This is a genomic window from Kribbella steppae, assembly GCF_004342025.1.
Taxonomy (GTDB): domain Bacteria; phylum Actinomycetota; class Actinomycetes; order Propionibacteriales; family Kribbellaceae; genus Kribbella; species Kribbella steppae.
Window position 1 is genome coordinate 289682 of sequence record NZ_SLWN01000008.1, and the last position, 56427, is coordinate 346108.

The window sequence follows — 56427 nt, forward strand, 5'->3', positions numbered from 1 at the left end:
CTACAACAAGACCGTGATGAGCCAGGCCGGCCTCGACCCGGCCAAGCCGCCGACCAACGCCGACGAGTACGCCGCGGCCCTCGACGCGCTGAAGGGCAAGGGGATCCAGGGTCACTGGGCCACCCCGTTCCCGTTCACCGGCGTGCTCACCGTGCAGGCGCTGCTCTGGCAGTTCGGCGGCGACCTGTTCAACGACGACTCCTCGAAGGCGACCTGGCACGAGGAGGGCGGCGTGAAGGCGCTGACCTGGTTCTCCGACCTGGTGAAGAACGGGCACAGCCCGAAGAACGTCGCCCAGGACGCGGACAACATCGCGGTGATGAACGGCAAGAACGCCTTCGTCTGGAACGGCATCTGGAACATCAACACGTTCAAGGAGAAGAAGGGCCTGGAGTGGGGCGTCGCTCCGCTGCCGAACATCGGCGGGACCAAGGCCGCCTGGGCCGGCTCCCACCAGTTCGTCCTGCCGAAGCTGAAGACGGCGGACCAGAACAAGTCGACCGCCGCCCGGGTGTTCGTCAACTACATCAGCCAGAAGTCGCTGGAGTGGGCCAAAGGCGGTCAGGTCCCGGCCCGCAAGCAGGTTCGCGAGTCGGCCGAATTCAAGGCACTGCCGGAGCAGGCGGCGCTGGCCACCCAGATCGACGACCTGCACTTCCCGCCGTCGGTGCCCGGCATCGGTGACGCGCTGAACGAGCTGAACAAGGCCGTCAACGAGGCGGTGCTGCTGAAGACCGAGCCGGCCAAGGCGCTCGGCGACGCGGCGGCGCGAGCTGACAAGATCCTGGAGGCGAACCGCAAGAAGTACGGCGCGTAGCGATGGCCGTGCAGGCAAACGCGGGTGCGATCCGCAGGCGTCGCACCCGCGCCTCGACCGCGGTCCGGGGGCACGGCCGCGCGACGCCGTACCTGTTCCTCGCGCCCTATCTCCTGCTGTTCCTGCTGTTCGTGGTCGGGCCGGCCCTGTTCGGGTTCTGGATGAGTCTGCACGACTGGGACTTCCAGCTTCCGCGCAAGCCGTTCGTCGGCCTGCAGAACTACAAGGACCTGTTCGACCCGCTGTCGGCCACGGCCGAGCCGTTCTGGCACAGCATGCGGGCGACCGGGATCTTCACGGTCGCCTCGGTGCCGTTCCTGGTGGCGGTCCCGCTCGGCCTGGCCGTGCTGCTGAACCGGAAGTTCCCCGGCCGGACCTTCTTCCGGGCCGTGTACTTCGCGCCCTTCGTCCTCGGCGTCGCGGTCATCGGCCTGATGTTCCGCTACATCCTGGACACCAACTTCGGCATCCTGAACGCGTTCCTCGAACTGTTCGGCCTGCCCGAGATCGGCTGGACGAACGACCAGCCATGGGCGTGGATATCGCTCGTCGCCGTTACCGTGTGGTGGACAGCCGGCTTCAACTCGATCATCTATCTGGCCGGGTTGCAGGACATCCCGGCCGAGCAGTACGAGGCGGCCGAGCTGGACGGCGCCAGTACCTGGCAGCAGTTCCGCAACGTGACACTGCCCGGACTGCGGCCGGTCACCGTCTTCATCGTCACGATCACCCTGCTGGCCAGCGCGAACATGTTCGGCCAGTCCTTGCTGATCACTCAGGGCGGTCCCGGTGACTCGACCACCACCGCGCTGATGGTGATCACCGACACCGGCTTCGGCCAGTTCCGGATGGGTCAGGCGACCGCGATGAGCTACCTGCTGACCGCCGCGCTCGCGATCGTCTCGCTGGTCGTCCTCGCCTTGATCAGGGAGCGCAAATCATGAGACGCCGACCGTCGGCCGCGTTCTGGATCCTGGTCATCCTGCTGACCCTGCTGGTGATCCTTCCGCTGCTGTGGATGGTGATCACCTCCTTCAAGACCATCGGGGAGTCGCAAACCGATCCGCCGACGCTGGTCCCGCAGGATCCGACCGCCCGGGCGTACGGCGAGGTCCTCACCACCGGCGGGCAGAACCCCGTGCTGCGGTGGGCGATGAACAGCTTCGCCGCGGCCGCTCTGCACGCGCTGCTGGTGGTCGCGGTCGCCTCGATGGCCGGCTACGCGCTGGCCCGGATGAACTTCCGGTTCAAGAACGCGATCTTCAGCGTGATCCTGCTGACGCTGTTCGTGCCGGGGTTCGTTTTCCTGATGCCCAACTACCTGCTGATGGATCAGTTCGCGTGGCTGGACACGCTGTGGGCGCTGATCGTGCCCGGTGCCGCCGGGGCCTTCGGCGTCTTCTTCATGCGGCAGTTCTTCCTGGCGATCCCGAAGGAGCTCGAGGAGACCGCGCTGATCGACGGCGCGAACGCCTGGACCATCTTCACCCGGATCATCCTGCCGAACGCCAAACCGGCCCTGGCCACCCTCACCGTGCTGTCGTTCCTGACGAACTGGAACGACTTCATCTGGCCGCTGTTCGTGCTGTTCAGCCCCGAGCGGCTCACCCTGCCCGCCGGTCTGTCCCTGCTGCAGGGGGCCTATACGACCGACTATCCGGTGATCATGGCCGGCGCGACGGTCGCCGCCGTACCGGTGCTGATCCTCTACGTCTTCGTCCAGCGGTACGTGATCGAAGGTGTCGCGCGCAGCGGCATCAAAGGTTGACATCTGTTCTGAGAGGGGACCCGCCTGTGCCTTCCAAGAGACGACTACTGGCCGCAGCGCTTGCTGTGGCCGCAGTGGCTGCCGGTACGTCGGCAGCCACCGCCGCACCACCTGGCACGACCACCAACGCCATCTCGTCGAGCTTCGCCGACACGTTCGCCGATCCGTCGATCATCCAGGGCCGGGACGGCTACTGGTATGCGTACGCCACCTCCGACCCGCTGGTCGCGAACGGCCCGTTCGGCCTGATGCACATGGCCCGGACCAAGGACTTCAGCTCCTGGGAGTACCTCGGCACCGTCTTCAACGACCAGACCAAGCCCGCCTGGGCGGCGCCCGGCTCCTTCTTCTGGGCGCCCGACATCCGCTACTTCGACGGCAAGTACGTCATGTACTTCACCGTCACCGACACCGCGGCCAACCCCGGTGGCGATCCTGCGATCGGCGTGGCCACCGCCCCGACCCCGGCGGGACCGTGGACCGCCACCGACGGCCCGGTCGTCACCCCCAAGCCGGACGGGAACGGCGGCTACTTCGGCACCATCGACCCGGCCCTGCTCACCGCCGCCGACGGCAAGCGGTACCTGTACTACGGCGGCTTCTACGGCGGCATCTCCGTCACCGAAGTGACCGAGGACGGCCTGCACGCGGTCGGAGAGCCCACCCAGGTGACGATCGGCGACCGCTACGAAGGTGCGTACGCCGTCTACCGCGACGGCTGGTACTACCTGATGGGCTCGTCGATGAACTGCTGCGCCGGCCCGACCACCGGCTACTCGGTCTTCGCCGGCCGCTCGAAGTCGCCGCGCGGGCCGTTCCTCGACGCCGACGGCGCTTCGCTGAACGAGTCGCGCGTCGGCGGTACGACGGTCATCACGCAGAACGGCAACAAGTGGATCGGGCCCGGCCACCACGCGTTCATGACCGACGCGGCTGGGCAGGACCACATCGTCTACCACGCGATCGCCCGCGGTACGCCGTGGCTGACCGACCCGTTCGGGATCAACCGGCGCCCGATGCTGATCGACCGGATCGACTGGATCGACGGCTGGCCGCGGACCCGGGCCGGCCTCGGCCCATCCGAGGGTCCGGTACCGGCACCGACGACCGGATCGGGGATGGGCATCTCCTCGACCGATCCGGCCGGCGGACTGCTTGGTGCGTCGCGGCAGCCTGGTGATGCGCTTGGTGGTCCGAGTGCTTCGATCTCCGGTGCGGCGCGGACGCGACAGTCGGCTCCTGGTGGGTCGCTGCGGGTCGAGGCCGACGTACGGCTGGGGAAGAACTTCACCACGGTGCTTGGCGGTGGCGCGGTCGTCGCGTCGGTGTCGGGCTCGAAGGTGACTGTCGTGGCTGGTCGTCGTACCGCATCTGCTACCTTGCCGGCCGACTTCGATCGGTCTGCGTGGAACAAGCTCATCGTCCAGGTGTCCGGCTCGACGGTGACAGCGCGGCTCAACGACGCCGGTCTGGGTGACGTGTACGCCGAGGCGCAGCTCGTCGTACCCGGATTGGTGGTCAAGTCGGCGCCGGTGGCGTGGCTCGGGTCGGCCGAGGTGGACAACCTGACGGTGCGGCCGGTCGCTGCTCCGGTACGACGGTTGGCCGACGTACCGCAGACGGGGAACTTGCTGGCGGGCGACGACTTTGATGGTGACCTGGGCCCGGCGTGGTCGTGGGTGCGGCCGGACGACAAGGCGGTTGTTGCTGACGGCAAGTTGTCGTGGCCGCTGGAGAACGCTGATCTGGTCGGTGGCGGGAACACTGCCGGATTGCTCTTCCACACCACGCCTTCGACGGACAGTTGGATCGCGGAGACCAAGCTGAACCTCGACCTCGGTGAGGGCGACATCCGCAACTACCAGCAGGCCGGGATGATCGCGTACCTGAACGACAGCGACTTCGCGCGGCTCGGGAACGTCGCGATCTGGCGGACCCGGCAGACCGAGTTCGGGCGTGAACTGGTGGTACGGCCGTCGGACGGTGCGACCAACTACGGTGCGGCCGCGATCGGGCGATCGGCGCCGACGTTGTGGATGCGGCTCGCGTACAGCAAGAACGCCGCGGGTGAGCACGTCTACCGCGCCGCGACCTCGGTCGATGGGAAGAACTGGACCTGGGGCGCGTCGTGGGTGCTGCCCGCTCCGGCGAAGCTCGGGTTGTATGCGCATGGTGAGTTCACCGGTACTGCGGTTCCGCCGGTAGCCACGTTCGAGTACCTGCGGTTCTACGAGAGCAAGTGAGATGAGACGTCGGCTGGGGTTGTTGCTGCTGCTGTTCGCATTGGGTGGCTGCAGCGACCCCAGCCGTGCGTCGGAGTCGGAGTCGGAGGAGACGACGATGGGCTTTACCAATCCGGTCTACGACACCAACTTCGCCGATCCACAGGTGATTGCCGTGGACAACGGTTACGTCGCGTTCGCGACGAACGGTCCGCTCGGCAACGTGCAGACGCTGAAGTCGGGCGACCTGGTGTCGTGGGAACAGGTCGGTGACGCGTTGCCGTCGCTGCCCACGTGGACGACACCGGGCAAGGTGTGGGCGCCGGAGGTCGCCGTACATGCTGCTGATCGGTACGTCATGTACTACACGACGTCCGATGACGCGTCCGGGCGTCAGTGCATCGGTGTCGCGGTGGCGTCTGCGGCCACGGGTCCATATGTCGACAAATCGTCCAAGCCCTTGGTCTGTCAGGAAGCCGAGGGTGGTTCGATCGACGCGTCGCCGTTCCAGGACTCGTCCGGGAAGCGCTGGCTCTACTGGAAGAACGACGGTAACGCGATCGGCGTCGACACCTGGATCTACGTCTCCGAACTCTCCCCCGACGGCCTCACGCTGGTCGGTCCCACCCACCGAATGATCAAGCAGGATCTCGAGTGGGAAGGCAACCTGGTCGAGGCGCCGTACATGGTGGAACGCAACGGCAAGTTCCATCTCTTCTACTCCGCCAACGCCTACGACAAGGAAACGTACGCCGTCGGCCACGCCCTCTGCACCACCCCCACCGGCCCCTGCGCCAAGTCCGGTGACCCCATCCTCACCAGCACAGATGATGCCGCCGGCCCAGGCCACAACATGGTCCTGCTCAAGGACAACCGCTACTGGTTCATCTACCACGCCTGGGACCCCGCCGCCGTAGGACTAGACCCACCCGGCCGCACCATGTGGCTCTCCGAACTCACCTGGTCCGCCGACACCCCCGCCGTACAACCACCCCAAAAAGACAACCCCAACCACCCCTAGACCCCCAGGTCGACGCGCGCGCAATCGCCCGGCGATCCACCCGCCGAAGCTTTGAAGATAACGGTTCTCGCATACTCGTTGCCTGCCCATACACCAGTGGATATGATTTTGAAGTCATATGTCCTGGGTGTCATAGTTGATCGGTGCAGATCGACTGGCCGGCTGACTTCAGTGCTTGGCTCGATGACCTCGAGGCGCGAGTCGAGAAGGGAGAGGCGCATGCGAAGCAGTCCTCATCCTGGTTACGGCGGCGCTCAAACACCTGCAGGAGCTCAAAGAACCACCCACGCGTGACACCGAGACCGCGACGCTCCGGTGGATCCGCCAGTCGAAGCGCCATCAGCTCTGGCGGGTCTCACATCCGTATCGACCTGGCGTGGCCGTGCGGCTCATCTGCTGGTTTCCGCCGGAGTCCGACACCGTGGTCGTCGCACTGTTCGCGGGCGACAAGGCGCGGATCGGCGACGTGTTCTACAACTCCGTCGGCGCTCGCGCTGACGGTCTCATCGACCAGTGGAAACGAGAAGCGTTGAGAGGACGGTCATGAGCAGGAAGAAGTCCGAGCGAACGACCTTCGTTCGCGGCAACGCGCGACTCGACCAGTTGCTGGCCCGCCCCGACATCGCGGCCGGGGTCGCCGAGGTCGAAGCCGAGGCTCGGGAGATGGACCGGGTCTATGCCGAGAACCTCGCCATGATCCGTCGTGCCGGGGACCTGACTCAGGTAGAAGTCGCAGAAAGACTTGGTGTCGGCCAAGCGGTTGTCTCCCGGCTCGAGCGTCGGAGCGACATGCTGCTGTCGACCCTCGCGGACTATCTGCATGCGACGGGAGCGGAACATCCCCGCATCGTGGCAATCCTCAACGGCATGGAGGTCGAACTCGACCTCGACCAGTTCCGCGAGCCTCGCTCGGCCTAGAACCACCCGGTCCTGATCTTTCCTTCGCCGTGCTTGGGGTGTGGCATGGGCTCGACGGCGAGTGACGTAACTTTTCGGGTCCGGTGCGCATCGAGCTCTTTGGAAGTCTCAGACCTCACACCGGGAACGACCATGAGACGAAGCATCAGCATTGCTGCGGCGGCCGTGCTGGCTGCTGCGGGGTTCGGCGGGCCCGCGCACGCGGCTGTGGAGGGATCGGCCGCGACCTGTCGGGTGTACGCCGGATCCGTCACGGCCGACGGTGCGCACACCGGTGGGCCGACCCCGAACACGCCCGGCGGGACCACCCCCGGCGTCTTCGCACCGGGCACGGTGCGGATCAGCACCACCTTCACCACCAACCCGAACGTCGTGGGCGCCGACATCGCGGGCTGGGTGCTGCAGGGCGACTCGCTGTACCAGCGGAAGTACTCGATCACCACCGAGGGCTCGATCGACCCGGGCTGGCCGAACGACCTGCAGCGGATCGGCGGGGGCTGGACGAACTTCACCGCCCTGGAGGTCTCGCAGTACGAGGCAGCCGGATCGCCCGCGCGCACGACGGCGTACGGCCTGCGGAACGACGGCATGCTGTTCAGGTGGAACGTCCGCCAGGGAACGTGGAGTCGCACCGGCTCCACCCCCGGGTTCGCCTCGGTCAAGTCGATGGCGCTGATCAGTAAGACCCGCACATACGACACGTTCCTGGCCAGCACGCGCGGTGGTGCGCTCTACACCATCCACGTCCCGACCACCTCGCCGATGAAGCCGGTGGTCAAGGTGGTGCGCAGCAGGACCTGGCAGGGCTTCGAGAAGCTGATCGCCAGCAAGTGCGGCCAGTACGGCACGTGGCTCCTCGGCATCGACAAGGACACGAAGGCGGGCTACCTGTACGCCGTCGGGCACGCGAACGGACTGTCCACGGTGATCCAAGGCCTCGGCAAGGTCCAGGGCACGTACCCCGACCCGGTCTACTTCCGTTGGGCCGGCGTCGCCTCCGTCGACCCCCTCAACGGCGAGTGACGGTCGAGGACCTCGGTCAGTAGGCCGAGTGCTGTGTGCAGGTCCTCGGTCGATGGGGTCGCGTAGCCGATGACGAGGCCGGGTGGGCCGGGGGTTGAGCGGCGGTACTCCGACAGCGGGGCGATCACCACTCCGGCCGCCAGCGCGTCCGCGGTCACCTGCCGGTCGTCGACGTACTCCGGCAGCAGCAGGGTGATGTGCAGGCCGGCGTCTTGGCCGATGACTTGGCCGTACGGCGCCAGCACCGAGCAAGTGTGGATGCGGCGGTCGGCGTACAGGCGCCGACCGCGGCGGACGGCCTGGTCGAGGTAGCCGTCGCGGAGCATCGCGAGCAGGGCCGCCTGCATCGGCCAGCCCGGCCAATCGCCCGACTCGGCGCGGAAGGTGGCGAGCCGGTCGATCATCGTGTCGGAGGCGACCAGCCAGCCGAGCCGGAGGGACGGGCTGAGTGTCTTCGACAACGTGCCGAGATGGACGACCCGATCCAGGTCCAGTTGTGCGAGGGCGGGCAGCGGCGCGACGTCGTACCGGAACTCGCTGTCGTAGTCGTCCTCGATCAGCATCGCCCCGGTCCGGCGCGCCCACCGGATCAGTTCGTTGCGCCGGGCAACGGGTAGCCGGCCGCCGAGCGGGTACTGGTGCGACGGCGTGACGTACGCCGCCGGGACATCATCGGTGAGGGCCCCGACCCGCAGGCCGTCCTCGTCCACAGGTACGTCGACGATCTCGAGCCAATGGTCCCGAGCGGCGACGACCGCGTTCAGGTAGCCGGGATCCTCGATCGCGATCCGCTCGCCCGGCTGCATGGCGACCGCGAGCAGAAGGCGGAGACCGTGGACGGTGCCGTTGGTGATGAGCAGGTTCTCCGGTCCGCACGCGATCCCGCGGACCCGGCCGACGTGCTCGGCGAGTGCCTCCCGGAGCACGGGCAGTCCGGCCGCGTCGTCGTACCCACGCGGCGGTGACTGGGCCGACACCTCACGCCAGGCCCGCCGCCAACCGGGGTCGGGCGTCGGGCCGATGTACGGGATGCCGGGCCGCAGCGTGAGGAGGTCGGCCGTCGGATCCGGCCTGGGTGCAGGACTACGCCGTACGGCGGGCTGCAGCGGTACGACGTCCGTCACGAAGGTCCCGGCGCCGGGGCGACCCTCGATCCAGCCTTCGGCATGGAGTTGGTCGTACGCCGCCTGCGCAACAGACCGCGAGACGGAGAGATCCTTCGCCAGGTCCCGCGTGGACGGCAGCCGGTGGCCGGCCTGGAGACGCCCGTCCCGGATCGCGGCCCGGAACTGCTCGGCCAACTGCAGGTGCAGCGGCAGCCCGGCGGCGCGATCGAGGATCAGCGGCAGCGAACTCTCCACGAATGGACTACCTGATTCGATCGGGAATGGACCGTGCCAGCATGCCACTGAATCCCCCAACCTTGGTCATATGACAGTGCTTTTGGCCGGGCCTTCGGCGCCGGCGGGGTCATGGGGCATCGGCTCCCGGCCTTCCCTCGTCACTCCAGTCGCTTCGCTCCCTCCGCTCCTCAGTCCAGGCCGGGAGGCCCCATGACTACACCGCTCCAGCCGACCGACCGGACGTCCCTGCGCCGTTCGAAGGAGCGTGCCGCCACCGATCGCCAGGCGCTGTACGACGTACTCCTCGACGGCATGTTCTGCCACCTGGGTGTCGTCGTCGACGGCGCACCGCTCGTGCTGCCCACGGCGTACGGCGTGGACCTCAATCGAGGGACTGACGGCACCCTGTACCTGCACGGCTCGGTCGCCGCCCGCAGTGTGGTCGCGGCACCGGAGCAGACCATCTGTGTGACCATCACCCACACGGACGGACTGGTCCTGGCTCGCTCGGCCTTCCACCACTCGGTGAACTACCGCTCCGCGGTGATCTTCGGCGTACCCCGCCTGGTGACTGACCCGGACGAGGAGCTCCACGGGCTCAACCGCATCGTCGACCACCTGGTCCCCGGCCGCTCCACCGCGGTCCGCCCACCCAACCGCAAGGAGCTCGCCAAGACGTCGGTGCTCGCGCTTTCGCTGACCGAAGCCTCCGTCAAGACCCGCGCCGGCGAGGCCAACGACGAGCCCGAGGACGTCGATCTGCCCTACTGGACAGGCGTCCTGCCGCTCCGCGTCGTCGCCGACGAGCCCGTCACCAACTCCGACTGCGACCTCCTCGTGCCCGCCCACGTGCGGACACGAGCGAACCTCCTTGGCGCCCCGAGCCAAGGAGGTTCGATCTTCGGAACATAAGTTGCACAGAGCGGCACCGATCTTCCGGAAAGCGCGCTGGGTCAGGCGGCCGTGCCCTTGTTGTAGGTCTTCTGGGCCCAGAAGTAGCCGACCAGGGCGATGGCCACGCACCAGGCGATGGCGAGCCAGCCGGTGCCGCTGTCCATCGGCGCCCCCAGCAGCAGGTGGCGCAGGGTGTCGATGATCGCGGTGAACGGCTGGTACTCGGCGAACCAGCGGATGCCGCTCGGCATCGACTCCAGCGGGATGAAGGTGTTGCTCAGGAAGGGCAGCAGCAAGCTGATCGGCAGGACGATGTTGCTCGCCCCTTCCGCGGTCTTGCTGGTCAGGCCCAGCGCGATCGCGAACCAGGTCAGTGCGACGGTCAGCGCGATCAGCAACCCGCTCGCCAGCAGCCAGTCGCCGAGCGACGCGTTCGGCCGGAACCCGATCAGGATGGCGAAGCCGACCACCAGGACCAGGCTGACGACCGTCAGGATCGTGTTGCCCAGCACGTGCCCGGTCAGCACGGCCGGCCGGAAGATCGCCATCGTCCGGAACCTGGCGACGATGCCCTCGGTCATGTCCATGGCGGCGCCGACCGCGGGGGACATCGTCCCGGACGCGATGGACATCAGCAGGATGCCCGGGGTGAGGAAGTCGATGTACTCGAAGCCGTTGCCCCCGCCGAGACCGGCCGAGAAGGTCTTGCCGAAGACCACGCCGAACAGCAGCATCATGATGACCGGCATCCCGATGGCGCCGAGCGACAGTCCGGGGTAGCGCAGGGCGTGCCGCAGGTTGCGGCGCAACATCGTGGCGGTGTCGGCCATCGGGTAGCTCACGGTGCTCATTTGTTCGTCACTTTCTCTTCTGCGTTCTCGTGGGTGGTGGGCTGGCCGGTGACGGCGAAGAACACGTCGTCCAGGTCGGGGGTGTGGACGGTCAACTCGTCCACTTCGAGGGAGGCGTCGTCGATCCGGGACAGCAGCGCTCGCAGCGTGTGCACGCTGCCGTCGCTCGGCACCTGGAGGACCAGGGCGTCCTCGTCCCGGGACGCGGACGGCAGGACCTGGCCGGCCAATGCGAACTCCTCCGGCGCGGTGAACCGAAGCCGGATGTGCCCGCCTGGCACCCTCCGTTTCAGCTGCTCCGGGGTGCCTTGGGCAACCAATCGGCCCTGATCCAGTACGGCGATCTGATCGGCGAGCTGGTCCGCCTCCTCCAGGTACTGCGTGGTGAGGAGGACGGTGACACCGCCGGCCACCAGTTCGCGGATGAGCTGCCACATGCTGTGCCGGCTCCGCGGGTCCAGACCAGTGGTCGGCTCGTCCAGGAAGATGATCCGCGGGCTGCCGACCAACGTCATGGCCAGGTCGAGCCGGCGCTTCATCCCGCCGGAGTACGTCATGGCCATCTTCTTGCCGGCCTCGACCAGGTCGAACTGCTCCAGCAGCTCGGCTGCCCGGCGGCGTCCTTCGCTCCGGCCGAGGTGGTAGAGGTCGGCCATCATGATTAGGTTCTCCTGGCCGGTGAGCAGGCCGTCGACCGCGGAGAACTGGCCGGTGACGCCGATCGCGGCGCGCACCGCCTCCGGGTCCTGGTTCAGGTCGTGGCCGGCCACCCGGATCTCGCCGGCGTCGGCGGTGATCAGGGTGGACAGGATCTGCACCGCGGTGGTCTTGCCGGCGCCGTTCGGGCCGAGCAGCGCAAAGATGGTGCCTTCGGCAACGTTCAGGTCGATGCCGTCGAGTACGAGCTTGTCGCCGTACGACTTGTGCAGACCGCGCACGTCAATTGCTGATGACATGGGTTCCTCGCTTGTTTTCGGGCAGGGTGAACCTGGCCCAGGTGGCCTAATGGGTTGGGGAGGAGAGATTCAGGGCGTGCTGATCCAGCCGAGCCGCCGGCGCGGTCGGTGGATCAGGGCTGTGCTGTTAGCGGTGGTGGTGGATCAGATGTCGAGGTCCTCCACCGCGGGCTGTTTGTCGGCTTCCTCGACCAGTCCGTAGAGGTCCTCCGGGATCAGGTCACGCATTTCCTCGACCGAGTCCACGACCTGCAGGGTCGCCTCGCCCTGCGCCATGCTCCAGGACTGGTCGGTGCTCCAGTTGCCGATCCAGCTGCGCCAGCCGCTGAGGTACTCCTCCTCGCTGGCACCCTGGACGTACTGGTTACGGCGGTCCGCGTGCAGGACGAACTTTCCGCTGCGGCTGCGGTAGATCTTGAACGCTTCGTACCCGTGCTTACTGGAGCGGCCGCCTTCGGCGAGCAGTACGCCGGAGAACCGCTGCTTGCGGCCGGTCCCCCGGCCAACCCGCACGGTGATCTCGTCGTACCCCTCGAGTCGGCCTTCCTCCAGCTCGACGTACTTGCGCAGCGCGATGGAGATCGCCGAGGACAGGTTCCCGGCGAGCTCCTGCGCCTTCTTGTACAGCGGCAGGTCGTCGTCCGACACGTAGATCGTCTTGTTGGGCATCGTCTTGTCTCCTCCTACGTAGAACTATACGTAGGAGGAGCGAAGATGTCTACATATATCTCTACGTAGACGTGGCCTCAGCTGGGTGAGTAGAGCCAGGGCTGCTTGAGGTCGAAGAACGTGGGCGGGCCGGAGGACAGCGACTGCATCTCGTCCATCTGCGCCTGCAGCTCCGGTGGCGGCGTCTTCTGCTCGCCCTCGCGGGCCTCGGCCTCGCTGGTGAAGTACATGGCCATCGTGTAGTCGCCCTCGCCGTACATCGCGGCCACACTGCCGATGACGTCGGGCCGGAAGTCCGCCCACAGCTCCGAGTCCTGGCCCATCAGCTCGCGAGCACGCTCCGGGTTGTTGCCCGCACCCTGCATGACCTGCACGAAGCCGGCCGCGTCGGGCTCGCCCTGGACGTCGACCACTACGTCGTCGCTGTCGTGGAAGCTGGCGTCACCGCTGAGCACCGACGAGAACTCGTGCCACCACTTGTCCTGAGCGGGTGATTCGCTGTTCCGGCGGGCGGCTTCGGCGGACTCGAACCGCGCCAGCGCGATGAACCGCCCGTCCTCGGTGACACCGGCGGTGGTCCCCAGCCAGCCGGTCGCCTCGGGTGCCAGTTCCTCCACCCACCGGTCGAGCGCGGCGTGCGCCTGAGCTGCGTCTGTTACCTGTCCCTGAATGACCTGAACGAACATGGTGACCCTCCCCGTCTCTCAAGCCGTTGGTCGGCACCTCGACGTTACGCCCGGCTCCCCGCCCCGTCGATGCCCGCAAGATTCACGGCGGTACGGCGGGCGCGCGCGAGCATCAGCACGCTGGCGAGGACCCCGGTCGCGCCGAGTGTGATCAGCCGGGCGTCGGTTTTCCACAGGCCGAAGGCCAGCCAGCAGGACAGTTCGCCGAACACCAGCGCCCAGGTCAGCTGCGAGATCCCGGTCGGGTGAGCGGTCCGGTACGCCGTCCAGAGCGAGGGCGCGACCTGGACGATCGAGGCGGCGGCGAGCAGCGTACCCAGGCCGACCCGACCGCCGACCACACCGGCGATGACGAGCAGGCCGGCCCATCCGCCGATCCAGCCGACTGCACGTCGGTTCAGGGCGCCACGTCGTACCAGCATCACCGCGACCGTGCCGGCCAGCAGGCTCGCGGCGGTCGACGGCAGACTCGCGGTCCAGTAGCCCGACAGCATGAAGTACACGAACCAGGCCGCGTTGTTGAGGCTGGTCAGCGTCGCCCAGGACCAGGACACCCCGGCTGTGTCGCCGGTCGCGCGCAGCTTGACGATCTGCGGCAGGTACTGCGGGATGCCGAAGACGGCGGCGGCGATGGGCAGAAGGTCGAGCATGTCGCAAAATTACGTCTGATCCGGCGACGATATCGTGCTAATTCATGCTCGATCGACGCCCACAGCGATAGGATTCCTTCTATGGATGCGATCGATCGCAAGATCCTTGCGGTGCTGCAGGCCGAGGGGCGGCTGACGGTGACGGAACTGGCCCAGCGGGTCGGGCTGAGTGCGGCGCCGTGTCATCGAAGGATGCGGGAGCTGGAGCGGTCCGGGGTGATCGGTGGATATCGGGCCGTGCTCGATCCGGCCGTGGTGGGTCGCGGGTTCGAGGTGCTGGTCGCGGTGACGATGGATCGGGAGGAATCGGTCGCCGCGTTCGAGGCCGGCCTGGCCGAGATCGAGGACGTGGTGCACGCGGAGCGGCTGTTCGGTGAGCCGGACTACCTGATCCGGGTGGCGACCGCGGACATTGCCGCGTTCCAGAAGTTGCGGGACGAGAAGCTCGCCCGGCTGCCGGGGGTGCAGCGGATGACGTCCACCATCGTGATGATGCGGGTGGTGGACAACCGGCCGTTGCCGACGTGAACGCTGTGGAAACCGATCGGCTCAAACCTCGCTTATCCACAGATTTCTGGGAATTCTCGCCGGAGATCGTGGAGAAGCCGGGGACAACCTGGGGACAAATCGCCGGAAAGCTGTGCACAGCTGGGGATACGGGTGTGGATAACTTCACGCCTGTGATTCCCGGCGCCTGCGGTCGCCAAGCTGCCCGCCGTGCAGGCGAACCAGGTGTTCGGTTGGAACCCGGAGACGTCGACCAGCTGGGCCCAGTTCGCGCCCGCGCTGCGGCAGTTGACCACGGACCTGAGCCGGGTGCGCCCGATCACCGGCTGAGGCCTTGGCACAGTCGCCCCGCTGAGGCCAGCGGGGCTCAGCGGCGGACTAGATCCACTGGGTGGAGACGACGAAGCCGACGGCGATCAGGCCCATGCCGATCAGCAGGTTCCAGTTGCCCAGGTCGTTCATCACCGGGATGTCCTGGCCGGCCACGTAGAAGACGACCAGCCAGGCGAGTCCGAGCAGCCAGCAGGCCAGCATCAGCGGCGCCACCCAGACGCGGCTGGTGGTGCGCGGCTTCTTCGGCGTCTTCTCCGCCTTGACCTTGTCGGTCTTCTTCTTGTTGCGACTGCTCGACTCGGGCACGACTGAACTCCTTGTAAGGACGCATAAGCTGAGCGCTGAGGCGCCGGACGGTGTCTGTTCTGGGTCCGGTCCCGGGTTAGCGTAGTGCAGAGAGCAACATGGAGATCACGGGTGCGTAGGTTGAGGCGTATTTCGCTGTGGCGAGCGGGGGCACCGCTGGCGCTGTTGTGCGCCGGTCTGCTGTTCGCGACCAGCGCCACCAACGCCCGGGGCACCGACCTGCGCCCTAGCCGCAACACTACGCTCGCCGGGCTGGTGGAGGAACAGAGCCGCCGTAGCGCGAGCCTGGTCCGTCAGCACGCGGCGCTGACCCAGGACATCGAGAAGCTGCAGGCGCAACAAGGCTCGATCGACCCGAAGCTGTCCGACCAGCTCAAGGAACTGTCCGATCAGGTCGGCACGACGCCCGTCACCGGTCCAGGACTGACCGTCACCCTGAAGGACGCGCCGCGTGAGGTGGTCAAGGACAACCCGGATGTCGACGCCGACTGGTTGGTGATCCACCAGCAGGACATCCAGGCCGTGGTGAACGCGCTCTGGGCCGGCGGCGCTGACGCGCTCTCGATCCAGAACCACCGAGTCATCTCCACCACCGGGATCAAGTGCGTCGGCAACTCCGTCGTCCTGCACGGTGTGCCGTACCTGCCGCCGTACAAGATCACCGCGATCGGGGACCGGCGGAAGCTGCAGAAGGCGCTGGACGACTCGCAGTACATCGAGAACCTGCAGGACTACGTGGTGAAGTTCCAGCTCGGGTACGAGGTGAAGAACGAGTCGTCGATCGCGATGCCGGCCTACGAGGGCACCCTCGATCTGCAGAGCGCGACCGTGCCGGGCTTCGAACGCACTCCTTCGGTCAGCCCGACGGCCAGCGGCCGGTAGGCCTAGCTGTCACAATGGACCGCATGCCGCGGATCCTTGTCGTCGACAACTACGACTCCTTCGTCTACAACCTGGTCCAGTACCTGCAGCAGTTGCAGGCCGAGACCACCGTGCTGCGCAACGACGAGGTCACCCCTGACCAGGTCACCGAGTACGACGGTGTCCTGCTCTCCCCCGGCCCCGGTACGCCGGAAGAGGCCGGCGCGTGTGTGGACATCATCAAGGAGACGGGCGGCCAGGTCCCGATCTTCGGCGTCTGCCTTGGCCTGCAGGCCATCGGCGTCGCGTACGGCGGGGTGGTCGGACGGGCCGACGAGCTGCTGCACGGCAAGACGAGCCAAGTCTTCCACGAGGGCGCCGGTGTGCTTGCCGGGTTGCCGTCGCCGTTCACCGCGACCCGGTACCACTCGCTGGCGATCGCCGAGGGCACCGTGCCCGACGAGCTGCAGGTGACGGCCCGGACCGAGGCCGGCGTGATCATGGCGGCCAGGCACCGCGACCTCCCGGTCGAGGGCGTCCAGTTCCACCCGGAGTCGGTGCTCACCGAGGGCGGCCACCGGATGCTCGCCAACTGGCTGGCGATGTGCGGCGACCCGGATGCCGTCGCCCGCTCGGTCGGTCTGGCTCCCGTCGTCAGCTGAACCAACGAAGAAGCCCCCCGCACTGGGCGGGTTCGTCGTTGGTCAGCCGCCGATGATCGGTGGCGTGGTCGGATCCTCCGGAGTCTCCGACGGCGTTGGACTCGGTGTGGTGCTCGGGGTGCTCTCCGGCAGGTCGTTGATGGTGAGCGTGATCAACGAGCCCTTGGGGGCCTTGGTGTTCGCCTTCACGCTCTGCTGGATCACGGTCTGGTCGACCGCGTTCGGGTCGGTGCCGGTCGCGTAGCCGACCTGGAAGCCGAGATCCTTCAGCTGCTTGGTCGCGTCGTCCTGCGGCACGGTGACGACGTTCGGAACCTCGATCATCTCCTTGCCGGAGGACACGGTCAGGGTGAACTCGGTGCCGGACGGGTACTGACCGGTCGGGTCCGGGCTGACAGCCAGCACGGTGCCGGCCTTCTCACCGCTGTCCTGTTCGACTGTCTTGTCCTTGACCTTGAAGTTCGCCGCGGTGCCCTCGAGAGCCTTCCGTGCCGAGGATTCGGACTTGCCGATCACGTCCGGCACCGGGAAGGCGCTGCGGCCCGCCGAGAACACCACGGTGACGGTCGAGTCCTTCTCGGCCTCGGTGTTCGGCTGCGGGGTCTGCGAGAGCGCCAGTCCGCGGCCGACCGTGTCACTCGGCTGGGACGGGCCCTGAGCGAACTTCAAGCCCTGCTCGGTCAGCAGGGCGGTCGCCTCGGCCACCGACTTGCCGCTCACGTCCGGCACCTGGACCTTCGCCGGCGGGGCCGCCGTGCCGCCGCCGTTGTCCTTGTTCATGCTCGTGAACAGGGCATAGGCGCCGACCGCCACGGCCACGATGGCCAGACCGAGCAGGAAGTAGGCGAGACCGCGGTTGCGGCGGGCCCTGGCTGCTTGGGCCTCGTCCAGATCGTCGCCGTCCGGCGGCAGCAGGTCGTCGGCAGCGGTCTGCCGGTAGGCCTGGGTCGCCGCGGCCGGGGCCACCGCCGGAATCGCGCGGGTCTCGCCGAACGCGGCCATCGGCGCGGTCACCTGCTGCCCGGCCAGCACCCGGTGGATGTCCTGCCGCATCTCGGCAGCGCTCTGGTACCGCTCCTCGCGGTTCTTCGCCAGCGCCTTGAGGACGACCGCGTCGACCTCCGGCGGGATGTCGGGGTCGAACGACGACGGCGGCAGCGCCTGCTCCCGGACGTGCTGATAGGCCACCGACACCGGCGACTCACCGACGAACGGCGGCCGGCCGGTCAGCAGTTCGTACAGCAGGCAGCCGGTCGAGTACAGGTCCGAGCGGGCGTCGACGGTCTCGCCGCGAGCCTGCTCCGGTGACAGGTACTGCGCCGTACCGATGACGGCCGCGGTCTGGGTCATCGTGGACGAGGTGTCGGCGACCGCGCGGGCGATGCCGAAGTCCATCACCTTGACCTGACCCTGCGGGGTCAGCATCACGTTCCCGGGCTTGATGTCGCGGTGCACGATGCCGGCCCGGTGGCTGTAGTCGAGTGCTTCGAGTACGCCGGAGGTGATCTCCAGCGCCCGCTCCGGCATGATCTTGCGGCCCTCGCGGATCAGGTCCCGCAGCGTCTTGCCGGTCACGAGTTCCATCACGATGTACGGAATGGTGATGCCGGAGCCGTTCGGGTCCGGCTCCTCGCCGGTGTCGTACACCGACACGATGGTCGGGTGGTTCAGAGAGGCAGCCGACTGGGCCTCCCGACGGAATCTGGCTTGGAAGGTCGCGTCGCTGGCCAGATCGACCCGCAGTCGCTTGATCGCGACGCTTCGGCCGAGCCGGTTGTCGACGCCCCTGCGCACATCGGCCATGCCGCCGCGGCCGAGCGGTTCGCCTTCTTCGTACCGGCCGCCGACGAGACGTGCCTGCGATGTCATGACTCTGCCTTCCAACCTGTCCGGAACACACTCAACTTGCCCACGGTAGCGGCCGCCACACGTGGATCCCCGTTGGAAAGACGCGCTGTCACGGCATCATTCCGTATCGTGGTCATTGGCCCAGCACCGCCTCCATCACCCGTTTGGCGATCGGTGCCGCCAGGGTGCCGCCGGCGATGTCGTTGCGCGGGATGTTCGCGTCCTCGATCATCACCGCCACCGCGACCTTCGGGTCGTCGGCCGGGGCGAATGCGGTGAACCAGGCGAACGGCGGCCGGTCCTTCGACGTCTGCGCCGTACCGGTCTTGCCGGCCACCTGGACATTGCTGATCCGGCCGGGCTTGCCGGTGCCGTTTTCCACCACGTCGACCATCATCGTGGTGAGCTCAGCCGCGACATCCGGCGTGACCGCCTGGTGCAGCGACTCCGGCTTGGTCTCCGACACCGTCTTCAGGTCCGCGGTCTTCACGTTCTGCACCAGGTAGGGCTTCATCACGTCGCCCTTGTTCGCGATCCCGGCCGCCACCATCGCCATCTGCAGCGGGGTGGCCCGCACGTCGAACTGGCCGATCGCGGACTGCGCGGTCTGCGGCTGGTTCGGGTCACCCGGGAACTGGCTGGCAACCGCGCCCAGCTCGGGCAGGTGCCGCTCGCCGAAGCCGAACTTGGCGGACTGCTCGGCCAGCGCGTCCGCGCCCAGCTCCATGCCGATGGCGCCGAACGCGGTGTTGCAGGAGTTGCGCAGCGCGACCGTCAGCGTCGCGTTGTCGCTGCCGCCGCAGTTCTGGAGGTTCTCGTTGCGCAACGGTTCGGTGGTCTGCGGCAGCGGCAGCTCGGCCGGCGAGCGCACCTTGGTCTCTGGCGTGAACTTGCCACTGGACAGGGCTGCGGCGGCAGTGACCAGCTTGAACGTCGAGCCCGGCGGGTAGAGCTCCTTGACCGCCCGGTTCGACATCGGCTTGCTCTCGGCCTCGTTCAGCCTCTTCCACGCTGCGCTGACGTCCTCGAGGTTGTGCGAGGCGAGCTGGTTCGGGTCGTACGACGGCCGGCTCACGAGCGCGAGCACCCGGCCGGTCTTCGGCTCGATCGCCACCACCGCGCCGGTCTTGCCGGCCAGTCCGGCGTACGCCGCCTGCTGCGCCGCGGCGTTCAGCGTCAGCGTCACGCTGGCGCCCTGCTGGCGGCGGTTGGTGATCACGTCGATCACCCGGCGGAAGGCCATCGACGGGTCGGACCCGTTCAGCTCGGCGTTCTGGGTCAGCTCGATGCCGGCCCGGCCGTACAGGTAGGAGTAGTACCCGGTCACTGGTGCGTAGACCGGACCGGACGCGTACGTGCGCTGGAACTGGAACCGGTCGTTCGACGGCTTGCTCTGCGCGATCGGCGTACTGCCGATCAGGATCGGGCCGCGGTCGACCGAGAACTGCGAGTCGCGCACTCGCCGGTTGTCGTTGCGCGCGTTCAGGTCGCCGGCCCGGAAGGCCTGCAGGTACGTCGCGTTCGCCATCAGCGCGAGCATCAGGATGATCGCCGCCATCGCCAGTCGCCGGATCGCTGAGTTCACTGCTTCTGCACCGCCATCGCGATCGTTTCGTCGGACACTGGAGCGGCCGGGGTCTGCGGCCGGCGCGCCTGGTCACTGATCCGCAGCAGCAGCGCGATGATCGCCCAGTTCGCGACCAGCGACGTACCGCCCAGCGCCATGAACGGGGTGGCCAGACCGGTCAGTGGGATCAGACCGGTGACACCGCCGACGATGACGAACACCTGCAGCGCGAACGACATGGCCAGACCGGTCGCGACCAGCTTGCCGAAGATGTCCCGGCAACCGAGCGCGGTTCGCAGGCCGCGCTCCACGATCAGCGTGTAGATCAGGATGATCGCCATCAGCCCGGTCAGGCCGAGCTCCTCGCCGAACGAGGAGATGATGAAGTCGCTCTGGCCGTAGAAGCCGAGCAGTTCGGGGCGGCCCTGGCCCAGGCCGCGGCCGAGCACACCGCCCCAGGCCTGGCCCATCAGGGCGGTGGCGACCTGGCCGCCGACCTCGTTGAACGGGTGCAGCCAGTCGTCCACCCGCTTCTGCACATGGCCGAAGGTCTGGGACGCGAAGAACGCGCCGCCGGCGAACAGCAGGCCACCGATGATCAGCCAGCCGGCCCGCTCGGTGGACACGTACAGCAGGATCAGGAACAGGCCGAAGAACAGCAGCGACGAGCCAAGGTCCTTCTCGAAGACCAGCACGCCCAGGCTGACCGCCCAGGCGATCAGGATCGGGCCGAGGTCGCGGGCCCGGGGCAGGTCGAGACCGAGGAAGCGGTGCCCGGCCAGGGTCAGCACGTCCCGTTTGACCACCAGGTAGCCGGCGAAGAAGATCACCAGACAGAGCTTCGCGAACTCACCGGGCTGGAACGACATCCCGAGGAACCGGACCCAGATCTGCGCGCCGTTGATGTCCACACCGAGACCCGGGATGAGCGGCAGCACCAGCAGGATCAGACCGGCCAGTCCCGCGGTGTAGGTCAGCGCCTGCAGCCGCCGGTGGTCGCGGATCAGCACGATGACGGCCAGGAACAAGACGACGCCGACCGCGGTCCAGGTGATCTGCTGCGGCGCGGCGGCTGCCCGCGGCTCCCGTCCGGCCGCCTCCGCGGCCGCGGCCAGGCCGAGGTCGACCCGGTGGATCATCGCCACACCGAGCCCGTTGAGTACGACGGCGCACGGCAGCAGCACCGGATCGGCGTACGGCGCGCGGTAGCGCAGCGCGAAGTGGGCGATCAGCGCGAGCAGCCCGATGCCGGCGGCGTAGTACCCGGTACTGGCCGGGACCTTGTCCTGGACGGTGATGCCGATGTTCACGTACGCGCCGACCGAGACGATGATCGCGATGATGAGCAGCAGCAACTCCACCCCACGCCGGCTGCGCGGGATGATCTGGATGACGGATGTCGACGCGATACTCATCGGACGCCGTCACAGTCGTCGGGGTTGACCGTCCCGGTGGTCGGCGTGGTGGACGGTGTCGTGGCCGGCGGCTTGACCGTGACCGTCGGTGCAGGAACCGTCGTACTGGGCTTCGGCGTACTCGGCTTCGGCGTGGGACTCGGGGTCGGCTTCGCCTTGGCGGCGCACTCGTCGGCGGTGCGCTGCAACTCGCTCACGATTGTCCGCGCGCCGGGGAGGTCGTCGGCCTGGATGTTGTTCTCCACCTGCTCGCGGCTGTACGTCGGCAGCTTGTCCACCTGCAGGTTCTGCTTCTCGTACACGCTCGACAGCGTCAGGCCGGGGATGTCCCCTTCCACCCCCTTGAAGATCGCCACGTAGTCGCCGTCGGTGCCGACGTAGTACTGGTTCTGTGTCCACCTGTACGCGAACCAGCCCACGCCACCGATCAGGCCGAGGATGACGACCAGTACGGCGATCCGCCGCAACCACGGGAAACGCTTGGGCGGCCGCGGGGCGTACCGCAGCTCCTCCGGATCGAGGACCGCGCCGCCGGCACCGCCACCGCTGCCATGACCGGGTACGACGACTGTCGGCTCGCCGCGACCTGTCCCGCCCTGCGCCAGCTCAGCGGCCGCGCCGACGAGCTGCGCGTTGGACCCGCTCGACGGCTGCGTCTCGACCACGTCCGCGACGACGCACGTGACGTTATCGTTCGACCCGGCTTCCAGGGCGTGCGTGATGAGCTCCACCACCACGGAGTCCGGCGTACCGTCGGCCATCGAGGCCGCGATCACCTCGTCACTCACGTAGTCGGGCAGGCCGTCACTGCACAGCATCAGCCGGTCGCCGGCGCGGACGTCGAGGATCTCCAGGTCCGGATCGGAGTCCGGCCGGCCGTCGAGCACGCGCAGGATCAGATTGCGGTGCGGGTGGGTGAAGGCCTCCTCCTTGGAGATCCGGCCCTCGTCCACCAGCGACTGCACAAAAGTGTGGTCGTGGCTCAACTGGTACAGCAGCCCGTCGCGCATCCGGTACGCACGGGAGTCGCCCAGGTGGGCCAGTCCGAGTTGTTGCCCGTCGAACATCAGCGCGGTGACGGTCGAACCCATCCCCTCGCGCTCCGGGTCCTCCTCGACCAGTTCGGACAGCCGCTCGTTCGCCCGGTGCACCGCACCGGCCAGCGCCTCGATCATGTCCTCGCCGCTGATCCCCGACTTGTCCAGCTTCCGGATCACCTGGACCGCGGCCGCACTGGCCACCTCACCGGCCGCCGCGCCGCCCATTCCGTCGGCGAGCAGCAGGAGGTGCGGACCGGCGTACGCCGAGTCCTCGTTGTTGCGGCGCACCCGTCCGACGTCGGACAGTGCGGCATAGTCGAGCGACAGGGTCATTGAGGCAGGCCTACTTCGCGATGTTCAGCGTCGTCCGGCCGATCCGGATCGATCCGCCGATCTCGGCCGGCACCGGGCGGGTCACCCGCTGGCCGTCCAGGTACGTGCCGTTGGTGGAGCCGAGGTCCTCGACCCACCACTGGCCCTCGGAGAGGAACAGCCGGGAGTGCCGGGTGGAAGAGTAGTCGTCGTCCAGCCGGATCTGGCAGTCCGAGCCGCGGCCGATGATCACCGGTTGGTCCACCAGGGTGGCACCGACCCCGGCCTGGGGCCCGTCCGCGATCGTCACCGACCCGGGCAGGCCCTTGCGCTTCTTCACCGGCTTGACCGGTTTCGGCGTCCGGCTGTTCTGGGGTACGACGGCGGCCGCCGCACGACTGTCGACCTTCGCACCGAACAGGTCGGACCTGATCACGGAGAGCACCGCGAGGACGAACATCCACAACAGGGCTAGGAACCCCAGTTTGATCAGGGTCAGGGTCAGTTCCGACATGGACGGTCAGTCACCACCCGCTGCTCGGCGGCTGGGCGATCGGCTCGTCCGCCAGACGCAGCGTCATCGTCGTGTTCCCGATCCGCACGGTCGAGCCGTCGACCAGCTCGGCCTCGGTGCTCCGCCGTCCGTTCACCAGCGTCCCGTTGGTGGAACCCAGGTCGACCAGGACCACCCGGACACCGCCAGGACCCTCTGGCATCAGCCGGATCTCCGCATGCCGCCGGGACACACCCGGGTCGTTGATCTGGATGTCCGCGTCGGTACCGCGGCCGAGCACGACACCCGGGGGGTTGACCGGCCGGCGGCGGCCGTTCACCTCGAGCATCACCTGCGGGTGGCCGCGGCGCGGAGGCTGTTGCTGGGGCGGCGGTGGGGCGCTCTGCATCACTGTCTGGCCGTCGTTCGGCGGCACGTAGGGCTCCTGCTGGTAGGGCTGGGGCTGCGGACGGGGCCGTTGGGTCCCGACCGTGGCACTGACCACACGGAACTTACCCGTCGGCAGGTCGTCCTGCCGGGTCAGCGCGATCTCGATCGGACCGGAGAACGTGTACCGCTGGATGTCGGCATGGTCACGCAACTCGTTCGCCAGTTCGTGGTTCAGGGTCTGGCCGTAGGCGTCCAGGCGCTCGAAGTCGCCTGGCCCGAGTTCGATGGTGAAGTGATTCGGCACCAGCCGGCGGTCCCTGGACAGGATCCGCGCGGTGTTGTCGATCTCACGCTTGAGCGCCGCCGCCAGCTCGATCGGCTCGACGTCGCCCTTGAACGCACGCGCGAAGACACCGCTCACAATGCCCTCCAGACGTCGCTCGAAGCGCTGCAGCGGTCGCACGCCTCCTCCTCCACGGTCCGGTCGCCGGTTGGTGCCAACGATCCTGCTTGCCGTCCGGCGCCCTCAGCAGGCACGCCGTACGTCGTCCGCCGGTCGTGGGCGGACACACCGGGTACGACGATCGATCGTATCGGGAGGTTCGACCCAACCCGCAATGTGAACGTTCCGTAGGACCCGTGCTACTGTTCCTTCTCGGTTGCAGAAGACACTGTCAGATGCGATCAAGCGCGCGGGTGGCGGAATAGGCAGACGCGCACGGTTCAGGTCCGTGTGCCCGAAAGGGCGTGGGGGTTCAACTCCCCCCTCGCGCACAACAAGTCCCGGTCGACGACCGGGACTTTTTGCATTCCGAGCGTTGCCTCCGGTGTGGCGACTGTCACCCGGTCAGCGGGTGGTACGCCGGGTTCCGGGTGGGACCGAGCTTGTGTTCGTGGCGTTGGGGCGTTCTGTCGGCACGGGCTGAGACTGTAGGGCGATGACGGGGATTCGGATTGCTATTGCTCAGCCCACCATCACGGCGGACGCTCGGGCGAACGGGAAGACGGTTCGTTCGCTGATGCGGAAGGCAGCCGGCGGGCGGGCTCGGCTGGTGCAGTTCCCCGAGGGCCTGCTGAGCGGGTACGCGAAGGAGCAGATCGCCGACTGGTCGGACGTTGACTGGGACGCGGTCTGCGACGAGCTCGAGCAGATCATGGCGCTGGCCGCGGAGCTGAAGCTCTGGGTCGTGCTCGGCTCGGCGCATCCGCTGACGCCGCCGCACCGGCCGCACAACAGTCTGTACGTCATCTCCGACGCCGGCGAGCTCGTCGACCGGTACGACAAGCGGTTCTTGTCGAACACCGAGCTCAACCACTTCTACTCGCCCGGTTTCGACCCGGTCGTATTCGACGTCGACGGCTACCGGTTCGGCTGCGTGATCTGTGTCGAGATCAACTTCCCGCACCTGTTCAGTCAGTACGAGCGGCTCGGCGTCGAGTGCCTGCTGCTGTCGGCGTACCCGGTCGACGCGGTCTTCGAGGTGAAGGCCCGCGCGCACGCCGCGATCAACTGCTACTGGGTCGCCATGTCGCTGCCCGCCCAGACCGTGGACCTGATGCCGTCCGGTCTGATCACCCCGGACGGCACCTACGCCGCCCAACTCGCCGGCAAGTCCGAGCTCACCATCACCACCATCGACCGCGACGACCCGGCCCTGAAGGTCCCCCTCGCCCACGCCCGGCCCTGGCGCGCCACCGCTCTCAAAGGCGATATCTACCGCACCCGAGCCGTCGCCGACCCCCGCTCCAGCGACCGCACCACGCTCTGATCGCTCTCCGTAGGGCCTGCCGTCGATCCGGATCGAGAACTTCCGCGACGGCATGGAGGACCACAACCTGCTCGCGGCACTCCGGCAGGCCGTCGACCACGCGCCACCGGGTAGCGACCCGCGCATCATCGCCCACGCCGAGGACCTGCTGACCTCCCGGCAGGTTGTCACGAACCAGAGGAACTACGTCCGCGAACCGGCTGCCTACCAGGCGTGGCGCGGTCAGGTCGGCCGGGCGCTCGAACGGCTGACGTAGCCCGGTCGGGGGACAGCCGAGGTCGGCCGCTGGATTGACGACGAGGTCAGCACCGGATGACAGAGTTGGCATCCAAGGGTGTGACCTGGAAGGAAGCCGGCGGTATGGAGAGTGCGGCGTTCGAACTGGACGGTTTGACCAAGGTCTTCGGGTCGGAGACGGCGGTTGACGATCTGAGTCTTGCGGTGCCGAAGGGGTCGTTCTTCGGGATGCTGGGACCCAACGGGGCCGGGAAGACGACCTCGTTGTCGATGGCGGTCGGGCTGCTGCGGCCGGACGCGGGTACGGCGAGGATCTTCGGGGTGGACGTGTGGGCCGATCCCACCCGGGCGAAGGCGTTGGTCGGCGTACTGCCGGACGGGCTCGGGATGCCTGAGCGGTTGACCGGGCGCGAGGTGCTCACCTATCTCGGGCTGCTGCGCGGTCTGCCGGCGGACGAGGTCGAGCGGCGTACGACGGAACTGCTCGAAGTGCTCGAGCTCGATCACGAGGACGGGAAGCAGGTGATCGGGTACTCGACCGGGATGCGGAAGAAGCTCGGCTTGGCTGTCGCGTTGCTGCACGCGCCGCGGCTGCTGGTGCTGGACGAACCGTTCGAGGCGGTCGATCCCGTGTCGGCGGCAACGATCCGGACCATCCTGAACAGGTTCATCGCCGGCGGCGGCTCGGTGGTGATGTCGAGTCACGTGATGGCGCTGGTCGAGCAGTTGTGTGACCGGGTGGCGGTCATCGCGCACGGGAAGGTTGTTGCCTCGGGCACCGTTTCCGAGGTGCAGGCGGGCGGCACCCTGGAGGACGCGTTCGTGTCGCTGGTCGGTGCCTCGACCCGTGGCGCGGAAGGGTTGTCATGGCTGTCGGCCTGACCTACGCCACCTCGCAGACGCTGGTCCGGATGCGGCTGGCCGCGTTCCGGCACGCGCTGAAGGACCAGAACCGGCTGAGCTGGATCGGCACCGGCGCGTTCGCCGGCGTGGTGCTCGCCGGCGGGACGATCTGGGTGGCCGCCAAGGGCGATCTGGATGTGCTCGTCGTCGCTCTGGCGGTCTGGATGCTCGGCTGGATCGTCGGCCCGATGTTCGCCGGTGGCGGTGACGAGACGCTCAAGCCGGAGTACTTCAGCATGCTCCCGCTCACTCCCCGCACACTCTCTGCCGGACTTCTCACCGCCGCACTGGCCGGTGTCGCGCCAATCATCAGTCTGCTGGCGCTGCTGAGCCTCGTAGTCCTCGGCACTCAGCTGTCCGTCGCCGCGACCCTGATCGCCTTACCTGCTGTGGTTCTGCAGCTCCTGTGCTTCGTGCTGGCGTCCAGGCTCGCTGTTGCGGTGTACGGCGTACTCCTGCAGGTGCGGTCCGGCGCTGTACTCGCTGCAATCGTCAACGCGTTCATCCTGGCGTTCACTGCGCAGGGGTGGGCTCTGATCGTTGCCTTCGTGTCCACGGACGTGCAGGGCACCATGGCGAGCGGTGCACGTGTTGCGCCGTCCGGCTGGGGTCTGGTCGCAGTAGAGGCTGCTGGGCGTGGCGACTGGTTGCGGGTGCTCCTGGCCCTTGCAGGTCTTGCAGTACTTGCTGTGGTGATGTTCGTCGGCTGGTCCGCTCTCCTGGTACGACGTACGACGGCCAGCCGCACCGGCCGCAAACCACGGCGGCTGCTGACTGCCACTGGTCCACGTGACGCGGCTGCAGCCAAGGAGATCCGGTCCTGGACGCGTGACCTGCTCTACGGGCACCGTGCCGTGTTCGCGATCAGCTACGGCCTCTTCTTCTGCCTGATGCCGCTCGCTATCGGCTGGAAGGGCATGCTGCCGTGGGCCGGTCCGGCCGCTCTGGTGATGGCCGGGTCGATGGCGTCCAACCTGTACGGCTCGGACGGTACGGCGCTCTGGACGACCCTCATGACTCCTGGCTCGGCCGGGCCGGATGTCAGAGCTCGGCAGCGCGCGTTCCTGCTGGTGTTCGGGCCGCCGACCCTGCTGATCACTCTCCTCCTCACCTGGTGGTCGGGCTCCTCGAGTGCGTGGCCGCTCGTGCTGAGCGTGCTGCCGGCGCTTCTGGGCGGTGCGGCCGGTCTGGTCGTCGCCTGCTCGGTGTTCGCGGCTGTGCCGACGACGGACGCGCACAAGCGGTCCGGCAACCCGCTCAACTCAGGTGAGAACGAGAGCGAGACCATGGGCATCGTCTGGGTGATGCTCATCCTGGTGTCGCTCACGGCCGGCCCAGCACTCGGGGCAGCCCTGGCCTGGTCCTGGTGGGGCGTCGCGGTCGGCGTGGCATCCGGCGTACTGGCGTGGTGGTACCTCGGCCGACTAGCAGCCGTCCGCCTGGACCAGCGCGGCCCGGAGCTACTCACCCTCCTCAGGCACGGCCGCTCCACCACCGAGCAGGCCAAGAAGGCTGCCGTTCTCGACCAGCTCCCCCGCTGGCGCCGTACCCTCGCCAACTACTGCCTAGGCTTCGGCGCCATCCCCCTCTTCCCCCAAGCCGTAGTCCCCGCCGTCTTCATCCTCACCAACAACACCGACACCAAGTCCTGGTTCCTGGCCCTCCACCTGGAACCCCAATGGCACTGGCCCGTCATCATCGCCATGGCCGTACTAGGCCTGTCCATGTACACCTACGGAGGCCTCACCTACCTCAACGCCAAGAAGAAGGTCGCGGCCAGCTCGACTTGACGCATGCCGATATGGGCATATGATTGCGGTCATGGCACGAGCAGCGACGACGTCGGACGTCTTCAACGCGATCGCCGAGCCGCAGCGCCGGGAGATCCTGGTGCTGCTGCGGGCGGGTGAGCGGCCGGTGACCGAGTTGGCCCAGGAGCTGGGGATGACCCAACCGGGGGCGTCCAAACACCTGCGGGTGCTCCGGGAGGTCGGGCTGGTGCGGGACCGCAAGGCAGGCAAGCAGCGCCTGTACGGCCTTGACGCCCGCGGGCTGCGGCCGGTCCACGAGTGGACCGGCGGGTTCGAGCGGTTCTGGAACGAGAGTTTCGACCGGCTGGACACCTACGTGCAGGACCTCAAGCAGACACGGCAGGAGGACTGACCGATGACAGGAGCAAGGCAAGAAGCGCGGGCGGAGCCGGCGACGGCTGACCGCGAGATCGTGATCTCCCGGGTCATCAGTGCCCCACGGGAGCTGGTGTTCGAGGCGTTCACCGAAGTCCGGCACCTGTCGCGATGGTGGGGACCGGAGGGGTTCACCACCACCACGTGGTCCTTCGAGTTCCGCGTCGGCGGGGAGTGGGATTTCGTGCTGCACGGGCCGGACGGGACGGACTATCAGGAGTGGATCTCCTGGACCGAGATCGCCCCGCCGGAGCGGATCGCGCTGCTGCACGGTGAATCCCGCGACGACCCGAACGCCTTCGAGTCGGTCCTGACGTTCGCGCCCGACGGTACGGCGACCCGGATCGAGATGCGCACGGTGTTCCCCACCAAGGAACTGCGCGACGAGGCGGTCGAGAAGTACCACGCGATCGAGGGCGGCCGGCAGACCCTGAGCAACCTGGCTGCCTACGTCACCGAGATCTCTCGGTTGGGAGCGGAGGACTGATGGCCGGAAAGGTGTTCTTCGGCGTGTCGATGTCGCTGGACGGCTACATCGCGCCCGAATCCCTCGGGGACTTGATGGGGCAGCAGTGGATGGAACTGCAGGCATGGGTCTTCCCGCTGCGGTTCTTCCGGGAGAACCTGAAGCTCGGCGAGGGCGGCGAGGAAGGGCGTGACAACGACATCGCGCGGGAGACGTTCGAGCGCACCGGCGCTAGCGTGATGGGCAAGCGCATGTTCGACGCCGGCGAGCAGATGTGGCCGGAGGAGGCGCCGTTCCACACGCCGGTCTTCGTCGTGACGCACGAGAAGCGGGACCCCTGGGAGCGGCCGGGTGGGACCACGTTCCACTTCGTCAACGACGGCATCGAGACCGCGCTCGACCAGGCCCGCGAGGCCGCCGGCGACCGGGACGTCCGCATCGCGGGCGGCGGCGCAACGATCCTGGAATACGTGAACGCCGGCCTGATCGACGAGTTCACGATCGCGCTGTCGCCAGTGCTGTTCGGCTCCGGAATCCGCCTGTTCGAGGGCGTGGACGCGGGCCGCGTGGCCCTGGAGCCAGTCCGCGCGGAGTCCTCCCCGAGGGTGACGCACCTGACCTACGCCGTCCGGGAGCGGTAGGCGCACGGCGGACGCGAAGGAACCCCAGGCACTTGACGCATCAACGCCAAGGTCACGGCCAGATGGACGTGATCCATTCGGGGTGGTCGATGAAGGGGTTTCGGTTGTGTTGGTAGGTGGTGTAGATGACTTCGTTGCGGCGTTTTTCGAAGGTGTCGGGTGGGTCGGCGGCGGCCCAGGCCTTCAGGACGGAGAGTTTGCCGATGTAGGGGGCGCTGCCGTTGTTGACCGAGTTGTTGGGCTCGAGGTTGGCGAAGCCGTCGTCACCTTCGTAGCGGACGGCCATGTAGAGGATCATCCGGGCGACGTCACCGCGGACGGCGGCACGCGGGGCGAAGGAGTCGGAGTCGACGGTGCAGCCGGAGCATTCGGAGACGGCTGAGCCGCCGTTGTCGAAGTCGAGGTTGCCGCGGGCCGCGTTCACCGAGACGTCCTCCGGGCGGAGGTGGTGGATGTCGGTGCCGGGGCCGGTCGCCGTACCGAAGTCGCCGTGGGACTTGGCCCAGACGTGCTCGCGGTTCCAGTCGTTCGGGTCGCCGCCGTTGGTGCTCTTGCTCTGGGACCGGCCGGAGTACAGCAGGATGACGTTGTTCGTGTTCGCCGGGTCCTGGTCAGTGTCCTTGAGCGCGTTCCACACCTGGTCGTAGCTGAGCTTGGTCTGGTCCGAGATGATCGTGTGCAGCGCCGCCTTCAGGGCAGAACCGGTCTTGCCCTCGGTCCCGGCGTAGTAATCACCCGGATCAGGCCCCGGATCCGACGAACCGCCGCCGCTGAACGCCGTCGTGTTCGTCAGCCCGGCGTGCGAGAAGTACGCGCCCAGCGTGCCGGTCACGGTGATCTTCTGCCCGACCAGTCCAGGGTTGCTCCGCAGCCCGTACGACGACCTGAACGCCGACGTGATCTGGACGTACAGCATGGACGACGTACTGGTCTGCGACGCCGAGTCCGCCAGTGCGAGCGCGTAGTCGTTCGGGAAGTTGCTCCGTACAACGGTGCTGGTGGCGGTCGGCTGACCGACCACGTAACCCGAGACCGTCGCGGTGGACCCGTCCTGCCGGCCGATCGCCGTACTCACGGAGATGGGGGTGGCCGCCGACGTCGGCGTCACGCCGAAGCCGAGCAGCGTGAGGACGACGCTGACGATCAGTACGGGCCGGAATGCGCGGGAACGAAGCACGGCATCTCCCAGGGGCGGTTGGGGACCACTGCGTCGGGGTCAGTCTGCCCCGCCGAACGGGCCACCGAACATCCGCGCGGGAAACGAGGCGGGAAACGAGGAGTGAAGAGTTGAGTCGGTGGGGCGGGGAGCGTGTGAGTGACGCTCGCCGCCCCACCTAGGTGTATGGGCCCCCATCAGGCCGCGACGAGCTGCCGCGGGCTGCTCTGCCCATCCACCAGTGAGGCGCTACTGGCGGGCAGCACCTCACCGACAAGGGGAGGGATCAGCCCCTCCGAAGCGGTGGCGTGGTGCGGACGCCGTTAACGGACCGTACTCAGTCCGGCACGCGTTGTCCACAGGTCCGAGCAGCCGTCTCACCCTACTGACGGGTCACTGAACAAGCAGCGGCCACCCTCTTGACAGCACCGGCCCTGCAGCGATCAACGAACCAGTTGCGCCAGTACGGCGGCCGCCACCGCCGCATCGGCCGCACCGATCCCGGTCAGATCGGCCACCGAGCGACGACCCCGCTCCATCCCGTCCCGCAGTACGGCGCCGATCGCAAGGTCCACGTCATCGGCCACGACCCCGGCCCGTACGGCGTTGCCGAAGTCACCGTGGTCGAGGCACTGCTCGTGATCGTCGGTCGCGACCACAGCCCCGGCGAACACCTCGACCGGAAGCTCGCCCTTCCCGGGCATATCGGTACCGATCCCGGTCACGTGCACAGCCGACCGGAACGCCGCGGACGGCAAGGCTTCCCGAGCGGCCGTCGTCGCGATCACACATTTCGCGCCGGCCAGCGCATCGGGCCGCGCATCGAGGCCGTCCGCCGCCAACGCCGCACAGAGTCCGTCCACAGCCGATGGTCGTCGGCCCCACACCTTGACCCGACGCAGCGGTCGCAACTCCCGCAACCACTGCACCTGCATCAGCGCCTGCTCACCAGTCCCGAGTACGGCGACCTCGTCCACGTCGACCGGTGTCATCGCGTCGGTGATCAGCGCCCCCGCGGCCGCCGTACGCCAGGCCGTCAGCTTGCCCTCGTCGGCGAGCACTGCGGCCGGAGTGCCGTTGGTTGCGTCGACGACGAGCATCAGCCCGTTGTTGACCGACGCGAACGTGCTGGCGACCTTGACCACGAAGTACGGCGATCCCTCGACGTACCCGGCCTTCACGTGGCAGTCACCGGCGTGGGCCGGGAAGTCGAGCACCATCGGCGCCGGGACCGACGTACGACCCTCGGCGTGGGCGATCAGCGCGTGGCGGACCGCAGTGAAGACGAGCGACGGTGTGGCGACTCGGCTGATCTCCGCGAGCCCGATGACAGGCAGCGTCATCGGCGCTTCTCCAGCCAGTCGGACCACGCGGCCAGCGCCTCCGACGGGTCGCGACGACCGACGCCGACGCGGAAGCGGTCGGTCGGGGTCTCGGTCAGCGCGGAGCTGTAGATGCTCGACGGCAGCAGCAGTACGCCGGCCTGTTCGACGAGCTCGCTGCACATCGTCTCGACCCCGTCGGCGCCGAGGTAGCGCGGGAAGCAGACGCAGCCTCCATCGGGCGGCGTGAACTCGAACAGGTCCGGATAGCGCGCGAAGAAGTCGGTGAAGACCGGCAGGTTCTCCGCGACGATCCGGCGGTTCCGGTCGAGCAGGTGCTCCCGGGCGCGCAGGGCGATCAGCGCCAGCACCTCGCTCGTCGCGGAGTTGCAGATGGTCGTGTAGTGCTTGGCGCGTTCCAGCTTGTCGAGGACGTCACGATCCCGGCAGACGATCCAGCCGATCCGCAGTCCCGGCAGGCCGTACGCCTTCGACATCACGTTGAGGGACAGCACCGTACCGGAGAGATCTGTTGCTTGTGGCAACGGTGAGCGGGTCAGCTCCAGGCCGCGGTAGACCTCGTCACTGAACAGGGTGATGCCACGGTCGTCGCAGAGCTGCACCAACGCCTGCCAGGCTTCAGGAGTGGGCACCGCGCCGGTCGGGTTGTTCGGGAAGTTGACCGACACCATCCGGGTGTTGGGCCGCAGTGCGCGTTCCACGGCGTCGACGTCGAGCGCCCAACCGGAGTCGGCCTGCAGTGCGACCCCGGTGACCTCGCACACGGCCAGTGGGACCGTCTCGGCCGCCTGGTAGTTCGGGGTCAGTACGACGAGGTGGTCGGTGGGCTCGAGGAGGGTCCGCATGGCGAGGTAGATCGCCTCTTCGGCACCGGCGAAGCACAGGACGTCGTCCGCGGAGGCGTTCGTGTAGGTCGCCGCGATCTCCTCCCGCAGCGCCGGCAGTCCACGGGTCTCGGTGTAGCCGAGTGCCAGCGACTCCCAGCGCTCCCGACCGTCGTCGTCGGCCAACGCGAGCAGTTCGCTCAAGCTGTGTGTCTGCGCGTCCGATGCAGTCAGGTGGTAGCGGGCGCTGAACTCCCACTGCGCGAAGTACGTCTCCAACCGGAAGTCAGGCAGGGTCGGCATGAGACTCCTTTCGGGCTTCTCCGAGATGCTGGTAGAGGGCGGACCGGGAGATCCGCAGCGCCCGCGCGACCGCCGGCACGGACCGCCGCTGGCTCAGCACACCCGCAGCGTCCAGCCTGCCGAGCAGTTCCACCCGGTCCTCCCGGCTCAGCCGCTCGACCGTGACACCGCGCTCGCGGACGTACTCGGCGACGTTCTCATTGAGGGTCTCGAGCCAGTCGCGCTCGAACAGCACGCGCGGCTGCCCGGCCGCCGGCGCGGCGAAGGCAGCCAGCAGGCGACTCGCTTCCTCGAAGGCGGTCCGGTCCACGTTCACGCAGAAGACGTACGCCGGCTGGCCGTCGTCGTCCCGGACCACCGCGCTGATACTCGACAGCCGCCGACCGTCCGACAGGACCTTCGGGTGCGGCCCGTACACATCCGGACCACTGGTGGACAGTTCGTCCAGCTCACCGAGGAGCGAGGGTTCGCCCGGCTCGCGGCCGGACAGCGGGTTCCAGATCGCGACGACCTCGTCGGTCGTCGGATCGTGCAGGACGACCTCGGCGTGCGGCGACAGCAACCGGGCCAGCGCGTCACCGATCGGTGCCAGCTGTTCGGGCTTCATACCTGGACAATATGTCCACAGTGGACGTGATGTCTATACGGTGACGGTGGAGCCGAACGCCGTCGCAGCTGATCCACGCGACTGACAACGAGTGGTGGCGCGATTGCGCCATGTCGCAGCTACGGCAGCTGTGGACAGCGCGGATCGGGGTGCCGGGATTGCAGACTCGGTCGGAAGAGGTGCGCCTGCCCCCAGCCTCTAAGGAGATCAATGTCCCCCCACCGGATCACCGCCGCCACCCTTGCGGCGATGCTGACCCTCGGCGCGGTCTCGGCGACCCCGGCCGCCGCCGCACCGCCACCGACACCCGCCGGGACCGCCGGCGTCACCAGTACCGCGGTCACCCTGATCACCGGCGACGTCGTCGAGGTGACCGACGCGGGTGCCGGGAAGAAGGCGGCTACCGTCCGCCCGGCCGCTGGACGCGAGCGCGTCACCTTCCACACCATCGAGGTCGACGGCGGACTGCGAGTCCTGCCGAGCGACGCCGTACCGTACATCTCCACCGGCGTGCTGGACGCCGACCTGTTCGACGTCGAGGAGCTCGTTGCCGACGGGTATGGCGACTCCGCCGCCAAGCAGCTCCCGCTGATCGTCAAGTACGACCATGGCCTGCGAGGCTCGCAGGAGTTGGCCGGTACGACGACCACGCGTGAGCTGAACTCGATCGGCGGCAAGGCCGTGGACGCGGCCAAGGACCAGCTGCCCGAGCTGTGGAAGTCGCTGAAGCCGGCCGTCGGCGCTCGGGCGCTGAACAGCGGCGTCAGCAAGATCTGGCTCGACGGCAAGGTGCGCGCGGTGCTGGACAAGAGCGTCCCGCAGATCGGCGCGCCGTCCGCGTGGCAGGCCGGCTATGAGGGTTCCGGCGTCAAGGTCGCCGTACTGGACACCGGTGTCGACGCCGAGCACCCGGACCTCGTCGGCAAGGTCAAGGAAGCCCGGGACTTCTCCGGCAGTGCGACCGGGCCGGAGGACCACTTCGGTCACGGCACGCACGTCGCCGCCACGATCGCCGGCACCGGAGCGGGCGCCGGTGGCACCCGGAAGGGTGTCGCGCCGAAGGCCGACCTGCTCGTCGGCAAGGTGCTCGCCGACGACGGGTGGGGCTACGACTCCTGGATCATCGCCGGGATGGAGTGGGCCGCCGCCGACGGGGCCAAGGTGATCAACATGAGCCTCGGCGGTGGAGCGACCGACGGGACCGACCCGCTCAGCCAGGCCGTCAACGACATCACCGCCCAGACCGGCACGCTGTTCGTCGTCTCGGCCGGCAACGAGGGCCGGGACGAGTCGGTCGGTACGCCAGGCGCAGCGGCGTCCGCGCTGACCGTGGCAGCCGTGGACCGGAACGACGCGCTGGCGGACTTCTCCAGCCGCGGACCGCGGCTTGGCGACGCCGGCCTCAAGCCGGAGATCTCCGCGCCCGGCGTGGACATCGTCGCCGCGCGGGCGGCCGGTACCGCTATGGGCGGGCCGGTGGACGACCTCTACACGGCAGCCTCGGGTACGTCGATGGCCGCGCCGCACGTGGCCGGAGCGGCTGCCCTGCTCGCGCAGCAGCACCCGGACTGGAAGGCCGACCAGCTGAAGAACGCTCTGGTCAGTACCGCCAAGACCCAGCCGAACCAGTCCGTCTACGCACACGGCGCCGGCCGGGTGGACCTCAGCCGCGCGGTCTCGCAGAAGGTGTTCGCGACCGGTGTCGCGGACTTCGGCCTGCAGACCTCGACCGACGCGAGCAGCCGGACCATCACCTACCGGAACGAGTCGGACGCCCCGGTCACGCTGACCCTGTCCGTTGCTGTCACCAACCTTGACAACGCCAAGCCGGAGACCGACGCGTTCGGTGTCCCGGCCAGTGTCACGGTCCCGGCCAACGACACCGTCGACGTACCGGTGAACCTGGCCGCGGCGAACCTCGATCGTGGTCTGCACAGCGGATGGATCGTTGCCACCGGCACCGATGGCGTTGTCACCCACACCGCGGTCGGCGCGCTCCGGCAGGGCCTGAAGCACAAGATCACGCTGCGCGGCGTCGGTCTGGACGGCCGGCCGACGGCGGTCCCGGTCGTCTCGCTGTTCGGCGACAACTCGCGCTCCGACGTCCTCGCCTGGATCCCGGACGGCGAGAGCATCACGGCCGAGGTCGAGGAGGGCACCTACCTGCTGCACGGGCTGGTCGACAACAGCAACCCGCAGGACGAGCAGGCCACGCTGTTCACCGACCCGAACATCGTCGTCAGCAAGGACACCGAGGTCGTCATCGATGCCCGCAAGGCGGCTCCGATCACCATCGAGACACCGAAGCCGTCGGAGCAGCAGGCGGTGCTTAGCTACTACGTGCACCGGGTGTACGGAAACGGCCGGTCCATCAGCCACGGTGTGATGCACTTCAGCACGGTCAAGCAGGTCAACGTCACAGCGACCAAGCCGGTGCAGGACGGCTCCTTCGAGTTCTCCTCCCGCTGGCAACTGGTCGCGCCGATGGTCCAGGCCGCGGTCCAAGGTGTCACAGGGCCGCTGGACATCAACCTGCTGCACCGGTCGCCGTCGTACGAGGGCAAGAAGCGGTTCCCGCTCGTGTACGCCGACTCCTCGCTGAAGGGTGTGACGGGCGCGCTGGCCGTGCTCGACTCGAGTGAGGACGGCTGGGGGAACGGCAGTGAGCAGGACCAGATCGCCGCAGCCGCTCAGGCGGGCGCCAAGGCCGTGATCCTGGTCCGGCCGGCGGACTGGTCGGCGTGGACCGTGTGGCGGCCGACCGGCGACCGGGAGCCGATCCCGGCGATGGTCACCACCGATGCGGACGGTAAGAAGCTGATCGACCGGGCCAAGCGCGGCAACGCCACGATCGACCTGACACTCACGACGTCGAGCCCGTACCTGTACGACGTCAACCAGGTCTCGACCGGGTACATCCCGGCGAAGATCAACTACACGGTGACGCCGGCGAACAGCGCGCGGATCACCACCCGGTACGCCGACAACGGTGGGTTCAACTGGGCCAAGGAGCAGCGGTTCGGCTGGCGGCCGTGGCAGGAGTACTCCTGGAACGACTCGCAGCGGTTCGTCGAGACGCCGAAGGTGCGCGAGGAGTGGGTGACCTCGGGTGACTCGCTCTGGCAGCACCGGGTGCACCACCTCTACACCTGGGACGTCATGATGCCGCTCCAGGGCGGGATGACCTCGGTGCCGCGCAGCTACAAGAGCGGTCCGTCGTCGGAGACCTGGTTCGGTCCGGTCGTCCGCCCGGCGGCCGCACCCGGTGTGCTGTCGAGCCGTACCGGTGACCGGTTGTCGCTGCGGATCCCGTCGTTCGTGGACGCTGCCGGGCACTACACGGTCGGCGAGACCACCAAGGCCTCTGCGGTGCTGTCGCGCAACGGACAGGTCGTCGCCGAACTGCCGGATGCGTGGGAGGACGTGATGACGTCCAGCGACGACGCGGCGTACAAGCTGGACCTCTCCACCGAGCGCATCGACTCCCAAGGCGAGTGGAACTGGGCTACGCGGACGCAGACCTCGTGGGAGTTCCGGTCGAAGAACGCACCGGTGGACAAGCCGGCTCCGCTATCGCTGCTGCAGGTCGGCTACACGGTTCCGACCGACCTCACCGGTCGTGTCGCCGCCAGCACTCATGTGGTCGGCTTCAACGTCCAGCAGCAGGTCGGTGCGGCTCGCTCGACCACGCTGCAGGCCTGGGCGTCGTACGACGAGGGCAAGAGCTGGAAGAAGCTCGCCGTAGTAGGTGCCCTCGGCCACTACCTGGCGGTGGTCCCGTCCGCGCACGACACCGTGTCGCTGAAGGTGCGTGCGACTGACAACACCGGTGCCGCGGTGACGCAGACCGTGATCCGCGCGTACGGCGTGAAGTAGCAGACCGAGCTGGGGCGGCGGGGGCCGCCCCAGCTCAGATCCAACCGCGTTTGGCGGCCTGGAACGCCAGCCCGGTCCGGGTGTCGACACCGGCCAGGGCCATCATCCGGTCGAGGCGGCGCTGGACGGTACGGCGGCTGATGCCCAGCTGGGAGGCGATCGACTTGTCGGGTACACCGGCCACCAGCAGGGACAGCAGGAAACGTTCGGAGTCGTCGAGGCCCTCGGGGTCGTCCTTGTCATCCGAGTAGAGCTTCACCGGGGTCGCCTGCTCCCAGTGGCTCTCGAAAAGGGCCAGGAGTGCGTCCAGCAACTGGCCACGGCCGATGATCGCCGCTGTGGGCTCACCGATGCCCAGCTCGTCATCACGGACCAGTGGGCAGACTGCGGTCGATCTGTCCACAATCGCCAACCGGACCGGGAGTGTTGGAAGCGAACGGGCCTCCTCTCCCCAGCTGACACCCTCAGCGATGGTGTCGAGCTCGCCGGGTTGCTCCAGCAGGGCCCGCTCGTAGATCGCGCGATACCGGACGCCACGGCTCAGAGCGCCGTACTCCTCGGTGTTGTCCGCGCCCTGCATCGCGAGTGGGTTGGCGCGGCAGAACCACAGGATCTCCTCCCGTGCCGACTCCTGCAGGTCTCGCAGACGCTCACGAAGCGCATCGGCCCCGACGATCACCTCGACCAGGTGGTGGGCGTCTCGACGGCTCGCACTGGCACGGAACTCCTCGCTCAACGCGGCCACGGTCTTGCGGGCCGCCTCTAACGACTCCTGTCGGCGCAGCAGCGTCGTACCGAGTGCAACGTCCGGTGGGAGCGGACGGAACACCGGACCGTCGGCGTGATGCACCGCGACGAGGCCCTTCGCCTGCAGTCGCTGCAGCACCTCGTCCGCCTCCTGCTGCGGCAACTCGGCAACCTCGGCCAGCTCCGACGACCGGGCAACAGACAGCCCGACCAGCATCCTGTACGCCTGCTCCTCGCGCGCATCGAGTAACACGCCGTCCTGCATCGTGGCCCCCTGCCTGCTCGTCAGCCCACACCTAATCAGCCATTCCAACGTGGAAGCGAGCCGGTTGGCCAATGGCACAGCTGTGTCAGCCCAGCGGCTGACACCGGGGTGCCATCACGAAGTTGGTGAGGAAGCGTCACTTCCGGTCAGAAGTTCGCGGAACTCGCCGCCGCCGAGCCAACCGCCCATGAAAGAGAACATCGATGAGTCTGACCGACTACGCCGGTATCGCCGGCTTGATCGCCGCGGCACTGCTCGCCCTCTGGATGCTCCGCGGGGTGCGAACCCAACCCCCGACCGGCCGCCACCGCGGCAACCCCGCCCTCCGCCTGCCCAAGCCCACCCGCCCGGAACGCGCCGCACGACAGTAGGCGGCGACTGTTCTAGGTGTTGAGGTGGAACGTCATGCCTTTGTATTCGCGGGTGGTCGTCGGCCGGGTGGACTCGGTGACTGCTGCGTGAGCCGGGCCCGTCGGCGGCGCAATGCCGAGGTGGGCGGCGGACTGGCCGACCCGGGTCTGGACCCATTCCTGCAGTCCCGGATCGGCGACGGTGATCCGGTCCCCACCCTCCCGAAGCATGCCTCGGGCAACGAGGTTCTGCCGGTCGGCGTCCAGCTCCTGCCAGCGACCCAGAGCGGCGATGCCGGTATCGCCCGGCAGAGCCAGTCCGTGCGGTCCGTGGGCGGCGACCTTCGCCAGCAGGTCCTTCTCCGTGTCGGAGCAGTTGTTCCAGGCGGCCTGGTACAGCACCCTCGACTTGTCGTTCACCTGTGCCGTCGCGACCTTCGCCACGTCGACGGTCACCCCGCCACTCTGCAACGCCATCGGAAGCACGGTCTCGGCCAGATCGCGCAGCCGGGTCGGATCGCCGTTCGCCGACCGGACGAGCCGGTCCACCGCCCTGGGCTGGTACGCGATCCCCGCCTGGCGCAGCGGCTCGGTGAGCGCGGGCTTGAGTTCGTCGTCCGTCATCGCGCCGACCTCGCGAACATCGAACCGGCCGGTCACCGCGGTGGCGATCTTGGACAGCCCGCCGGAGGCCGCCATCAGCCGGGTCGCCGCCAGCTCGCCGCCGGCCGCGATCAGGAACACCGGCCTGCGCTGCTGCTCCAGATGCGCGGACAGCTCGGTCAGCGCCGCCAGGTCGCGCTCCGAGGCGACGTCGAGGTTGTCGACCATCAGCAGCACGGGCTCGGGCGGCTTGCGGTTGGCCGCGAGTTCGCCGAGCTGGTCGGCGAGTTCGTTCAGCGTGGTACCGGCGCTGTCCTGGGCGTTGGCGTCCCATTGAGTCTTCGCCACACCTTGCACGAACGGAACCGGCATGACCCTGATCTCCGCGCCGTTCTGCCGATTGCGGGTGCGCTGGCCCAGGTCCTTCACCAGCTTGTTCAGCCGCCGTGCGCCGAGCATCCCGTACCGCTTGCGGATCGTGCCGAGGTCCTCGGTGACCTTGCGGACGAACCGGTTCTCCAGCGGTTCCCGCGGCGAGGCGTCGACCCGGATGCCGACCCAGCCCTGCCGCTTGGCCAGCGCCTCGGCCCGGTCGAGCTCGAGGGTCTTGCCCATCCCGGGCGGTCCGGTGAACAGCACCGAGTTGCCCTCGGGGGTGCGCAGGTCGAGTGAGATCGGCCGGCCGAACCGATCGGTGCGCGTGACGGTGTGGGCCGGGTTCCGCGGCGTACCGAAGACCTGGCTCATCCCCCCAGCGTGCGGACCGTAGCGGTCGCCGAGCCGGGCTGTACGTGTCCCACAGGTGAACACTGGCCGCTCGCCGGTTGAACCGGTCTATCGTCCCCGCCCGATCGTGCAGTGATCACGGGGAGTGCTTGGCAGCGTGACGGGCCGCTGTCACGCTGCCAAGCATGTGGACAAGGCGAGTCATGACGGCGCTCCTCGCAGTGCCAGTGCTGTTGATGGGTGCGTTGCCGATCGCCCAGGCCGCGCCGAACCCCAAGCTGACGGTCACCGCTGTCAGCTTCGCCAAACCGAGTGTCGCGGTCTCGGGGCTGAACCTCGCGCCGGTGACGGTGACAGTCAAGGGCGGCTACGACTCGACCGATCCGATGGACGCGAACATCACCTTGTACGTCGTCCTGCAGCGCACGGGTGGTTCCGGGCCGCTGACGTACCTGGTGTCGACCGACCTGCCGCGGACGGCCGGCACAGTGCAGAACGGCACCTGGACTGGGCCGGTCAAGGTGCCCTCGACGGCCAACGGCACCTTCAAGGTCACGGGTGTCTTCGCTGGGTCGTACTTCCCCAGCAGCGGTGACATGACCGACCCGACCCCGTTCAACGGTCCGTCGCTGGCGGTGACCGGGCTCCACCTGCCGAAGATCACCGCCGCGGTGTCGCCGAAGGTGGTGCCGTTCGGCTCGCCGTACTCGATCCGCTGGGCGGTGACGGACGCCGCGACCGGCAAGCCGTACGGGACCCGGATCACCGTGTTCCTCGGCATCGACAACGGGTGTGTCGAGCCCGGGCCCGGATCGATGGTCCGGACCGACACGAACGGGATCGCGACCAAGTCGTACACGGCGGCCGAGGGCGACGGCGGCAACTGCCTGCGGATCTTCGGTGCCCCGACCGACATCGCCGGGAAGGGACTGGCCGTGGCACGGCCGGGCATCGTGTCGGCCGTGCCGTCGAAGACGAGTGCTCCGGTCGGGACCCTCGTGCCGGTCAACGGTTCGGTGGCGGGTGCGCCGTCCAACTGCAAGGTGTGGCTGCAGCGGCTGTACGGCGCGACGCAGTGGCGCTCGGTGGGTTCCGCGGGGATCCGGACGAGCGGGCGGTTCACGGTGAACGCCCAGCCGGCGTACAAGGGCCTGATCCCGTACCGGGTGTACCTCCCGACCTGCTATCGCATCCAGGCCGGCGTCAGCAAGGTGTTCTACATCCGCGGTCTCTGAGACATCGCTGGGGCGGCCTGGATCAGGTGAGCTAGCCTGAGTTAGGTAGACCTAACTCAGGCCTGACCGGGCCGCCCGATGTCTCCGAGAGGACCGTGGTCTCGTGACGAGCCCCGCACCCCGCCGTAGCCGCGCCTGTAAGCGCGCGGTCGTCCGTCGTACCGAGCGAATCACCCCGCACATGATCCGGGTCGTGTTCAGCTCCGACGATTTCGTGGACAACGGCACCAGCGACCACTACGTGAAGCTGCTGTTCGGCCAGCCCGGTGTCGAGTACCCGGAGCCGCTGGACATGGGCGTGGTCCGGGAGACGTACCCGTCCGAGCAGTGGCCGACGATGCGGACCTATACGGTGCGGAACTGGGATGAGGACAGCCGCGAGCTGACCATCGACTTCGTCCACCATGGCGACGAGGGAGTGGCCGGGCCGTGGGCCGCGGCGGCGCAGCCGGGTGACGTGCTGTGGTTCAACGGGCCGGGTGGTGCCTACGCGCCGGACGAGGCGGCCGACTGGCATCTGCTGGTGGGCGACGAGAGTGCGCTGCCGGCTATCAGTGCCGCGGTCGAGCAGTTGCCGCCGGGAGCGCGAGCGACCGTGCTGGTCGAGGTGCAGGACGAGACCGAGGAGCAGAAGTTCGGCGGCTCGGGCGACCTCGACGTGACCTGGTTCCACCGTGCGGGCAGCACCGGCGGACGCGGCGACGGGCTGGTCGCGGCGGTCGAGGCGCTCCAGTTGCCGGCCGGTGACGTGCAGGCCTTCGTGCACGGCGAGGCCGGCTTCGTGTTCCGCATCCGCAAGAACCTGTTCCAGGAGCGCGGCCTCCCCCGCGACCGCGTCTCGCTGTCCGGCTACTGGCGCCTCGGCAAGAACGAGGACGGCTGGCAGGCCGAGAAGGCCGAGACCGCCGCCAAGGAACGCGCAGCTTCCTGAGTACGACGTTTCCAACCAACCCAGCGCGACGTACGTCGTACGCAGCATGGCTGATCCTGCATCATTCGATCGATTTGCGGCGGACTATGACCGGTTCGTGAGCTTGCAACCAGGGCAGCACGTCGAGTGGGTGCTCGGACTCGGGTTGCGTGGTGAGCGGGCGTTGGAGGTGGGGTGCGGGTCGGGGCACGCGGCCGAGCGGTTGGCGGAGCAGTACGAGCAGGTGCTCGGCGTGGATCTCAGTGAGCCGATGATCTCGCTGGCCCGGCAGAAGCGGGTGCGGCCGAACGTCGAGTACCGGGCGGCTGATGTCTTCGCGATCGACGAGGACGGCTTCGACCTGGTCTACAGCCACACGATGATGCATCACCTGCCGGACTACCGCGCCGGCCTCGAGCACCTGAGGTCGTTGGCGCGACCGGGTGGAACGGTGGCGATTGTGGACAACGTCTGTGATCTCTACCCGACGCCGCCGCGGGCCTTGTATGTCGTCGGAGCTTGCCGAGGGTTTCCGCGACAGATCTCCCGGCTCGGCTGGCGGGATGCGTGGTTCGAGTTCCGGTTCTGGCTCAGCAAACCGTGGCTCGACCATCTGGCGAGCGACCGCTATCTGTCCCGCGCGCAGTTCCGCAAGTTGTACGACGACGTGTTCCCCGGCGCGCAGTACACGGACCTCGGGTTCGCGTTGGCTATGCGATGGACCTGCGACGGTTGAGCATCTCGATCAGCGTCGAGGCCTGGTTGGTCGGAAGGACCCAGTCGTCACCCGACGCCTGGACGATCACGGCCGGACCTTCGGTCACCACCGGCGGATGCGGCATCGCGATCGGAAACCTGAGCCGCTCGACGCCACTCAACGCGACCTCGAAGACACCGGTGATGGCGCTCAGCGGGTAGGTCCTGGCCAGGTCGGCCACGGCCTGTGAGCGCAGTACCCGCCGGCTCTGGATCGTGACGCTGTCCGCACCGAGCAGGACCGCGGTCAGTTGCAGCCCGCGCAGCCGGAAGATCAACTCGTACGGCGTATCCGCGAGCTCAGGCAGGACGGGCACCAGCAAGACGCGCTCGGCGTACCGGGCGAGCGAACCACCGGCCACGATCCCCAGCAACAGTCCGGGCAACGCCAGCCACACTGGCCACCAGACCCCGACCGCCAACGGACACAGCGTCACGTACAACCCGCTGAGCGCACCGAACCCCACACCGATCCCCGCCCACGACTGCGGCAGATACCGATGGCGCCGGCGCAGAACCCACCCGAACACCAGCATCCCGGCCGGCACCACACACGCCACCCAGGCCACCGGCGACCCGGCCGTACTGATCCACGCGACGACCACCAGCAGCACCAGCGGGATCCCCAGATAGATGCCCACCACAACCCGCTGCACCCGCCGATGCCTGCTCTCTATCTCGCTCACGGCAAAACCCAAGCACATCGGCGCTGAACCACCTACTGTGCCGAGAGTGATGGAGTTGGAGATCCCCGCCCGGTTGATCGAGTCGCATGGAGAGGACAACGCGGAATGGCTGGCGGCGTTGCCGAAGATGGCCGCCGAGTACGCCGCCCGCTGGGACCTGACGGTCGTCAGTGAGCCGCTGAACGGCATGGCGTCGTTGATCCTGCCGGTCGCACGGCGAGATGGCACCCAGGCGATGCTCAAGCTCCAGCCGGTCAACGACGAGAGTGAGGGCGAGGCGCTCGCACTGCGGACGTGGAGCCGCGACGACGTCGTCGAGGTGCTCGAGGACGACCCGGCGACATCGACGATTCTGCTCGAGCGACTCGAGCCGCGGACTCTGAACGACGTACCGGATCACACCGAGGCGACGCGGATCCTGGCCGAGCTACTCGTCCGCCTGATCGCCGTACCGGCACCACCTGAGATCCGTCGGCTCGCAGATGTCGCCGGCGCCATGGTCGAGGATGCGCCCGGGATGATCCCGCTGTTGAGCGATCCGTCCGAGCGAGCGTTGGTACGGCGCTTCGTCGCGCAGGTCACCGAGCTGCTGCCGGAGTCCGGCGACCGGTTGCTGCACTGGGACCTGCACTACGACAACGTGATGGCGGCCCAGCGGCAGCCGTGGCTGGTCATCGACCCGAAGCCGCTGGCCGGCGATCCCGGGTTCGAAATCCTGCCGGCATTGGGGAACCGATGGGACGACCTGGTCGAGACCGGCGATCTGTCCCGAGCGATCCGGGAACGGTTCGACCTGATGCTCGACGTGACCGGCATCGACCGCGATCGCGCGCTCGGCTGGACGGCCGGCCGGATCCTCCAGAACGTGCTGTGGGACACCGGGAGCGGTCAGACGGCGATCGAGTCGGAGCAGGCCGCGATCGCCGCGGCCCTGCAGTTGTGATTACATCATTACATGACGACTCCGACGCTGTACGAGTGGGCCGGTGGGCACGAGGCGCTGCTGCGCCTGACCGAGGTGTTCTACGACAAGGTGCTGGCGGATCCGCTGCTCGCGCCGGTGTTCGCGCACATGAGTGACAAGCATCGGGAGCACGTGGCGATCTGGCTGGGTGAGGTCTTCCGTGGCCACAGCCGGTACACCGACGAGCTCGGCGGCTACCCGGCCATGCTGTCGCACCACATCGGCCTCGCGCTGACGGAGGAGCAGCGATCGCGGTGGGCCGCGCTGATCGCGGCGAGCGCGGATCCGGCCGGCCTGCCGGACGATCCGGAGTTCCGATCCGCCTTCGTCGCGTACGTCGAATGGGGCACCCGGATCGCGCTCGCCAACTCGCAGCTTGGCGCCACACCTCCGCCGCAGGCGCCGGTTCCGCACTGGGGTTGGGGCGAGGCGCCGCCGTACCAGCCATAGTTGACGCGACAGACACCCCGCGGGCGCGCTGGGGGCCCGTGGGTTGGATACAGTCGCGGTTCACGACGAGAAATCCTGCGGGGATGCGAGGTTGACGTCCTCCCCGTCCTGCGGGACGGGGATTTCCAACCCACTACGCGGAGGTAGCGTGTTGAGGTTCACGCTTCGACGAGACCCGTACGGGCGTCTCTCGGCGTGCACTGACGGCCCGTCCGGCCGCGATGTTGACTGCTGCGTTCACATCCGCGTTTGCCCGATGTCCGCAGGCCACGCACCGGAAGATCGCTTGGTTCTCGCGATTTCCCGATTCGCGATGCCCGCAGGCGCTACAGGTCTGCGACGTGTACGCAGCGCTGACCTTCTCGACCCGTCCGGCGGCCTTGTGCTCCAGGCGCTGGACGAGGAGGCCCCAGCCGTTGGCGAGGATGCCGCGGTTGAGTCCGGCTTTGGCGCGGCGCCGGTTCGGCAGATAGCGGCCCAGTCGTTCGGGGTCAGGTCTAGGCTTGGGGCGTCTGGTCATCTGAGCGACACGCAAGTCCTCCACCCGGATCACGTCGAACCGCCGCGCGAGGTCGGTGCTGGTCTTCTCCACCCAGTCCTTGCGACGGTCCCCTGCCCGGGCCAGCAGCGTGGCGATCGCAGTCTTCGCCCGACGGCGCCGGTTGGAGCCGGGCCGGCAGCGGGCCAGACGGCGCTGCAGGTGCTTGAGCCGCGCTTGTTCGCGGTCCGACAGGGCGGGGCAGGTCAGGAGTTCTCCGGTGGACAGTGCTGCCGAGACGGTGACGCCGCGATCCACGCCGACCACCTCACCCGCCCCCGGCGCAGGAATCGGCGGAGGAACGACGGCGAACGCAACATGCCAACGACCCGCCCGGTCGCGGGTGACCCGGTAGGACTTCGCGTCGGGAACAGGTCGGGAGAGTCGGAACCGTACCCAGCCGACTTTCGGCACGAGCACCCGCGCCCACTTCCGGTTCAGCTTGACGAGCCGGGTCGCCTGGGAGCCGACGATGCGGAGGCCCTCATGCAGCCCGGTTTTGCGCCAGGTCGGCCGCCTATGGGTGCCTGCATGGAGGTTCTTGACGGCCTGGTCGAAGTCCCGCAGCGCCTGCTGCTGGACGGTCTGCGACCCCGCCCGCAGCCAGCCGAACGCGGTCCGCGCTTCGGTCAACTGTCGGCACTGCTGGACGTATCCAGGCGTCGGACCTCTGTCGCGGCGCCACATCGACCACTGCTCGAGCGCCAGGTTCCATACGTACCGGGCCTGCCGACACTGCTCCAGCAACGCAGCTTGCTGCACGGGCGTGGGGTACATCCGGAATCGGGACACGCCATCCACCCAATCAAACGGGACCGACAATCCCCGATCCCGGAAGGGAGGGAGTCGCGGTTCATCCCCAGGCTTGAGGCTTCCCCGCGACAACTCCAGTGACCGCTCAGCTCGAGTATCCCGAGGTACAGGACAGCAACGCACTGTTGTCGATCCAGGGCCTGTGGAAAGTGTTCGGCCCGAAGTCCCAGCGAGTACCCCGCCGCCCCGACCTCGCCGCACTGGACCGCGCCGCCCTCTACTCCCGGACCGGCTGTACGGCGGCCGTCCGCGACCTCAGCTTCGACGTCGCACCCGGTGAGGTGTTCGTCGTGATGGGCCTGTCCGGTTCGGGCAAGTCGACGCTGGTCCGCTGCCTCACGCGTTTGATCGAACCGACCGCCGGCAGCCTGATCTTCGAGGGCGAGGATCTCCGCGCCGCCGACGAGAAGCGGCTCCGGGCGCTGCGCCGGAGCAAGTTCTCGATGGTGTTCCAGCACTTCGGTCTGCTGCCGCACCGCAAGGTGATCGACAACGTCTCGTACGGTCTGGAGATCCGCGGGGAGAGCCGGCCCGATCGCCGGCGTCGCGCCCAGGAGGTCATCGACCTGGTCGGTCTGGCCGGTAACGAGCACCTCTACCCCGAGCAGTTGTCCGGCGGCATGCAGCAGCGCGTCGGCCTGGCCCGCGCGCTCGCCAACGACCCCGACGTCCTGCTCTTCGACGAGCCGTTCTCCGCGCTCGACCCGCTGATCCGCCGCGAGATGCAGACAGAGGTCGTCCGCCTGCACCGCGAGGTCGGCAAGACGATGGTGTTCGTCACTCACGACCTGTCCGAGGCGCTCAAGCTGGGCGACCGGATCCTGCTGATGCGCGACGGTGCCGCGGTCCAGCTCGGTACCGGCGACGAGCTGGTCGGCGCACCGGCCGACGACTACGTCCGCGAGTTCGTCCGCGACGTCCAGCGGGCCGACGTACTGACCCTGCGCTGGATCGCTCGCGCACCACGACCGGACGAGCCGCTGGACGGACCCGAGCTCGGCCCGGACGTCCTGGTCCGGGAAGCGACCCGGCTGGTGCTGGAGGCGGACCGGCCGGTCAAGGTCGTGTCGAACGGCACGCTGCTCGGTGTGATCGATGACGAGGAGATCCTCGCCGTCGTCGCGCCGTCACACAAAAAGCACGTCTGATGGCAGCCATCACGAGCGACGTGGAGGTCGAGGTACGACGACCTCGGCGCAGCGTGGTCGTCGGCGTCCTGCTCGTCGCCTGGGTCGCCGCGTACTTCGTGCTGCGCGGGATCGACACGCTCACACTCGGCGGTCAGGAGACGACCGCGTTCCACCGCTGGCTGACCGATCACCGCGACGACGTCGGCCAGGGCAACGTGGTCTTCGACGGGATCCGGGTGGTCGTCGACCAGTTCGTCGTACTGCTCCAGAACGTCCTGTCGCAGGCGTCGTACGGTCGGCCCGTCCCGGTCATCGGCTGGCTCGGGGTGGTCGCGGTGGCGGCGTACCTGGCGTGGGCGTTCGGCAACTGGAAGGTCGCGCTGCTGACCGCCGGCGGGCTCGTGTTCGTCGGGCTGCAGGGGTTGTGGCAGGAGAGCATGGACACGCTCGCGCTGACGATCGCGGCCGTGCTGCTGTCGTTGCTGATCGCGATCCCGCTGGGCATCTGGGCCGGGCTGTCGAACCGTGCCTTCCGGGTGGCGACGCTCATCCTCGATCTGATGCAGACGTTGCCGACGTTCGTCTACCTCGCGCCGCTCGCGTTGTTCTTCGCGATCGGACCGGCCGCGGCCACGATCGCGACCCTGATCTATGCGGCGCCGCCCGCCGTCCGGCTCACCGCGCACGCGATCCGCTCGGTCCCGCCGGAGAGCGTCGAGGCGTCCCGGTCGCTCGGATCCACCCGGGGCCAGACGCTGACCAAGGTGCTGCTGCCGATGTCTCGCAGTACGGTCGTCGTCGGTATCAACCAGACCATCATGGCCGCGCTGTCGATGGTGACGGTGGCCGCGCTGATCGACGCGCCCGGCCTCGGCCAGACAGTGCTCAAAGCCCTGCAGACGCTGGACGTCGGGGTCGCGTTCAACGCCGGCCTGGCGATCGTGGTGATCGCGATCGTGCTCGACCGCGTCACGACCGCGGCCGGCGACCGGCCCTGGCGTACGGCGAGCGTCCGCCGGAAGGTCCTGCTCGGCGCGGGAGCCGTTGGTGTCCTGGTCGCGATCTGGTTCTCCCGGACCTACGTGTGGGCGGCCGAGTTCCCGTCGTCGGTGAACATCGGATCGACGATCGCGGTGATCGCCTCGGACGTGACCGCCTGGGTCCAGGACGTCTTCGGCGGTTTCACGTACGGCGTGCGCGACGCCGTCACCAATGGGCTGTTGAACCCACTGGAGGCGTTGCTGACCGGCTCACCGTGGTGGCTCGTCGCCGCGGTCGTCGTTGCGCTGGCCGCCGTACTCGGAAGCTGGCGTGGAGCTGTGCCCGCCGCGGTGTGCTTGCTGTTGCTGGTCGCGACCGGGGTCTGGCACGACAGCATGGTCACGCTGGCGTCGACGCTGCTGGCGACGGTCGTCGTGGTCGCGGTCGGTCTCGCACTCGGTGTGTGGGCCGGACGCAACCATCGGATCGACACCTGGATCCGGCCGGTCCTCGACGCGGGGCAGACGATGCCTCCGTTCGTGTACCTGGTGCCGTTCCTGGCGTTGTTCGGCACGAGTCGGTTCACCGCGATCGCGGCCGCGGTCGTGTTCGCCGTACCGGTAACCACGAAGATCGTTGCTGATGGCATCAAGGCGGTGCCGGTGGCGACCGTGGAGGCGGCGAACTCGGTCGGGTCGAGCAGCTGGCAGGTGATCAGCAAGGTGCAGTTGCCGGTCGCCCGCCGGGCCATCACGCTGGCGGTGAACCAGGGCCTGATCTACGTGCTCTCGATGGTGGTCGTCGGCGGTCTGGTCGGTGCGGGTGCACTCGGGTACGACGTGGCCGCGGGCTTCGCGCAGAGCGAGCTGTACGGCAAGGGGTTGGCCGCCGGGCTGGCTATCGTCCTGCTGGGCGTCATGCTCGACCGCGTCACGCAGGCGGCGGCTCGCCGTACCCAGAATTTCCAAAGTAGAGGAGACAAGCGGTGAAGAAGCTCCGGTACGCCGGTGTGCTGACAGCGGTGGCGCTCGCGCTGGCCGGGTGCGGTGGCGAGAAGGTTGGCGCAGAGCAGCCGGTCGCCACCGGCGGCAAGGAGTGCGGCACGTTCAACCTGGCCGTCAACCCGTGGGTCGGGTACGAGGCGAACGCGGCCGTGGTCGCGTACGTGGCGACCAAGGACCTCGGCTGCAAGGTGGTGAAGAAGAACCTCAAGGAGGAGATCTCCTGGCAGGGGTTCGGCACCGGTGAGGTGGACGCCGTGCTGGAGAACTGGGGTCACGAGGACCTGAAGAAGAAGTACATCACCGACCAGAAGGTCGCGGTCGCGGCCGGCTCCACCGGGGTCAAAGGTGTGATCGGCTGGTACGTGCCGCCGTGGATGGCGCAGCAGTACCCCGACATCACCGACTGGAAGAACCTGAACAAGCACGCCGCGCTGTTCAAGACCTCGGAGTCCGGCGGCAAGGGCCAGTTGCTCGACGGCGACCCGTCGTACGTGACGAACGACGAGGCGCTGGTGAAGAACCTCGGGCTGAACTACAAGGTGGTGCAGAGCGGTAGCGAGACCGCGCTGATCCAGGCGTTCCGGGACGCGGAGAAGAACAAGAAGCCGCTGCTCGCCTACTTCTACGAGCCGCAGTGGTTCTTCAACGAGCTCAAGCTGGTCAAGGTCGACCTGCCGGCGTACAAGGCCGGCTGCGACGCCGACCCGGCCAAGGTCGCCTGCGACTACCCGCCGTACGACCTGGACAAGGTCGTCTCGAAGAAGTTCGCCGACTCGGGCAGCCCGGCGTACGACCTGGTCAAGAAGTTCCAGTGGACCAACGAGGACCAGAACGCCGTCGCCCGCTCGATCGCGGTCGACAAGCTGACCCCGGACGCGGCCGCGGAGAAGTGGGTCAAGGAGAACCAGTCGAAGGTCGACGCCTGGCTCGGGAAGTAATCCTTTCGACGTCGAAGCGCTCCGCCGGCGGAAGTGGTGCACCCACTTTCGCCCGGAGCGCTTCGGCTTCCGCGAGTAGCCGGCGGGCGCGGTCAGGATCCTCGGCCGCGCCGGCCAGGCCCTCCAACGCGAGCGCGATCGCCCGCTCGTCGCCGACTTGCTGCGCTGCTTCATAGCCTTGTTGGTGGAGGGCTTGTGCTCTCGTGAAGTCGCCGCGTTGCTCGGCGATGAAGCCGAGTTGGGCCAGGATGAAGGCGATGCCGGGGGTGCCGCCGACCTGAGCAAGCCAGGCGAGCCACTTGGTGAAGTGGGCCTCGGCGTCGTCGAGGCGGCCCTGGTGGCGGGCGGACAGGCCGAGACCGACCTCGGCGTACTCCTCGGCGGACTTGTTGGACTGCTCGATCGCCAGCCGTCGCGCCCGCTCGTGCAAGGCGTCGGCGCGGGCGTAGTCGCCGGTGAGGAACGCGAGCCGGCCCAGTCCGGAGGTGCGGAACGAGACCTCGGTCCACAGCCCGAGCTCCTCCGCCTGCTGCACGGCTTCCGACAGGTAGCCCTCGGCGGTCGGATAGTCGCCGCTGACCTCAGCGGCCACGATCAGCGAGTACGTCGCCTGAAGCCGGCCCCAGTCGTCGCCGAGCTCGTCGAACAGCTCCAGACTGCGATGACCGTCCCGCCGCATCGCGTCGAGGTCCGCGTGCACGATGTTGAGCTGTGCCCGGGTGCTCAGCGCCGCGGCCAGTCCCCAACGGTCGCCGTCCGCGGTGAACGCCTCGATCGCTCGGTCGATCCGACCCATCAGCACGTCCCGGTCGCCGTACGCCCATTGCGTGGTGGTCAGGAACCACAGTGCTCGCGCCGGTACGTCGTACTGCGCCAGCGTCTCCTCGGTCGTCTCGGTGAGGTTGGTGCCCTTGGCATCGGTGGCAGTCATCCCGACCTGCCAGACCGTTGCGGCCGCGCGGTCTGCAGGGTCTTGACCGGGTACGGCGAGTGCCGCCGCAATCGACCGACGCGCCTCACCCAGGCGGCCTCGGAGGTACCAGTACCAGGCCAGCGCGTTGACCAGCTTCAGTGAGAGCTGTGGAGCGGCGTCGAGCGCAGTGCGGAAGTTCGCCGCCTCCTGGTCGAGGCGGCGGAGCCAGGTGCGCTGCTCCGGCCCGCGCAGTTGTTCTTCGGCTCGCTGGGCCAACTCGAGGTAGTACTCCGCATGGTGCTGCCTGGTCTCGGCCTCCTCACCGGCCTCTGCGAGCCGCTCGAGGCTGTACGCCGCTACCGACTCCAGCAAGCGGTAGCGCTCGGCGCTGACGGCAACTAGGGATTTGTCGACAAGTGCCAGGAGCACGGCGTCCGGCAGCCGGCTGACCTCGGTAGCAGCCTCTAGTGAGAAGGTGCCGGCGTGCACGGCCAGCCGGCGAAGCATGGCCCGCTCCTCCGGGTCCAGCAGGTCCCAGCTCCAGTCGATGGTCGCCCGTAGCGTCCGCTGCCGCTCGGGTACGCCGCGCCCACCGGACAGCAGCCGGAACCGGTCGTGGAGCCGGTCCGCCAACCCCTGCACACCGAGCGCCCGCACTCGGGTCGCCGCAAGCTCCAGCGCGAGCGGTATGCCGTCCAACCGCCGACAGATCGCTTTGACCGCTTCAGAGTCATTCACCCCGGCCCGCGCAGCGAACAGGTCGGCTGCCGCGTGCAGCTCGAGTGGCGGTACGTCGAGCAGCCGCTCACCGGGTAGTCCCAACGGTTCCCGGCTGGTCGCGAGTACACGCAACCCGGGTGCGGCCGCGAGCAAGCGTCGTACCAGGTCTGCGATGTCCAGGTGCTCGCAGTTGTCGAGGATGAGCAGGAGCTGCCTGGTGCTCAGTGATTCGACCAGCCGGGGCAAGAGGTTGGTCGACTCGTCCCGCAGATCCAGCGCGGCGGCCAGTGCTTCGAGTACGTCGTCCTGCTTGAGCGGAGCGAGTTCGACCAGGCGTACGTCGCCGGCGTGGTTGCGACCGAGTTCCAACGCCAGACGGGTCTTGCCGACGCCTCCTGGCCCTACGAGGGTGAGCAGGCGGTTGGTGGTCAGCAGTCGCTGCGCTTCGTGGACTGCCTCGGTGCGGCCGATCAGGTCGTTGAGCGGAGCGGGAAGTCGGGACGGTTGCAGGGATGGGTCGTGGCGGAGAACCGCCGCATGTAGGTCGACGAGCTCCGGTCCGGGATCGACGCCGAGCTCGTCGGCCAGCATGCGGCGGAGCTCGTCGTACGAGCGCAGGGCCTCGTCGTGGCGGCCTGTTCGGTACAGAGCGCGCATGTGCAGCGCGCGAAGTCGTTCGCGCAACGGGTGACGCCGAACCAGCTCGGTCAGCTCCGGGAGCGCGTCGTCGGTCTGCTCCAGCAAGGCTTCTGTCGCGGTGAGTCGGGCCTCCTCCAAGCGGTCGCGGGTCGCGCGGGCGAACTCGTGGTCGGGTACGTCGGCGTACGCCGGACCACGCCACAGGTCGAGCGCCTCGCGCAGCCGGCCCGCGCTGACCAACTGCTCGAAGATGTTGCTGTCGACAACGTCCGCCGTGAGGGTGTAGCCGGCCGGGCCATGGGCGACGAGGGCGCGACTGCCCGCTTCGGCCCGGTCGAGCGCCGTACGGAGCTGGGAGATCCGGGCCTGCAGCGTGCCGGTGGCGTTGCGCGGTGGGCGGTCGCCCCAGAGGTCCTCGATCAGCCGGTCGGCCGAGACCGGGTGACCGCGATGGACCAGCAGATCGAGCAGCAGCGTGCGGACCTTGGTGTCCGGTACGGAGACCGGCGCACCGGCGTCCGTCCGGACCACCAGTGGACCCAGCACGCCGAAGTACATAGCCGTAGTAAACCCGTAGCGGGCTTTCGCACGATCGGCGCATGAGTTCTCGAGAAGCAGTCACAGTGATCGGCCTCGGCGCGATGGGATCCACCATGGCCGAGGTCTTCCTTGCCGCCGGCCACCCGACCACCGTCTGGAACCGGACTCCTGGCAAGGCGGGCAAGCTCGTTGCCGCCGGTGCGGTCGAGGCGGCGACGGCCGCCGAAGCAGTGGCCGCGAGCAACCTGGTGGTGATCAGCCAGGTCGACTACGCCGCGATGGATCAGTCGCTCGCCGGTGTGGACCTCACCGGGCGGGTGCTGGTCAACCTGAGCTCGGACAGCCCGGACCGCCTGCGTTCGGCGAGCCAGTCGGTCGCCGAGCGCGGTGGCATGCTGGTCACCGGCGGGATCATGGTCCCGCCGCAGGGCATCGGTCAGCCGAGCGCGTACGTCTTCTACAGCGGTTCTCAGGAGGTCGTCGGGGCGCATCGGGAGACCCTGGAGGTGCTCGGCCGAGCCGACTTCATGGGCGCGGACCCGGGGCTGGCGATGCTCTACTACCAAGCCATGCTGAACATGTTCTGGACCACGCTGGTCAGCTACTTCTACTCGGCCGCCCTGGTCGGCACCGCGGGCATCAGTGCGGAGGACCTGCGTCCGTACGCCGCCGCGTTGCTCTCCGACCTCACCGACGAAGGGCCGATGGGGTTCCTGAAGATCCTTACCGTGGAGATCGAGCGGGGCGTCTATCCCGGCGCGGAGAACAACCTGCACATGCAGGCAGTCGGCAGCGAACACGTCGTCCACGCCTTCGAACAGGTCGGCCTGGACACCGGAATGCCGCGTGCCCTGGCCACCCTGTTCGCCCGCGCCGACGCGGCCGGACACGGCCTCTCGGGTCTCACCGCCCTGATCGAGGTGATCCGCAAGCCGGCGACCTGAGCCGCTATTCACGAGCGGCGACCGCCACACTGCACCGGCCGTCGTCGCAGGCACGCCGCAGTCGGCCGTTCGAGATGGTCTCGAGGAGGCCGATCGTCCAGCACATCGGGCATCCACGCAGTGCGAGGACGCCGAGCGGCAGGAGCAGCAGGCTGTACAGCCCGACCACCGGAAGGAATGCGAACGCCCCGATCAGCCCGCCGAATCCGATCACGCCGCGCACCAGATGACGGGTCAGCGACGCACTCGCGAAGGTGGTGCTTCGCGTCATGGTTGTCCTCCGATGGGGTTCAAGCTCTCGCGGATCGCGGTCCGGGCCCGGTGCAGACGTGACTTCATCGCGGCTGTGCTGAGACTCAAAGCGTCGGCGACCATGGGTCCGCTGTAGCCCTGGACGTCGCGCAGGATCAGCACGCGGCGCTGGTCCGTCGGCAGGGCGGCGATCGCCGCCGCCACTGCCGCTGCTTCCAGTTGCTGCAGCACCTCGTCCTCGGCCGACAGCGTGGCGATATCCCGGGTCACTGGTCGGTCCCGCAGCATCGCCCGGGCGCGCCGCAGGCACTCGTTGCGGACGATCCGAAACATCCACGACGCCAGGGCGCCGGTGGCCCGGAGCATCCCGATCTTGCGATACAGGATGATCAAGGCCTCCTGCGCCGCGTCCTCGGCGTCCTCTGGTGTGGCGCACAGGGACCGGGCGAAGCGCCGTACCGTTGGGTGTGAGCCCGCGACCAACGCGGTGAGCGCGTCGACGTCTCCGTCCTGCGCGGCGAGGATCAGCTGGTCGTCAGGCCAGGCCGGGTCAGCCACGGGCCCGCCCGCGGCGGCGCAGTACGACGAAGCTGCAGGTGCCGAGCAGCAGCACTCCGGCAGCGATGGCGAGGGCAACGAACACGGTCATGACAACCTCCGGCTCCTGGACCGGCGGGGTGCCGGTCCAGGGATAAGAGGCGTGCACCGGCCGGAAGGATTCAGGCACTCTGAAGCGGGCTTGAGCTTGTTCACGCGGGCCGGGGGCAACTATCACGATGTGGAAGGGCAACGCCGACGACACGCCGGAATTCGGACAAAACCGGGTAAGTTCACTCCCATGATCATCGTGACAGCTGCACTGAAGGGCGGGGTCGGGAAGACAACCACGTCGGTGTACTTGGCTGCGCTGGCATCTTCCAACCGTCGCACAGCCACTCTGGTCGACGCCGATCCGCAAGGTAGCGCCGCCGACTGGGTCGCGGATTCCGAGGACGAACACCTGGCCAGGGTCGAGATCGCGGAGGCGCCGACCGAGCGTCTGCTGAACAAGGCACTGGACAAGGTGCCGCCGGAAGGTATCGGCATAGTGGATATGCCGCCGTCGCACGAACGGCTGCTGAACAAGGCACTCGAGCGGGCCCGGATCGTCGTCCTGCCGACCCGCATCGGCGGTGTGGAGACACCACGGGTCAAGGCGGTGCTCGAGCTGGTGCCCGACCACGTCCCGGTCGGCCTGGTGATCTGCTCGGCGCGGACGTACACCCGCAGCTACCAGGAAGCGATGCAGCAGTACGCCGAGGAAGGCATCCCCGTCTGGGGCACCATCCCGGAGCGCGTGTCCATCACCGCCGGGCCGGCCGGACCGCTCGCGGCCGACGGCCTGGAGTCGTACAAGAAGGTCTGGCGCAAGATCCTGGCCGCCGCCCGCACCTGACCGCCCGCGTCGGGTTGGGTCCGTG

Annotated in this window: 55 protein-coding genes and 1 tRNA gene (1 of these 56 running past the window's edge); 32 read left to right on the forward strand and 24 right to left on the reverse strand. The window is 68.2% G+C overall.

Features of this window, described 5'->3' with window-relative positions:
• The 8 genes from EV652_RS24705 to EV652_RS24740 all read left to right on the forward strand — a co-directional run.
• Positions 1-817, forward strand: partial view of an ABC transporter substrate-binding protein gene (locus EV652_RS24705; RefSeq protein WP_132211579.1) — the 3' portion only. The gene continues 512 nt to the left of window position 1, outside the view; only the last 817 of its 1329 coding nucleotides appear in the window; the start codon falls outside the window, past its left edge; it ends in the stop codon at positions 815-817.
• 2 nt (positions 818-819) lie between these two features.
• Positions 820-1761 carry a carbohydrate ABC transporter permease gene (locus tag EV652_RS24710; RefSeq protein ID WP_132211580.1) on the forward strand — a complete coding sequence of 314 codons (942 nt, stop codon included), beginning with the start codon at positions 820-822 and terminating at the stop codon, positions 1759-1761.
• Positions 1758-2585: a carbohydrate ABC transporter permease gene (locus EV652_RS24715; protein ID WP_132211581.1), complete on the forward strand. Its 828-nt coding sequence runs from the start codon at positions 1758-1760 to the stop codon at positions 2583-2585. The genes EV652_RS24710 and EV652_RS24715 overlap by 4 nt, the downstream gene beginning before the upstream one ends.
• Before the next feature lie 26 nt (positions 2586-2611).
• Complete coding sequence (locus EV652_RS24720; protein ID WP_242001972.1) at positions 2612-4828, forward strand: family 43 glycosylhydrolase; 2217 nt, start codon at positions 2612-2614, stop codon at positions 4826-4828.
• A 1-nt stretch (position 4829) separates the two neighbouring features.
• Positions 4830-5828 carry a glycoside hydrolase family 43 protein gene (locus tag EV652_RS24725; protein ID WP_132211582.1) on the forward strand — a complete coding sequence of 333 codons (999 nt, stop codon included), beginning with the start codon at positions 4830-4832 and terminating at the stop codon, positions 5826-5828.
• Positions 5829-6204: 376 nt separating this feature from the next.
• The gene (locus EV652_RS44700; RefSeq protein ID WP_199238379.1) at positions 6205-6375 is read left to right on the forward strand and encodes a hypothetical protein; all 171 of its coding nucleotides are present in this window, start codon (positions 6205-6207) and stop codon (positions 6373-6375) included.
• Complete coding sequence (locus EV652_RS24735; protein WP_242001973.1) at positions 6372-6746, forward strand: helix-turn-helix domain-containing protein; 375 nt, start codon at positions 6372-6374, stop codon at positions 6744-6746. The genes EV652_RS44700 and EV652_RS24735 overlap by 4 nt, the downstream gene beginning before the upstream one ends.
• 132 nt (positions 6747-6878) lie before the next feature.
• Positions 6879-7769 carry a hypothetical protein gene (locus EV652_RS24740; protein ID WP_199238380.1) on the forward strand — a complete coding sequence of 297 codons (891 nt, stop codon included), beginning with the start codon at positions 6879-6881 and terminating at the stop codon, positions 7767-7769.
• Here the strand turns inward: EV652_RS24740 and pdxR are convergent.
• Positions 7718-9130 (reverse strand): MocR-like pyridoxine biosynthesis transcription factor PdxR, encoded by a 1413-nt coding sequence (gene pdxR / locus EV652_RS24745; protein WP_132211583.1) that lies wholly within the window; start codon positions 9128-9130, stop codon positions 7718-7720. The two genes, EV652_RS24740 and pdxR, sit on opposite strands and share 52 nt — an antisense overlap.
• Before the next feature lie 192 nt (positions 9131-9322).
• Between pdxR and EV652_RS24750 the strand changes: the two genes are divergently transcribed.
• A complete protein-coding gene (locus EV652_RS24750; RefSeq protein ID WP_132211584.1) occupies positions 9323-10024 on the forward strand; it encodes a pyridoxamine 5'-phosphate oxidase family protein in 702 nt (233 codons plus the stop codon).
• Between the two features lie 41 nt (positions 10025-10065).
• Here EV652_RS24750 and EV652_RS24755 read toward each other — a convergent pair whose 3' ends face one another.
• From EV652_RS24755 to EV652_RS24775, 5 genes are all read right to left on the reverse strand, one after another.
• Positions 10066-10857 carry an ABC transporter permease gene (locus tag EV652_RS24755; protein ID WP_132211585.1) on the reverse strand — a complete coding sequence of 264 codons (792 nt, stop codon included), beginning with the start codon at positions 10855-10857 and terminating at the stop codon, positions 10066-10068.
• Positions 10854-11813, reverse strand: a complete 960-nt coding sequence (locus EV652_RS24760) for an ATP-binding cassette domain-containing protein (protein ID WP_132211586.1) — start codon at positions 11811-11813, stop codon at positions 10854-10856. The genes EV652_RS24755 and EV652_RS24760 overlap by 4 nt, the downstream gene beginning before the upstream one ends.
• 144 nt (positions 11814-11957) lie before the next feature.
• Positions 11958-12482, reverse strand: a complete 525-nt coding sequence (locus tag EV652_RS24765; protein ID WP_132211587.1) for an EXLDI protein — start codon at positions 12480-12482, stop codon at positions 11958-11960.
• A 77-nt stretch (positions 12483-12559) separates the two neighbouring features.
• Positions 12560-13168: a hypothetical protein gene (locus tag EV652_RS24770; RefSeq protein WP_132211588.1), complete on the reverse strand. Its 609-nt coding sequence runs from the start codon at positions 13166-13168 to the stop codon at positions 12560-12562.
• Positions 13169-13212: 44 nt separating this feature from the next.
• Positions 13213-13818, reverse strand: coding sequence for a PQ-loop domain-containing transporter (locus EV652_RS24775; protein ID WP_132211589.1), 606 nt, complete (start codon positions 13816-13818; stop codon positions 13213-13215).
• 81 nt (positions 13819-13899) lie between these two features.
• Between EV652_RS24775 and EV652_RS24780 the strand changes: the two genes are divergently transcribed.
• Positions 13900-14346, forward strand: a complete 447-nt coding sequence (locus EV652_RS24780) for an Lrp/AsnC family transcriptional regulator (protein WP_132211590.1) — start codon at positions 13900-13902, stop codon at positions 14344-14346.
• 357 nt (positions 14347-14703) lie between these two features.
• Here the strand turns inward: EV652_RS24780 and EV652_RS24785 are convergent, their stop codons facing one another.
• Positions 14704-14964: a cell division protein CrgA gene (locus tag EV652_RS24785; RefSeq protein WP_132211591.1), complete on the reverse strand. Its 261-nt coding sequence runs from the start codon at positions 14962-14964 to the stop codon at positions 14704-14706.
• 111 nt (positions 14965-15075) lie between these two features.
• Here EV652_RS24785 and EV652_RS24790 point away from each other — a divergent pair, with 111 nt between their 5' ends.
• Both EV652_RS24790 and EV652_RS24795 read left to right on the forward strand, forming a co-directional pair.
• Entirely contained in the window at positions 15076-15846 is a 771-nt protein-coding gene (locus EV652_RS24790) for a DUF881 domain-containing protein (protein WP_132211592.1), read from the forward strand.
• A gap of 23 nt (positions 15847-15869) precedes the next feature.
• Positions 15870-16487, forward strand: coding sequence for an aminodeoxychorismate/anthranilate synthase component II (locus tag EV652_RS24795; RefSeq protein WP_132211593.1), 618 nt, complete (start codon positions 15870-15872; stop codon positions 16485-16487).
• Positions 16488-16529: 42 nt separating this feature from the next.
• On the opposite strand, the gene pknB is transcribed toward EV652_RS24795, so the two are convergent.
• The 6 genes from pknB to EV652_RS24825 form a co-directional block, all read right to left on the reverse strand.
• Positions 16530-18356, reverse strand: coding sequence for a Stk1 family PASTA domain-containing Ser/Thr kinase (gene pknB, locus EV652_RS24800; RefSeq protein ID WP_132211594.1), 1827 nt, complete (start codon positions 18354-18356; stop codon positions 16530-16532).
• A 112-nt stretch (positions 18357-18468) separates the two neighbouring features.
• Positions 18469-19920, reverse strand: a complete 1452-nt coding sequence (locus EV652_RS24805; protein WP_132211595.1) for a peptidoglycan D,D-transpeptidase FtsI family protein — start codon at positions 19918-19920, stop codon at positions 18469-18471.
• Complete coding sequence (locus EV652_RS24810) at positions 19917-21317, reverse strand: FtsW/RodA/SpoVE family cell cycle protein (protein WP_132211596.1); 1401 nt, start codon at positions 21315-21317, stop codon at positions 19917-19919. The genes EV652_RS24805 and EV652_RS24810 overlap by 4 nt, the downstream gene beginning before the upstream one ends.
• Positions 21314-22690, reverse strand: coding sequence for a PP2C family protein-serine/threonine phosphatase (locus EV652_RS24815; protein WP_132211597.1), 1377 nt, complete (start codon positions 22688-22690; stop codon positions 21314-21316). Before EV652_RS24815 ends, EV652_RS24810 begins: the two co-directional genes overlap by 4 nt.
• A 10-nt stretch (positions 22691-22700) precedes the next feature.
• On the reverse strand, positions 22701-23183 hold the full coding sequence (locus tag EV652_RS24820; RefSeq protein ID WP_132211598.1) for an FHA domain-containing protein FhaB/FipA: 483 nt from the start codon (positions 23181-23183) through the stop codon (positions 22701-22703).
• Between the two features lie 10 nt (positions 23184-23193).
• Positions 23194-24015: an FHA domain-containing protein gene (locus EV652_RS24825; RefSeq protein ID WP_132211599.1), complete on the reverse strand. Its 822-nt coding sequence runs from the start codon at positions 24013-24015 to the stop codon at positions 23194-23196.
• A 227-nt stretch (positions 24016-24242) separates the two neighbouring features.
• Between EV652_RS24825 and EV652_RS24830 the strand changes: the two genes are divergently transcribed.
• From EV652_RS24830 to EV652_RS24865, 8 genes are all read left to right on the forward strand, one after another.
• Positions 24243-24326: transfer RNA gene (locus tag EV652_RS24830), tRNA-Leu, on the forward strand.
• Between the two features lie 164 nt (positions 24327-24490).
• On the forward strand, positions 24491-25321 hold the full coding sequence (locus tag EV652_RS24835; protein ID WP_132211600.1) for a carbon-nitrogen hydrolase family protein: 831 nt from the start codon (positions 24491-24493) through the stop codon (positions 25319-25321).
• A gap of 52 nt (positions 25322-25373) precedes the next feature.
• Complete coding sequence (locus EV652_RS24840; protein WP_132211601.1) at positions 25374-25577, forward strand: hypothetical protein; 204 nt, start codon at positions 25374-25376, stop codon at positions 25575-25577.
• A gap of 56 nt (positions 25578-25633) precedes the next feature.
• Positions 25634-26440 (forward strand): ABC transporter ATP-binding protein, encoded by an 807-nt coding sequence (locus tag EV652_RS24845; RefSeq protein WP_242001974.1) that lies wholly within the window; start codon positions 25634-25636, stop codon positions 26438-26440.
• Positions 26425-28251, forward strand: coding sequence for a hypothetical protein (locus EV652_RS24850; RefSeq protein WP_132211602.1), 1827 nt, complete (start codon positions 26425-26427; stop codon positions 28249-28251). The genes EV652_RS24845 and EV652_RS24850 overlap by 16 nt, the downstream gene beginning before the upstream one ends.
• Positions 28252-28282: 31 nt before the next feature.
• Positions 28283-28624 carry an ArsR/SmtB family transcription factor gene (locus EV652_RS24855; RefSeq protein WP_132211603.1) on the forward strand — a complete coding sequence of 114 codons (342 nt, stop codon included), beginning with the start codon at positions 28283-28285 and terminating at the stop codon, positions 28622-28624.
• 3 nt (positions 28625-28627) lie between these two features.
• Positions 28628-29134: an SRPBCC family protein gene (locus tag EV652_RS24860; protein WP_132211604.1), complete on the forward strand. Its 507-nt coding sequence runs from the start codon at positions 28628-28630 to the stop codon at positions 29132-29134.
• Positions 29134-29754 carry a dihydrofolate reductase family protein gene (locus EV652_RS24865; protein ID WP_132211605.1) on the forward strand — a complete coding sequence of 207 codons (621 nt, stop codon included), beginning with the start codon at positions 29134-29136 and terminating at the stop codon, positions 29752-29754. Before EV652_RS24860 ends, EV652_RS24865 begins: the two co-directional genes overlap by 1 nt.
• Positions 29755-29806: 52 nt before the next feature.
• On the opposite strand, the gene EV652_RS24870 is transcribed toward EV652_RS24865, so the two are convergent.
• The 4 genes from EV652_RS24870 to EV652_RS24885 all read right to left on the reverse strand — a co-directional run bounded on the left by EV652_RS24870 (position 29807) and on the right by EV652_RS24885 (position 33987).
• Positions 29807-30931, reverse strand: a complete 1125-nt coding sequence (locus EV652_RS24870; RefSeq protein WP_242001975.1) for an endonuclease — start codon at positions 30929-30931, stop codon at positions 29807-29809.
• 422 nt (positions 30932-31353) lie between these two features.
• Complete coding sequence (locus EV652_RS24875) at positions 31354-32253, reverse strand: ornithine cyclodeaminase family protein (RefSeq protein ID WP_132211607.1); 900 nt, start codon at positions 32251-32253, stop codon at positions 31354-31356.
• Positions 32250-33380: an aminotransferase class I/II-fold pyridoxal phosphate-dependent enzyme gene (locus tag EV652_RS24880; protein ID WP_132211608.1), complete on the reverse strand. Its 1131-nt coding sequence runs from the start codon at positions 33378-33380 to the stop codon at positions 32250-32252. The genes EV652_RS24875 and EV652_RS24880 overlap by 4 nt, the downstream gene beginning before the upstream one ends.
• Positions 33364-33987: a helix-turn-helix transcriptional regulator gene (locus tag EV652_RS24885; RefSeq protein WP_132211609.1), complete on the reverse strand. Its 624-nt coding sequence runs from the start codon at positions 33985-33987 to the stop codon at positions 33364-33366. The genes EV652_RS24880 and EV652_RS24885 overlap by 17 nt, the downstream gene beginning before the upstream one ends.
• Before the next feature lie 210 nt (positions 33988-34197).
• On the opposite strand from EV652_RS24885, the gene EV652_RS24890 reads away from it, so the two are divergent.
• Positions 34198-37863, forward strand: a complete 3666-nt coding sequence (locus tag EV652_RS24890; RefSeq protein WP_132211610.1) for a S8 family serine peptidase — start codon at positions 34198-34200, stop codon at positions 37861-37863.
• Positions 37864-37897: 34 nt separating this feature from the next.
• On the opposite strand, the gene EV652_RS24895 is transcribed toward EV652_RS24890, so the two are convergent.
• A complete protein-coding gene (locus tag EV652_RS24895; RefSeq protein ID WP_132211611.1) occupies positions 37898-38875 on the reverse strand; it encodes a helix-turn-helix domain-containing protein in 978 nt (325 codons plus the stop codon).
• A gap of 203 nt (positions 38876-39078) precedes the next feature.
• On the opposite strand from EV652_RS24895, the gene EV652_RS44130 reads away from it, so the two are divergent.
• Positions 39079-39246, forward strand: a complete 168-nt coding sequence (locus EV652_RS44130) for a hypothetical protein (RefSeq protein ID WP_158441235.1) — start codon at positions 39079-39081, stop codon at positions 39244-39246.
• A 12-nt stretch (positions 39247-39258) separates the two neighbouring features.
• Here EV652_RS44130 and EV652_RS24900 read toward each other — a convergent pair whose 3' ends face one another.
• A complete protein-coding gene (locus EV652_RS24900; RefSeq protein WP_132211612.1) occupies positions 39259-40575 on the reverse strand; it encodes an AAA family ATPase in 1317 nt (438 codons plus the stop codon).
• Positions 40576-40739: 164 nt separating this feature from the next.
• Here EV652_RS24900 and EV652_RS24905 point away from each other — a divergent pair, with 164 nt between their 5' ends.
• The 3 genes from EV652_RS24905 to EV652_RS24915 all read left to right on the forward strand — a co-directional run bounded on the left by EV652_RS24905 (position 40740) and on the right by EV652_RS24915 (position 43435).
• The gene (locus EV652_RS24905; protein WP_132211613.1) at positions 40740-41789 is read left to right on the forward strand and encodes a hypothetical protein; all 1050 of its coding nucleotides are present in this window, start codon (positions 40740-40742) and stop codon (positions 41787-41789) included.
• Positions 41790-41892: 103 nt separating this feature from the next.
• Complete coding sequence (locus tag EV652_RS24910; RefSeq protein WP_132211614.1) at positions 41893-42720, forward strand: siderophore-interacting protein; 828 nt, start codon at positions 41893-41895, stop codon at positions 42718-42720.
• Between the two features lie 97 nt (positions 42721-42817).
• Positions 42818-43435, forward strand: a complete 618-nt coding sequence (locus EV652_RS24915; RefSeq protein ID WP_242001976.1) for a class I SAM-dependent methyltransferase — start codon at positions 42818-42820, stop codon at positions 43433-43435.
• Here the strand turns inward: EV652_RS24915 and EV652_RS24920 are convergent.
• Positions 43410-44141: a hypothetical protein gene (locus EV652_RS24920; RefSeq protein WP_132211616.1), complete on the reverse strand. Its 732-nt coding sequence runs from the start codon at positions 44139-44141 to the stop codon at positions 43410-43412. The genes EV652_RS24915 and EV652_RS24920 overlap by 26 nt on opposite strands.
• 49 nt (positions 44142-44190) lie before the next feature.
• Between EV652_RS24920 and EV652_RS24925 the strand changes: the two genes are divergently transcribed.
• Together EV652_RS24925 and EV652_RS24930 are read left to right on the forward strand one after the other, a co-directional pair.
• A complete protein-coding gene (locus EV652_RS24925; RefSeq protein WP_132211784.1) occupies positions 44191-45084 on the forward strand; it encodes an aminoglycoside phosphotransferase family protein in 894 nt (297 codons plus the stop codon).
• A gap of 12 nt (positions 45085-45096) precedes the next feature.
• Entirely contained in the window at positions 45097-45555 is a 459-nt protein-coding gene (locus EV652_RS24930) for a group II truncated hemoglobin (RefSeq protein ID WP_132211617.1), read from the forward strand.
• 133 nt (positions 45556-45688) lie between these two features.
• On the opposite strand, the gene EV652_RS24935 is transcribed toward EV652_RS24930, so the two are convergent.
• Positions 45689-46870 (reverse strand): RNA-guided endonuclease InsQ/TnpB family protein, encoded by a 1182-nt coding sequence (locus tag EV652_RS24935; RefSeq protein ID WP_255512625.1) that lies wholly within the window; start codon positions 46868-46870, stop codon positions 45689-45691.
• 113 nt (positions 46871-46983) lie between these two features.
• Here EV652_RS24935 and EV652_RS24940 point away from each other — a divergent pair, with 113 nt between their 5' ends.
• Genes EV652_RS24940 through EV652_RS24950 form a run of 3 tightly spaced genes read left to right on the forward strand, consistent with a single transcriptional unit; the run spans position 46984 to position 50959 of the window.
• Positions 46984-48054, forward strand: a complete 1071-nt coding sequence (locus EV652_RS24940; protein WP_132211619.1) for a quaternary amine ABC transporter ATP-binding protein — start codon at positions 46984-46986, stop codon at positions 48052-48054.
• The gene (locus EV652_RS24945) at positions 48054-50006 is read left to right on the forward strand and encodes an ABC transporter permease subunit (RefSeq protein WP_132211620.1); all 1953 of its coding nucleotides are present in this window, start codon (positions 48054-48056) and stop codon (positions 50004-50006) included. Before EV652_RS24940 ends, EV652_RS24945 begins: the two co-directional genes overlap by 1 nt.
• Positions 50003-50959 carry an ABC transporter substrate-binding protein gene (locus EV652_RS24950; protein WP_132211621.1) on the forward strand — a complete coding sequence of 319 codons (957 nt, stop codon included), beginning with the start codon at positions 50003-50005 and terminating at the stop codon, positions 50957-50959. The genes EV652_RS24945 and EV652_RS24950 overlap by 4 nt, the downstream gene beginning before the upstream one ends.
• On the opposite strand, the gene EV652_RS24955 is transcribed toward EV652_RS24950, so the two are convergent.
• Positions 50916-53789 carry an ATP-binding protein gene (locus EV652_RS24955; RefSeq protein WP_132211622.1) on the reverse strand — a complete coding sequence of 958 codons (2874 nt, stop codon included), beginning with the start codon at positions 53787-53789 and terminating at the stop codon, positions 50916-50918. The genes EV652_RS24950 and EV652_RS24955 overlap by 44 nt on opposite strands.
• A 41-nt stretch (positions 53790-53830) precedes the next feature.
• Here EV652_RS24955 and EV652_RS24960 point away from each other — a divergent pair, with 41 nt between their 5' ends.
• Positions 53831-54715, forward strand: a complete 885-nt coding sequence (locus EV652_RS24960) for an NAD(P)-dependent oxidoreductase (protein WP_132211623.1) — start codon at positions 53831-53833, stop codon at positions 54713-54715.
• 4 nt (positions 54716-54719) lie between these two features.
• Here EV652_RS24960 and EV652_RS24965 read toward each other — a convergent pair whose 3' ends face one another.
• Positions 54720-54986 (reverse strand): hypothetical protein, encoded by a 267-nt coding sequence (locus EV652_RS24965; protein ID WP_132211624.1) that lies wholly within the window; start codon positions 54984-54986, stop codon positions 54720-54722.
• The gene (locus EV652_RS24970) at positions 54983-55525 is read right to left on the reverse strand and encodes an RNA polymerase sigma factor (RefSeq protein WP_132211625.1); all 543 of its coding nucleotides are present in this window, start codon (positions 55523-55525) and stop codon (positions 54983-54985) included. The genes EV652_RS24965 and EV652_RS24970 overlap by 4 nt, the downstream gene beginning before the upstream one ends.
• 280 nt (positions 55526-55805) lie before the next feature.
• Here EV652_RS24970 and EV652_RS24975 point away from each other — a divergent pair, with 280 nt between their 5' ends.
• Complete coding sequence (locus EV652_RS24975) at positions 55806-56402, forward strand: ParA family protein (RefSeq protein ID WP_132211626.1); 597 nt, start codon at positions 55806-55808, stop codon at positions 56400-56402.
• Positions 56403-56427: the final 25 nt, after the last annotated feature.

Bases quoted from the DNA above. Each gene is read 5' to 3' on its own strand.
- EV652_RS24775 (WP_132211589.1), bottom strand. From the start codon at position 13,818: ATGCTCGACCTTCTGCCCATCGCCGCCGCCGTCTTCGGCATCCCGCAG.
- EV652_RS24975 (WP_132211626.1), top strand. From the start codon at position 55,806: ATGATCATCGTGACAGCTGCACTGAAGGGCGGGGTCGGGAAGACAACC.
- EV652_RS24835 (WP_132211600.1), top strand. From the start codon at position 24,491: ATGACGGGGATTCGGATTGCTATTGCTCAGCCCACCATCACGGCGGAC.
- EV652_RS24895 (WP_132211611.1), bottom strand. From the start codon at position 38,875: ATGCAGGACGGCGTGTTACTCGATGCGCGCGAGGAGCAGGCGTACAGG.
- EV652_RS24765 (WP_132211587.1), bottom strand. From the start codon at position 12,482: ATGCCCAACAAGACGATCTACGTGTCGGACGACGACCTGCCGCTGTAC.
- EV652_RS24890 (WP_132211610.1), top strand. From the start codon at position 34,198: ATGTCCCCCCACCGGATCACCGCCGCCACCCTTGCGGCGATGCTGACC.
- EV652_RS24795 (WP_132211593.1), top strand. From the start codon at position 15,870: ATGCCGCGGATCCTTGTCGTCGACAACTACGACTCCTTCGTCTACAAC.
- EV652_RS24725 (WP_132211582.1), top strand. From the start codon at position 4,830: ATGAGACGTCGGCTGGGGTTGTTGCTGCTGCTGTTCGCATTGGGTGGC.
- EV652_RS24845 (WP_242001974.1), top strand. From the start codon at position 25,634: ATGACAGAGTTGGCATCCAAGGGTGTGACCTGGAAGGAAGCCGGCGGT.
- EV652_RS24710 (WP_132211580.1), top strand. From the start codon at position 820: ATGGCCGTGCAGGCAAACGCGGGTGCGATCCGCAGGCGTCGCACCCGC.
- EV652_RS24840 (WP_132211601.1), top strand. From the start codon at position 25,374: ATGGAGGACCACAACCTGCTCGCGGCACTCCGGCAGGCCGTCGACCAC.
- EV652_RS24880 (WP_132211608.1), bottom strand. From the start codon at position 33,380: ATGCCGACCCTGCCTGACTTCCGGTTGGAGACGTACTTCGCGCAGTGG.
- EV652_RS24900 (WP_132211612.1), bottom strand. From the start codon at position 40,575: ATGAGCCAGGTCTTCGGTACGCCGCGGAACCCGGCCCACACCGTCACG.
- EV652_RS24760 (WP_132211586.1), bottom strand. From the start codon at position 11,813: ATGTCATCAGCAATTGACGTGCGCGGTCTGCACAAGTCGTACGGCGAC.
- EV652_RS24885 (WP_132211609.1), bottom strand. From the start codon at position 33,987: ATGAAGCCCGAACAGCTGGCACCGATCGGTGACGCGCTGGCCCGGTTG.
- EV652_RS24925 (WP_132211784.1), top strand. From the start codon at position 44,191: ATGGAGTTGGAGATCCCCGCCCGGTTGATCGAGTCGCATGGAGAGGAC.
- EV652_RS24740 (WP_199238380.1), top strand. From the start codon at position 6,879: ATGAGACGAAGCATCAGCATTGCTGCGGCGGCCGTGCTGGCTGCTGCG.
- EV652_RS44130 (WP_158441235.1), top strand. From the start codon at position 39,079: ATGAGTCTGACCGACTACGCCGGTATCGCCGGCTTGATCGCCGCGGCA.
- EV652_RS24965 (WP_132211624.1), bottom strand. From the start codon at position 54,986: ATGACGCGAAGCACCACCTTCGCGAGTGCGTCGCTGACCCGTCATCTG.
- EV652_RS24780 (WP_132211590.1), top strand. From the start codon at position 13,900: ATGGATGCGATCGATCGCAAGATCCTTGCGGTGCTGCAGGCCGAGGGG.
- EV652_RS24715 (WP_132211581.1), top strand. From the start codon at position 1,758: ATGAGACGCCGACCGTCGGCCGCGTTCTGGATCCTGGTCATCCTGCTG.
- EV652_RS24855 (WP_132211603.1), top strand. From the start codon at position 28,283: ATGGCACGAGCAGCGACGACGTCGGACGTCTTCAACGCGATCGCCGAG.
- EV652_RS24945 (WP_132211620.1), top strand. From the start codon at position 48,054: ATGGCAGCCATCACGAGCGACGTGGAGGTCGAGGTACGACGACCTCGG.
- EV652_RS24770 (WP_132211588.1), bottom strand. From the start codon at position 13,168: ATGTTCGTTCAGGTCATTCAGGGACAGGTAACAGACGCAGCTCAGGCG.
- EV652_RS24815 (WP_132211597.1), bottom strand. From the start codon at position 22,690: ATGACCCTGTCGCTCGACTATGCCGCACTGTCCGACGTCGGACGGGTG.
- EV652_RS24820 (WP_132211598.1), bottom strand. From the start codon at position 23,183: ATGTCGGAACTGACCCTGACCCTGATCAAACTGGGGTTCCTAGCCCTG.
- pknB (WP_132211594.1), bottom strand. From the start codon at position 18,356: ATGACATCGCAGGCACGTCTCGTCGGCGGCCGGTACGAAGAAGGCGAA.
- EV652_RS24850 (WP_132211602.1), top strand. From the start codon at position 26,425: ATGGCTGTCGGCCTGACCTACGCCACCTCGCAGACGCTGGTCCGGATG.
- EV652_RS24875 (WP_132211607.1), bottom strand. From the start codon at position 32,253: ATGACGCTGCCTGTCATCGGGCTCGCGGAGATCAGCCGAGTCGCCACA.
- EV652_RS24960 (WP_132211623.1), top strand. From the start codon at position 53,831: ATGAGTTCTCGAGAAGCAGTCACAGTGATCGGCCTCGGCGCGATGGGA.
- EV652_RS24935 (WP_255512625.1), bottom strand. From the start codon at position 46,870: ATGTACCCCACGCCCGTGCAGCAAGCTGCGTTGCTGGAGCAGTGTCGG.
- EV652_RS24860 (WP_132211604.1), top strand. From the start codon at position 28,628: ATGACAGGAGCAAGGCAAGAAGCGCGGGCGGAGCCGGCGACGGCTGAC.
- EV652_RS24735 (WP_242001973.1), top strand. From the start codon at position 6,372: ATGAGCAGGAAGAAGTCCGAGCGAACGACCTTCGTTCGCGGCAACGCG.
- EV652_RS24955 (WP_132211622.1), bottom strand. From the start codon at position 53,789: ATGTACTTCGGCGTGCTGGGTCCACTGGTGGTCCGGACGGACGCCGGT.
- EV652_RS24755 (WP_132211585.1), bottom strand. From the start codon at position 10,857: ATGAGCACCGTGAGCTACCCGATGGCCGACACCGCCACGATGTTGCGC.
- EV652_RS24865 (WP_132211605.1), top strand. From the start codon at position 29,134: ATGGCCGGAAAGGTGTTCTTCGGCGTGTCGATGTCGCTGGACGGCTAC.
- EV652_RS24930 (WP_132211617.1), top strand. From the start codon at position 45,097: ATGACGACTCCGACGCTGTACGAGTGGGCCGGTGGGCACGAGGCGCTG.
- EV652_RS24810 (WP_132211596.1), bottom strand. From the start codon at position 21,317: ATGAGTATCGCGTCGACATCCGTCATCCAGATCATCCCGCGCAGCCGG.
- EV652_RS24750 (WP_132211584.1), top strand. From the start codon at position 9,323: ATGACTACACCGCTCCAGCCGACCGACCGGACGTCCCTGCGCCGTTCG.
- EV652_RS24905 (WP_132211613.1), top strand. From the start codon at position 40,740: ATGTGGACAAGGCGAGTCATGACGGCGCTCCTCGCAGTGCCAGTGCTG.